The following is a 57,671-nucleotide window of genomic DNA, read 5'->3' as shown; positions in this document are numbered from 1 at the left end:
ATCCAATAAGCAGGAACCCCGCCATGGCAATCAACGCTACCGGCGCGGCGACCACAGCCAAGAAACCTATCATGATCGGCAGAGTTCCGAGCATCAATGTGGCACGGTCGCCGATTCGCTCCACAACGGCATCTCCGCCGAGGCGCCCTGCGGTCATTGCGATGGCGAAAAGCATACATCCAAGACCTCCGTGCGCCTCCGTGAGAAGATCTTCCCCAACGAGAAGCAAAGCGCTCCAATCAAGCATTGCACCTTCGACAAGAAAAGTGATAGCCGCGAGCGCCGCTATTAGCAGCACACTGCGATGGGGCAAGACAAACAATGGCCCCTGCTGTCTCAAGCTCGTTGCAGTCAACCGCGGCCAGGCCGACACTATCGCGATCATCATAAACGTCGAACAGACCAACGTCGAAGAAAGTGAACTAAGCTGAAGCGAGAGAAACAGGGTCACGGCAGCAGAGCCGGTGAATTCTCCAATGCTGTAATGGGCATGGAAACCGGACATCAACGGACGGCCGGTGGCTCGCTCCAATTCGATCGCATAGATGTTCATGGCTACATCGATCGAACCGAGTGAAACGCCGAAAGCAAACAGCGTGGCACCCAGCGCAAGAGGTGTTCCAGCGATAGCCAACCACGGCAGGATAAGCGCGAGGCCGAGTCCACCCACGAGGATAATGGGCTTGCTGCCGTACCGCGCGTTCGACACGCTGGTCAGAAGCATAGCGAGAACGGATCCTGTTCCGAGACAGAGCAGCAGAAGACCAAGCGTGCGGTCGTCTACCGCGAGCCGCTCCTTGGCAAGCGGCACCAACGGCGCCCACGCCGCGAGGCCGAATCCGGCAACGAAAAACGCAAGCCGCGTCCCAAGCAGGCTGGCAGCCCAATTGGCAGATGGTATCACTGGCACTCCTGAGAGAACGGGCTCGTAAGCGCGGCGCCCCTCACCCTGCGTGCGTGGCCTGCAAGCGGCCGCAACTCGACGATGATGAACTCATGTTGACATTTTCATCTCTGCAAATGCGATGCCATCGCAAAAGCTCGGGCCACCTCAGAAGGTGCGAGCGTCAAATAGGAGTGATCGCCAAGCAACCCGGATGCGTGTTACGGCCTATCTTCGCGGATGAGCAACCGCAACGAGGACGTCAGCCTTTGCCTTTTTCCGACAGTCAGAGGCGTAACAGCTCAATATCCCTTTGTCACAAAGCGTACAAAGTCGTCGGGCGCGCGTCCTTGGGTGTATTTCGAGGAGAAGGCTACGGCTGCCGCGAACACGGCCGCAAGTTCCGCGACAGCACTTGTCGACTCCACCAAGCATTGCCGCTGACGCTAACATCTTTATGAACGCTCGAGCCAGTTCCGATCATGAAGAGGCGCGGATCACAAGGTTGGTGTTCGGATCGTTCAGCTAGCAGCTTAATGCCGACTTTGCATCGCTCCTTGTACGCTCCAGATCAGCAAAATCGGAGCGTTTCACGTACCTGCCCGAAGCTACCGGACAACCTGTGTAAAGTAGGAATGCGCCCGGCTGCTCTTTGGCAGGAGATTCGATGATCGCCGCACAATGAGCGGTGTTGATATCGATGACCGACGAGACGGCGACTCGATGTGCTTGTGTCTCGAGTGTTCCCTTTTCTCGATCAGCGCCCGCGGGCAAACGATCACAAGTATTTCGAATAGCGAGTCGGCAACATCTGCCTCCGACGCTTCAGAACTGAGATTTCAAATTCCCCCGCCTCGAAACACCGGATTGTCGTGGAACAATCAGCCAGTTGTCATGCCCTTATCCTTGGCGCCGACAGGGCCACATCGGCATCGCGCGCAGTCATCGATTGGCTTTGCTTTCGGGCCATTAGGATCCAGGTCGCGCGCGCGTTCGATACTGGGGCGCCCGCCGACATCGTTCAAGCGCTTATATCCGCGGCGCGCCGAGACCGTCGCTCTGACCAGGTCGGACCGTGCGTGGTAAAGAACGAATATAGCAGGCAAACATCGATCAGTATCGTCGCCGACATCACGCTATAAGCCCAGGAGCTCCGCACTAGATCGAGCTCGATCAGCACTCGTGACAGACCGAATCCGACGATCCAGGCATCAAAGCTCATGCAGATGCGTCGGAATATCTCAGGATCAAGCCGGCGCATGGCGTAGGATCCCAGCGGGATGCCGAGCACAACGCTGGGTATAAAGGCATAGAGCAGGCTGCCGCTTTCGGAGATGAACAGGCCTAGCTTGTAATAGACGAAGGCGGTCACGCTCGACTCAACCACGCGAACCAGGGCTAGACCGGCGCGAAATTCACTTCTGACCAGGCCCTGGTTGTTAAACAACATCGCCAAAGGCGGACCGGAGATGGTCGTCACTGAATAGAGGATGCCCAGCATCGAACCGAATGGTAGACCGATCAGCCAGCTAGCTTCGATAGGGCGGCGCCAACCTGCGGCTTGTAGCAGGATCAGGGGCAGTATGATCGTGTAGGTAGCGAATTTGATCCAGCCCGGCTGCAGCGAGGCCAACGCATAGCCGCCAAGCGCAATGCCCGGCAAAAGTCCAAGCAAGATGGGAAACACTCGTCTCCAAATTGCCGGCACGCCCTTCAGATTGATGAGGACGACGTATACGTTGACGAAGACCTCGATGATAACAATGGCGGGGTTGAGAACGCGATTGGTGTAGAAAACCAGCGCAAGAGGCACAGTGAGCGACGAAAACCCGTAGCCGATGGCTCCATTTACAAAGGACGCAAAGCACGTCGTTGCGGCCAGAAAAAACATAGCTGCATCAAACTCAGGCATTTCGATAACTTTCGCACTTCGGAGGGCGTCGGAGCATGTGTCAGGGAATCAGGCCTGAACATTGGCCATCAGGACTGAGGCAGATTCTGGCCTCCCGCTTGGCAGCTCACGCTGCCTCCATCGCGGCAGCGAACGTGGTCATGTGCATCGCTTCAACGTCTGCTCCTTAGTTGAGAAGCCGTGCTGTACTTTCCCACTACCTGACTGTGATCACTCAGCCAATACGACGGCGACGAGGAGAAAGTAATTCTATTACTAGCGGCATTTGGGTAATGGCAATGCCGCCCTCTCATCTAGCGAGCATGAATTCTCTCCGCCCCGCGGCGAGTACGAAATTGAGCGTTCTGCGGCCGTGAACGTCCAGCAATTCGCCGAGGCGGAGCAGCAACGGATCGCCGACGTGTTTTTTGCCGAGCATCTGATGCTCGCCAAGCTCGGCAGCACAGGCATGAAGATCTCGAAATGAAGCCGCCCCAGGCACCTTCGCTCACCACACCGGCGTCGTGAACGATCGCATTTGTTAATGGTTTAGTCCTTCCCGCTGGCGAACGATGGTCGAAACGGGCGCAGCAACCAGGGGTCATCCTTCGAGCCCCTTCCCGAAATTCGGGCCCACCAAATCACCACAGCCGGCGGACAACGATCCAATCTAGGCCAGCAATCTCGTCAACCCGGAGTGGTTTGACATCAATGCTTGGCCAGCTGGGCATTAACGGCTCCCGCGAGGCCACCCTTGTCGTAGCCCGAACTCGCGTCGGCACGGTGATCGGATGCTATCGCAACATAGACCGCCGGCAACACGAAGAGCGTGAACAGCGTGCCGACAGACATACCGGCGACGATCACGAGCCCGATCGAGAAGCGGCTCGCGGCTCCGGCTCCCGTTGCGGTCAATAAGGGTATCAGGCCCGCGACCATCGCCGCCGTAGTCATCAAGATTGGACGAAGTCGGACGCGCGCCGCCATCTCTATCGCCGAGCGACGGTCAAGTCTCTGCCTGAGTTGCAGCTCATTTGCGAACTCAACCATCAGGATGCCGTGCTTGGAAATCAAGCCGACAAGCGTCAGCAATCCGACCTGGGTGTAGATGTTCATCGTCGCCCAGCCAAAGAATAGCGGTATCAAGGCGCCGACGATTGCCATCGGCACACTGATCATAATGATGATGGGATCGCGCAGACTTTCGAACTGCGCCGCAAGCACCAAGAATATGACGATCAGTGCAAATGCGAACGTGATGGCCAGCTGGTTACCCTCGTGCACATATTGCCGGGCGTCCGCAAGGAAGTCGTGGCTGAAGCCTGCAGGCAGCTTCTGTGCCTCCGCCTCCAGGAATTCCACGGCTTGACCGATCGTGACGCCAGGCATCGGCACGGCCTGAAAGGTCGCGCAGTTGAGCTGGTTGTAGTGGGTGAGCGCGTTCGGATCAGTCGCAGTCTCGACCGAGACGACGGTAGACAGCGGAAGCATCGAGGCCGTCGCAGTCTTCACATAATAGTTCCCGATCGCTTCCGGGGCCAGGCGTTTCTCACGCGGCACCTGCGGAATCACCTCGTAGGAGCGACCCTGCAGATTGAAGCGATTGATATAGTTTCCGCCAAGTAGGATGGCGAGCGCGTTACCGACATTCTGCATGGTGATGCCAAGATCGTTGGCCTTGGATCGATCGACCTTGATTCGCACCACCGGCTGGTTGAACTCGAGATCAGAGTCGCTGATCATGAACAGGCCGCTCTTACGTGCGGCGTCCTTCAGTTTCGACATCTGCTCATAGACAGATTGGAAGCCGAGCGTCGAATTGATCACCATCTGCACTGGCAGACCGTCCGATCCGCCCGGAAGTGCCGGCAAGCTAAAAGCAAATGCGTTGATACCTTCGATTTTGGACAGCTCGGCTTGGAGTAGGGACTTAAGAACTATCGACGATCGCTTGCGCTCGTCCCATGGCTTGAGCAACATGCCGGCCATACCCGCCTGCGAACCGCCACTACCATTGAGCACGAAGCTCAAATCGGTCTCGGAAAACTTCCGAAGCGCCTTTTCGAGCTTGGCGCCGTAATAGTCGAGATAGTCAATATTGGCGTATTTCGGCGCCTTGGTTAGTGCGAATACAATCCCTTGATCCTCCTCCGGCGCGAGTTCCTTGGAAGTGTTCACGCAGAGAAAGCCGACGAGGCCCAGCATGGTCACGGCAAACAGCCCGGTAATTGGGCGATAGTCGAGCGAGCGGTCGAGCTTGCGGCCATACCAGCGTGTCATGGCGCCGAACACACGGTTCACAATTCTAGCAAACCGTCCCTCCTCAGCGCCCCTCAGGAAGACCGAGCACATCATGGGCGATAGCGTCAAAGCGATCACGCCCGACACGATCACCGCCCCCGCCAATGTAAACGCGAACTCGCGGAACAGCGCACCGGTGAGGCCACTAAGAAAGCCGATGGGGGCGTATACGGCGGCCAACGTAATCGTCATGGAGACAACGGGGCCAACGATCTCGCGCGCGCCTCTCGCAGCAGCCTGCGGGGGCGGCGCACCTTCTTCTAGATGGCGATGAATGTTCTCTACCACGACGATCGCGTCGTCGACCACGAGACCGATCGCGAGCACCATCGCAAGGAGGGTAAGCAGATTGAACGAAAACCCGAGCGCCAGCATCATGCTGCAGACACCGACGAGCGACAACGGAATAGTGACGACAGGAATGATGACCGACCGCAGCGAGGCCAGGAAAAGGAAGATCACCACCACTACTAATCACGATCGCCTCAATGAGCGTCTTCTCGACTTCATCGATCGACGATTGAATGAATTTGGTAGAGTCGTAAGCCACTTTCATCTTCAGTAATGGCGGCAGGTTACGCTCCATTTCCGGAAACATCGCCCGAACGCCTCGCGCTATGTTTAGCGGATTGCCTTGCGGGCTCGCCCGCACGCCGATGAAGACCGCGTGCTCGCCGTTCATGGAGACGCTGACGTCTGCGGTCTGCGCGGCAAGCTCGATTGTCGCAATATCCTCCATGCGCACGAAGCCGCGGTCTTGAGCTTTGACAATCATGCGCTTGAAGTCATCGACACTCCGCAGGTCGGTGTTTGTCGTGACATCGGAGACAGTGAAATAGCCCTTGGTCTGGCCGGCCGCGGTCTGGAAGTTGTTGGCGGCGATTGCAGCCGAAACATCAGCAGGCGACACGCCGTGCCCCGCCATTTTCGCAGCATCGAGCCATAGCCGCATCGCAAAACTTTGGCCGCCCAGGATGTCTGCCGCCGCGACGCCGTCTACCGTAGACATAATCGGTTGCACGACGCGCGAGAGATAATCGGAGATCGCGCTGGCCGTCAGCTCCTCGCTGGAGAAGGCGATGTACATGACAGCGGTTGCCTGACCGGTTGATTTAGTGACAACCGGATCGTTTGATTCCTTCGGGATCAAATATTTGACTGAGTTGACCTTAGACAGCACCTCGGTGAGTGCCTCATTGGGATCAAAATTGAGCTTGATGTAGGCTTGGATCGTTGAGGTACCGAGCACCGACGAGGAAGTGACGTAGTCGACGCCCTCTGCCGAAGCGACGGCCTGCTCCAGGGGAGTGGTGATGAACCCCTGGATCATGTCGGCGGATGCGCCAGGATAGGATGTCGTGATATTGACGACTGTATTGGATAGCTTGGGATACTGGCGGATCGGTAAAACGGCGGCAGCGCGAAGGCCGATCAGCAGGATCAGGAGACTGACGACGATAGACAACACCGGACGTTTGATGAAAAGCTCGGTAAATGCCATCTCGACTCGCATTCAAAGAGGGTGACGCAAATTCGCGGCCAAGTCGCGCTAGGCCATCGTCATCAAAGGCGACCGCGGCGAAGCCACTATTATGAGGGAAGCGGAAACGGGTGCTCTAAAGGCTTACATGCTTCCCAAGCAGAGAGCTCAATCCTCCGCTTCTTGCATCCTGGTTGCTTGGATTAACTCAGCCCCGCCGTTCGGATCGCAGATCGCGATCTCGAACAAGAAGCACCTTCGCAAGATCAAGACCCATGTCTTTTTGCGCACAATCACCTGAGGTCCACCTCAAGATGTGGACGAGCGCTCACGTGTTTCCATTTAATCTTGTCCTTAGGTCTGAATGGGACTCAACTGCTTCCGGCAGCGATTCAAGTGAGCTTAAAGGCTTCGCCCGTTCAATCGAATGCCCAGCTTCAACATCGAAACTAGAAACAACGTGACGGATGCACAACTCTACAAAGGTAAGTGAGTGATATCGAATGGGCTGCAAACCCTATACCAAGGTTTGTCAAAACGAACTCTGATCACTACCGCGCGAGACTTGTGGCGTTGCCAGACAGAAAGCTCGCGGTCCGTTTTAGCTGACTGAAGTGAGTCGGTGACTTTGCCGCAGAATGAGCGGCCTGCTAATTCTACGCACGTCGCGCGCTTACAGGATGACGCATGACAACTGCGCCAAAGCAGGCTTGAAGGTCGAATTTAAGCTTCAGAGAACGGAAAGGAAAACCTGCGGAAAAGTCCGAAGCGCGGGCGCGGAAGCGTGGCTCAACCTTGCCGGAGCGCCAGACAAATTGTAAACGATGCTGCGCCGTCGTCTCAGCAGCGGGGCCTGTAGCTCAATGGTTAGAGCCGTCCGCTCATAACGGACTGGTTGCAGGTTCGAGTCCTGCCAGGCCCACCAGACGACACACGCACGCACGCGGAGACACCTGGCGCCGACGATCTTCCGCGAGCAGCGATCCTGCTCTTTGCGCCATTCCTCTGACATCACGTTATAGATTGTATTGTCGATCCGGCCGTCGAGCTTGTCGACATGCATGGCGCAGGCGTCGCGTCAGACGGTCGTATTCGGCTTGCAGCCACTACGTACCCGTCGTCAGTACACAAGCGGCCTGTTGCCCCCAATACGATATCAAATTAACACCATAGTTGGTCTCACCTATGAATTCGTCGAACGCTAATCTTTCATGCTTCTCGAACCCTACGTAGTTGAAGTATTCGTCAAACACGATAACGCATCCCGGACGAATCTGAGACTTGAGACCCGTAAAAATACTTCTTGTGCTTAAATATATATGTCGCAATCGACGTGGATGAACGCAATGGCTAGCTCGCGCTGAGCAAACGCCGGAATCGTCTCATCAAACAGACCAACAACAAGCTCTACGTTCTCCGGAACGTCAGGCGCCTTACCTCCGCGATCGAAGTCCACTGGAAGGTATCCGTCCCAGCGCTCCGGGAGGCCAATAAAGCTATCAAAGCCATAAAACTTCCGCTCTGGAAATCGCTCGGCCATGGTGCTGATGGTGTAACCGCTATAGACGCCGAACTCGAGGACAACACCCGCACCCGCTTTTGACAAGGCATCAAACCTGAACTCATCATGATCGGCAAAAAACACAGCATCGGCCATTTCTGTACGGATTATCTCAATGGCTTGTTCCTGCGCAATCACAGACAAAGTACGAAACAAGCTATGGTTTGTTCTGGGTAGCCCGTGCATTTCCGCAGCAGTTACAAGTTTGCGCAGGTGTTCATTTGCAACGTCCTGCTTGCTAAGCATTGTCGACAAAGCTTCGGCAACCTCGCTGGAGGATCTTGCTAGCCTATCAATTGCCGCCAATAGGCGATCATCAACCGTTTCTTCCATCGCGTCATTCCTTTGACTACGCAAAGATCAATTGCTCTCGCCGATCCCAACGAATTCATCTCATTGATCCTCGGAGAAGCGGTAACTTTCAAAGAAGCATTTCTTGGCCAAGTAGCCGGCTTTTCGGCGCCGACCCTCGAGCGGCATCCAATTTTCACCAGGCTCTGCAATGCCTGGTCTAGTGACCAGTCGTTGGTCCGTGCACGCGCAAGACGTCGCGTCCCAGTTGGTAGATGGATCCCGCAAGGTCCGTGTCGTCCAACGAGGGAGCCAGATGGAAATCCGTCGGGCCTACACGAAGTACGAACCGCAATCAGCAGCCCGCACCTAGAGTCGGGCGGCATCAAGTTCAGGCGTTAGGCCGGCAAGATTTTGGAAAGTGATCAGGATCTAGAATCAGGCTGATCTCCTACATGTGTGCTGCGGGCTTTGACGCAGGCCGCCGTCGGCGGAGCGGAACGAAAGGCTCAATATTGGTGACCGCGCCATAGCACCTGCCGTCTTGTGTTGCCGTCGATGACCTCATCGGCGATCTGGTGTGTACGTGTTATTCATCCCTACCAACCAGCAGCGTTCGGTCCTGATTGTCACATCCGCTCTTGCGACCCATGCCTTCCTGACCGACCTGCTCGCGGGAGCCTCTTCCGTTCCTTCACAGAGGCCCGACATTCATCGACGAGAATTTTGAGGCTGAACACGCATTGTCCCGTGCTACCATCCGATTTCTGCGCCACTGCACGCATGGGCTTCCGAATCGGACCGCGCGCCCTTGCTTGGACGAGCCAAGCACCTTCATGTTGCGATGCACAGATCGGCGGAATGGATCGCCTGTCATAGGGCATCGCGATGCCACGGCAAACAGCGCTACCGCCATCACTGGCACCACGGCTCATCAGTCGCGAGGCCGCCGCCGCGTACGTCTGCGTGTCACCCAACACCTTTGATGAGATGGTGAAGAACGGCCAAATGCCCCGAGCACGATTGCTCGGGGAGCGGCGTCGGGCTTGGGATGTCCGTCAACTTGACATCGCCATTGATGAACTGCCTTCCGATGGCAATAATACCCGCGTTGACGACACGTGGAAGGATATCGATGCCCCGCAAGCTGCCGCTTCACGTCGAGCGTAATCACGTCAAGGGCCATACGTATCTATCCTTTCGACGTGGGAAAGGACCTCGCTCTCGTCTGCCGAACGACCCCACGAGCGAAGAATTTATGGTGGCATACCAAGCCGCGTTGCTCGGCCAATTCGTACCGGTCCGAGATCGGTTTGTGCCGGCCGCGCCTGGCACTATCGCGGCGCTCATCGCCTCCTACATGAAGAGCGCCGAATACGTTGGCCTCCGTGACACGAGCAAGACGGGCTACATTGGCCGTCTTGAGACGCTCCGGATCGAACACGGTCATCGCACGGTCGCCGGGCTCTCGCGCGAGCGCATCATCACTGGCATTCTTCAACCCTATGCGAATCGCCCAGGTGCGGCACTCGATACACTGAAGAAGCTCCGGATACTGATTCGTCACGCGATCAATATCGGATGGCTGAAGCATGATCCGTCATTGGGTATCAAGCGGCCGAAGATCAAGAAAATTCGGTCGTGGACCGACGACGAAATTGAGCAATTCAAAAAATGCTGGCCGCTCGGGACCAAGCAGCGCACTGCGTTTCACCTGTTCCTCAATCTGGGTCAGCGTCGCTCCGACGTAGTCAGGATGGCGCAGACGCACATCACGCCAGAGCGCAAGATCAGGATAAAGCAACAGAAGACTGGGCGCGAGCTCCTCATCCCGTTGCATCGGGACACCGTCGAAGCGCTCAACGCATATGACATGCAACGCGTCGTGATCATTACGACTGCTTATGGCAAGTCCTTCACCGTTGATGGTTTCAGTGGATGGATGCGCGACGCTATCTCGAAGGCCGGACTGCCTCTCGATTGCAAGCCGCACGGTCTACGGAAAGCCGCCGGACGTTTGCTCGCCGAAGCCGGCGCAACGGCGAAGATGATCATGTCTGTCCTCGGACACACGACGCTAGCTGAAGCTGAGCGCTATACGGAGGAGGCTGATCAGGCGGCCCTCGCTGAAGACGCGGTGATCAAGCTTGAAGGACGGAACGCGAACAGGATTTCCCAAACCGCTTCCGCAGGTTTGGGGAAAACGCCGAAAACGAAAGGGAAATCAAGTCGAAAGGTCTCAGGCTGGCGCTCCCTAGGGGAATCGAACCCCTGTTTCAGCCTTGAGAGGGCCGCGTCCTAACCGCTAGACGAAGGGAGCGTTGAGAGGCAAGGCAATAGCCTTGAAATCCGGCCGCCGCAAGATGCCTTGTGCATTGCGGCGGGGATTTTGTCACGCATGCTTTACGAACGCCCCCGGGAGCATCCGGCGCCATAGCGCTGGATTCCGGGTTCATCGCCGCGCGATGCCCCCAGTGCGCAATCGCGCACCGGGGACGGCGGTGCCGGGCGAGATGCCGCGCGTGCCTTTGCCCGAGCGCGTCGCACCTGCACGCGACAGTGGCACCGCCCTCGCGATTGCATGATGGCCACCCTGAGATGTCATGTCGTCGTCGTGCACGGCCCTGCTTTCGCCAAATGGCAATGCAAAACACTTGGCTGTGAAGTCACCCGGCGTCCGTCTCTGCTAACATCGCAGCCCTTCACCATGCTGCGCCCCGCACGGCGCCGGACAAGCGAGAGGAGTGCTTGGAACAAAGCGCAAGCGCTTGACGGCCTTGGCGCACGGCAGATTTGGCTCACGAATATCTTGGCACAACAAACATCAGCGCGGTCGCAGGCCATGGAAGACGTTCCGCACCTCGCGCCGCACAGGTCAATAGCTTAAGCAGAGCGAGGACAGACCATGATCAAACTAAAAATCAACGGCCAGGAACAGAATTGGGACGGCGACCCGGATCTTTCGCTGCTCTGGTATCTCCGTGACGAAGCAGGCCTCACGGGCACCAAGTTCGGCTGCGGCCAGGCGCTGTGCGGCGCCTGCACCGTGATCGTCGACAAGGAGGCGGTTCGCGCCTGCATCACCTCGGTGTCCGACGTCGTCGGCCGCGAGGTCACCACCATCGAGGGGCTGCATCCGACCGGCGACCATCCGGTGCAGAAGGCCTGGCGCCAGGTCAACGTGCCGCAGTGCGGCTACTGCCAGGCCGGCCAGATCATGCAGGCCGCGGCGCTGCTGGACCAGAACCCGAAGCCCAGCCACGACCAGATCCGCGAAGCCATGGCGGGCAATATCTGCCGCTGCGGCTGCTACCAGCGGATCGAGAATGCCGTCCATCTCGCATCGACGGGGGTGTGACATGAATATCCGCACCAATCCCAGCAAGCTTCGCGGCTTCGAGAAGCACGTGAAGGTCGAGAACGTTTCGCGCCGCAGCATCCTCAAGGGGCTCGGCATCGCCGGCTCTTTCGTGCTCGCCGCGCCCGTGATGACGCGCCAGGCGTTCGCCTATGAAACCGGCGCCGGCAAGATGCCGCACGGCGTCGTGGTCGACCCGCGCGTGTTCGTCGCGATCGCCCCCGACGGCATCGTCACCATCCTGGCGCACCGCTCCGAGATGGGCACCGGCGTCCGCACCAGCCTGCCCTTGATCGTCGCCGAGGAAATGGAGGCCGACTGGTCGCGCGTCCATGTCCAACAGGCGCATGGCGACGAGGTCAAGTTCGGCAACCAGGACACCGACGGCTCGCGCAGCACGCGGCACTATCTGATCCCGATGCGCCAGATCGGCGCCTCGGCGCGCTCGATGCTGGAAGCCGCCGCCGCCAAGAAATGGGGCGTGCCGGTCACCGAGGTGAAGGCGCAGAACCACGAGGTGGTGCACAGCGCGAGCGGCCGCAAGGCAGGCTTCGGCGAACTCGCGGCCGACGCCGCAAAGGAGTCGGTGCCGAGCGTCGAGGGCCTCAAGCTGAAGGACCCCAAGGACTTCCGCTATCTCGGCAAGGGCCAGGTCTCGATCGTCGACCTGCACGACATCACCACCGGCAAGGCGCATTACGGCGCCGATGTCCGGCTGCCCGGCCTGAAATACGCCGTCATCGCGCGTCCGCCGGTCACCGGCGGCAAGCTCAAGTCGTTCGACGACAGCGCGGCCAAGAAGGTGCCGGGCGTCGAGAAGGTGATGGAGGTCAAGGGCTGGCCCTGGCCGTCCAAGTTCCAGCCGCTCGGCGGCGTGGCCGTGATTGCGCGCAACACGGGTGCTGCGATCAAGGGCCGCGACGCGCTGAAGATCGTCTGGGACGACGGCGCCAACGCCAAATACGACTCCATCACCTATCGTGCCTCGCTCGAGGAAGCCGCGCGCAAGCCCGGCCTCGTGGTGCGCAAGGAAGGCGACGTCGATGCGGCGCTGAAGGGCGCCGACAAGGTGATCACGGGCGAGTACTATTTGCCGCATCTCGCCCATGTCAGCATGGAGCCGCCGGTCGCGGTGGCCGACGTCAAGGGCGACAAGGCCACGATCTGGGCGCCGGTGCAGAGCCCCGGCGGCACCCGCGAGGACGTCGCCAAGACGCTCGGCATTCCCGAGGACAATGTCACCGTCAACGTGACGCTGCTCGGCGGCGGCTTCGGCCGCAAGTCGAAATGCGACTTCGCGCTCGAGGCGGCATTGCTGTCGAAGGAGCTCGGCGCGCCGGTCAAGGTGCAGTGGACCCGTGAGGACGACGTGCATCACGACTTCCTGCACACCGTCTCGGTGGAACGGATCGAGGCCGGTCTCGACAAGAGCGGCAAGGTGATTGCGTGGCGGCACCGCAGCGTGGCGCCAACCATCGCCTCGACCTTCGCCGCCGGCGCCAATCACGAGGCGCCGTTCGAGCTCGGCATGGGCCTGATCGACAACCCGTTCGAGATCGCCAACCTGCAGTGCGAGAATCCGGAAGCGGCCGCGTTCACGCGGATCGGCTGGTTCCGCTCGGTCTCCAACATCCCGCGCGCCTTCGCGGTGCAATCCATGGTCGGGGAAATCGCGCATGCGACGGGCCGCGACCAGAAGGAGATGCTGCTGGAGCTGATCGGAAGCCCGCGGATCGTCAACCTCTCCTCGGTGAAGGATCCCTGGAACTACGGCGAGCCCTATGACAGCTACCCAATCGACACCGCGCGCTTGCGCAAGGTGGTCGAGCTGGTCGCCGAGAAGGGCGAGTGGGGCCGCAAGGTGCCGAAGGGCCACGGCCTCGGCATCGCGGTGCACCGCTCGTTCGTCAGCTACATCGCGACCATCGTCGAGGTGGCGGTCGACGACAAGGGCAAGTTCTCGGTGCCGCGGGTCGACACCGCGATCGATTGCGGCACCTATGTCAATCCGGAACGGATCCACTCGCAGATCGAGGGTGCCGCGATCATGGGGCTGAGTCTGGCCAAATACGGCGAGATCAGCTTCAAGGACGGCAAGGTGCAGCAGGGCAATTTCGACGACTTCCCGGTGATCCGGATGGACGAGTCGCCTGTGATCACCAACGTCTACATCGTGCCGCCCGGCGCGGACACCCCGCCGAGCGGCGTCGGCGAGCCCGGCGTGCCGCCGTTCGCGCCGGCATTGATCAACGCGATCTTTGCCGCGACCGGAAAGCGCATCCGCGCCCTTCCGATCGGCAAGCAGCTGGAGACCTGAAGCTGGAACGTCGGACGAGATAGGTCGTTCTCATCGATCCACTGGAGCAGATCGATGAGAACCCCACCTCAAACATTCGGGACGCTCGCGGCAACCCTGTCCGCGGGCGTCTTGCTTTTTGCGACACAGACGGCGCTTGCCCAGACCGCCTCGCCGCCGAACGCAACGGCGACCCGTCCGGCGCGGGTGCTGCCCGACCAGAACTCGGTTCCGAGCAGCGGCCCGCCAGCGACCACCGGCCAGACCACTGGCGAGGCCAGCCGCGATCCCACGATCAAGCAGATGAACGACGACGAGAAGCGGAAGGTCGATACCAAGGGCAAATAAAGCAAGCGCGGACCGGGAAGCGGCGGTCTCCCCATCCGCCGCTTCCCGATCGCATCGCCCCCTATAGGTGAGAAGCGTTTTCGAACGGAACGAACACCGTTTCGCTTCGAGAAAACGCGTCATAACAAGCCGGCGCTTCGGTCCTGATTCAATCAGGACCGAAGCTCGGATCACGTGGCTTACTTCTTGTCGAGCGCGAACACCCAGATCACGCCGCCTTGCGGGACGTTGTTCTCGAAGCCCTTGACCTTGCCGGCCAGAGCATCCTGGATGCGTTGCGCGTCGACGCCCCAACCCGACTGGACCGCGATGTATTGCGTTCCGTCGACCTCATAGGACATCGGCATCGCCATGATGCCGGAGTTGGTCTTCTGCTCCCACAACAGCTCGCCGGTCTTGGCGTTGAAGATGCGGAACATCCGGTCGTTGGTGCCGCCGGCGAGAACCAGATCGCCCGCGGTCGCCGTCACCGAGCCGAACAGCTGCGAGGTCTTGAAGTCGTGCTGCCAGACCTTCTTGCCGGTGGCCGGATCCCACGCCTGCAACTCGCCAAAATGATCGGCGTTCGGTGCCGGCGTCAGTCCGATGTCCTCCGGCTTGGTGCCGAGCCAGAGCTGGCCGGGTACCAGCGGCTGCTTCTCGCCCGTGAAGCCGCCGCAGAAGTTCTCGTTGGCGGGAACGTAGACGAGCTTGGTGCTCTGGCTGTACGCCGCCGACGGCCAATCCTTGCCGCCCCACAGCGACGGGCAGAACTCGACCCGCTTGCCGATCACCGGCTTGTGCTCGGGATCGACGATCGGCCGACCGGTCTCGGCCTCGATGCCTTTCCAGACATTGGTCTTCACGAACGGCCAGCCGGACACGTAGTTGATCTTGTCGGGCTTGTTCTCGAGCACCCAGAAGATGGCGTCGCGTCCCGGGTGGATCAAGCTCTTGAACGAACGTCCGTCACGCTGCAGGTCGACCAGCATCGGCGCATCGACCTCGTCCCAGTCCCAGGAATCGTTCTGATGATACTGGAAGTGCTTCTTGATCTTGCCGGTCTCGGGATCGAGACCGATCACCGAGCTGGTGTAGAGGTTGTCGCCGGCGTGAGCCGAGCCCGGCCACGGCGCAGCGTTGCCGACGCCCCAGAGGATCGTCTTGTTGTCCTTGTCGTAGGTGCCGGTCATCCAGGCCGATCCACCGCCCGACTTCCAGTCGTCGCCACTCCAGGTCTCGTGCCCGGGCTCGCCTTCGCCGGGGATGGTGAAGGTGCGCCAGAGCTCCTTGCCGCTCTCGGCATCGTAGGCGACGACATAGCCGCGCACGCCGAACTCGCCGCCGGAGCCGCCGACGATCACCTTGCCGTCGACCACCAGCGGCATCAGCGTCAGATACTGACCCTTCTTGTAGTCCTGGACCTTGGTGTCCCAGACCACCTTGCCGGTCTTGGCATCGAGCGCGACGACATGGTCGTCGGTGGTGGCGAAGTAGACCTTGTCCTGCCACAGGCCGACGCCACGGCTCGTCGGGTGCAGCTGGAACAGATCGTCGGGAAGCTGCCGCTTGTAGCGCCAGTACTCCTCGCCGGTCTTGGCGTTGAGCGCGATCACCTGCCCCATCGGGGTCGCGGCAAACATCACGCCGTTGTTGACGATCGGCGGCGCCTCATGGCCCTCGATGACGCCGGTCGAGAAGGTCCAGACCGGCTTGAGGTCCTTGACGTTGGAGGTGTTGATCTGGTTGAGCGGACTATACCCCTGTCCGTCATAGGTCCGGCGATACAGCATCCAGTTGCCGGGTTCGGGATTTTCGAGACGCGCCGAGGTCACCGAACTGTAGTTTTCGATCGGCCCCGCGACGGCATAGGTCGAAATGAGGCACGTGAATGCGACACAACTCGACAGTAACCACTGCTTGCTTGTCATGAGATGCTACCTCCCTGCTCTGTTTTGATTTTTTCAGTTTAGGTCATGCAGAAATCCCGATGTGGCCTCATCCTCCCTGCTGAGCACCCACCTTTCCGACGAATGGCGCTGCGACCGTGATCGCGCCGTCGGCAACCGTCAGCGGCAATGCCGCGAGGCGACGTGGCGCCGGCCCGAACACGACCTGCGCATTCTGCCGCGGATCGTATTCGGAGTTGTGACAGAGGCATTTCAGAACGCTCTTGTCGCCCTGCTCTTCCTTCAACCAGGCAGTGATCGGACATCCGGCATGCGTGCAGATGACCGAGTAGCAGACGATGCCGTCAGGGGCGCGGGCGCGCGTGGCATCGTCGAGTTCGGCGGGATCGAGCTTGACCAGCACGACCTCGTTCAGCCGCGAGCCCTTGCGAACGACCGAGGTGTTCGGGTCCTGCGGCCAGGCGCGAATGGGCGGGCCGCCCAAGGTCAGATCTTCCGACTTGATGACCTGGCCCGCCTTGTCGCCCTCGGCGCGCACGAGCCGATCCGCTTTTTGCGGCCGCTCATTGGCGCCGGGCTGTTCGTCATCATCGGCGGCCGCGGGCTCGATCGCGGCGAGACAGGCGCAGCCTGCGAGCGCGGTCAACACCGCGCGGCGCGTCGGGTCGGCGCACGGGCCCGACAGATCGGACTCACCGGACTGTTCGATGGAAGCGCTCGGGTTGGATCGCGACATGGCGCAAGCTGAACGTGCAACTCGGCCGAAAAGATGGCGGCACACCTTCTCGATGCGCGAACGCATGCGCAAAAAATACGCTGCAGCTTTCGGTTGATCGACCGCGCGGCTTCGCGATTGCTGCGATCAGGGTTCGTTGACGAAGCTCAGCCTGCCGACAGGTTTCAGCGTCTTTGCATCAAATGTGCGAATCTCTGTTGCACCGCCCACGTCAAGCGTGAGGACCAATCGTTCGCCGGCGACACCGGTGGCGACGATGCGCGCGCCTTTCGGCAGCGCAGCAGTGACGTCGGAAACGGAAACGGGGCTTCCCTCGCTGCGATAAAGGCGGTAGCCGATGGCAATCAATACGACGGCCACGGCCAGTGCCGAGGTCAGGCCCGCGATCAGCATCATGCGCCGCACCCGCGCGATCAGCGCGGCCTGGTCGGGGGTCGGTTCGGTCACAGCGGTGTCGGTCATCACAAGGCTCTATCTTTGCAAGTGTCTTCGCAACAAGTCTCTTCGAATGGCGGTCGGAAGCTGGAGGTCGTCGTCGCCGGCGACGAGGGCTCGGCCCGGCTCGACCGCGTGCTCGCGCAGCGCAGTCCCGAGCTGTCCCGGTCCCGGCTGAAGGCGCTGATCCTCGCCGGTTCCGTGACCGTCAAGGACGCCGTCGTCCGCGACCCCGCTTATCATGTCGCCAAAGGCGATACGATCATAATCGACGTGCCGGAGGCCGCGCCCGCCGAGCCGCAGGGCGAGGACATCGCGCTCGATATCGTGTTCGAGGACGACGACATCATCGTCATCGACAAGCCGAGGGGCCTCGTCGTGCATCCCGCCGCCGGCCACGCCAGCGGAACGCTGGTCAACGCGCTGATCGCCCATTGCGGCTCGAGCCTGTCCGGCATCGGCGGGGTCAAGCGGCCGGGCATCGTGCACCGCCTCGACAAGGACACCACGGGGCTGATGGTGGTCGCCAAAAACGACCACGCCCACCAGTCGCTGACCGCGCAGTTCGCCGACCATGGCCGCACCGGGCCGATGGAGCGCGGCTACATGGCGTTCGTCTGGGGCGTGCCGAACCGGCCCCACGGCACCATCGACGCGCCGATCGATCGTCACCCGCACGCCCGCGAGAAGATGGCGGTGCGCCAGGGCGGCCGCGAGGCGATCACCCATTTCGAGGTGCTCTCGAGCTTCGCCGGCCGCGACGGCAAGCCGGTCGCCTCGCTGCTGGCGTGCCGGCTCGAGACCGGGCGGACCCATCAGATCAGGGTGCACCTCGCCCATCTCGGCCATCCCCTGCTCGGCGACAGCGTTTACGGCGCCCACTTCAAGACCAAGGCCGGGCAGCTCGGCGCGGAAGGTAAGGACACACTCACTGCGCTGGGCCGGCAGGCCCTGCACGCCTATCTGCTGGCATTGGAGCACCCCCGGACCGGAGAACTTTTGCACTGGGAGGCGCCTTTGCCGGAGGATTTGCTTCTTCTGCAACGGGCGCTGGAAGCGGCGGTATGACGCACCCCTCCCGGAAAAGCCGCGTTATGACAACAGGTTATACCTGCCACACGGGGACGTGACGTCAGCAATCCTTCCCTATCACGGACAGTTTGGTATATGTTGCACCTGCGCTGAATACCCAGCGCGGAACATCGCAGCATGGCCGGCTTTAACCCAGCGGCCACCTGCCGGGCCCGCCGCTATCGGGGGCCTGAACCACTGGAGGGCGCTCTAATGGCCCGTACAGCTACGTTGCCGGTCCTCAATGGAGAATCCGGCCTCTCTCGATACCTCGCCGAGATCCGCAAGTTCCCGATGCTGGAACCCCAGCAGGAGTACATGCTCGCCAAGCGTTGGCGCGAGCATGACGATCGCGACGCGGCGCATAAGCTCGTCACCAGCCATCTCAGGCTCGTGGCCAAGATCGCCATGGGCTATCGCGGCTACGGCTTGCCGATTTCCGAGGTCGTCTCGGAAGGCAATGTCGGCCTGATGCAGGCGGTGAAGCGATTCGAGCCGGAGAAGGGCTTCCGTCTCGCCACTTACGCCATGTGGTGGATCAAGGCGTCGATACAAGAGTACATTCTGCGTTCCTGGTCGCTCGTGAAGATGGGCACCACCGCGAACCAGAAGAAGCTCTTCTTCAACCTGCGCAAGGCGAAGAGCAAGATCTCGGCCCTGGAAGAGGGTGATCTCCACCCCGACCAGGTCAAGCTGATTGCCAAGCGCCTCGGCGTGACCGATCAGGACGTGATCGACATGAACCGCCGCCTCGGCGGTGACGCGTCGCTCAACGCCCCGATCCGCGACGACGGCGAAGCCGGCGAATGGCAGGACTGGCTGGTCGACAACTCGCCCAACGCCGAAGCCCTGATGGCCGAGAGCGAGGAGTTCGATCATCGCCGCCAGGCCCTGAACGGTGCGATCGGCGTGCTCAACCCGCGCGAACGCCGCATCTTCGAGGCGCGGCGTCTGGCGGACGAGCCGATGACGCTGGAAGACCTCGCCGCCGAGTTCGGCGTGTCGCGCGAGCGCGTGCGGCAGATCGAGGTCCGCGCGTTCGAGAAGGTGCAGTCGGCCGTGAAGGGCACGATTGCCCGGCAGGAAGCCGCGCTCGAAGCCGCGCACTGATCGCGCAGCAGCGAGCCAACAGACACGAAAGCCGGCGGCAACGCCGGCTTTTTTGTTGTTTGCAAAGTGGTGCTCGGCACGCACCTCGATCCGGGGCGTGTAGCCATCAATCCGCCTGCCGACGAATGTCCGCATCAGCCTCGGGTGCGGACTCGCGAGGCGCATTCGGTCATGCCGGCTAAGGGGCCAGTTTCGGACCTTCCCGACAGGCTGCAGTGTCTTCGTGCAACGCCACCCGTTCCCCGGATGCGTCAGGTGCCGTAGAATGTCACGGCCCTTGAAGCGGGACGTGCCGAAATCACCGTCCGGGCAAACGAGCAGCACTGGTGCTATCGGCAGGCACACGCTCTCCTAGAGGCCGTTCTTTTTTCGGTTTCACACCACCGTTCACCACGAACTTTGCGCGCTGCATTTGCGGCCGCTCGTTCGGTAACGTCGGGAGAAAAGCGATGAGGAAGGTCGATCGAAGGTCCGCACTGGGAATCGCGTTGGCAGCGGTTTCGACTGCCATGATCAAGCCCGCCAAGGCTCAAGCCACGGGCTACAAGGATGCGGCACCTTGGCCAGGTGTCGTGGTGCGTGAATATGAAGGCGAGACACCATCCCTGATCCCAGGATTTAAGACGGTCTCAATGCGCGATGTCATTATGCAGCCGGGATCGAAGACCATGGGCCCCCCGATGATGAATGCCATGATCTGCCATATCACCGAAGGGGAGCTTCGGCTTGAGCAGGACGGAAAGACCTTTACGGGCAAGAAGAATTTTGTCTGGACCTGTAACAAGGAAACAAAAGAGCAGGCGTACAATGATGGGAATGTGGTCGCGATCATGCGGATCACGGACCTGAAGGCCTGAGGCTCTTTTTCTTCGCAAGAGATAGCAAGAGATAGATTGCAGGAGCGGATGGCGCACGCGACGACGCCATCCGCGTGCAGGACCGCTTCGGGTCAGAAGGCGATATCCCTGAACTCGGATCGGGTTTCCGCTTCGTCCCCGAAAGCAGGCGTTCTGGATTTTGATGGAGTACGCGGCCCTACTCGCCCACTGCCGCGCTTCGCCGCGACATCGCGATGAAACCCGAGCCGCCCACGCTCATTCCGCCGAAAACCACGGAGTGTCCTATGGCTTCGCCTTCACCGACTTCGACGGCACCTTCAAGTAGCCGCCGGGAATCCGAGGGCGACGATGAACCGGCATAAACTCCAAAGCGACCCATTGATACGCGGATATTCAATCCGGGTCCTACCCGTTCCGCAGTCGGTCTCTCCGTTGGGAGATAGTCAACATGGCATCACCTGGAAAAATCCAGGAGTACGGATCTCAGGCACCGGATACGATTGCGGCGAAGTTGTTCAACTTTGAAGTCGGCAAGTTCGCCATAAAGCCGGAACATTCCAATTGGCTGATCAGTGTCGTCGCTCCAAAGTTGAGGAGCGGAGGAAGCCTTACAATCATAGGACTTGCGAGTCGTACCGGCAGCGACGATTTCAACATGGAATTGTCGCAGAATAGGCTGCGGGCCGTAATTGATTTGCTTCGCAAGCAAGTGCCCAACAATTTCAAAGTTGCGCTCGAGGTGGCGAAAGGGGAACGCGCGGCCAAGTATGCAGGTGAAATGGATGGGGTGGAAAACGAAGCCTGGCGTGGTGTGATCATCTCGGTTTGGAATAAGCCAAATCCACCGCCGCCGCCGCCACCACCGCCGCCTCAACCGAAACCTCAATTTTATCCGGAGGAACGCAAGTTCTTCAAACGTTGGCTTGGCTTCGGCGTCAAGTCTGGCGGACAGTTGTTGATCGGCGGCATCGAGAGCACGACCGCGTACGTCGTGAACCTGGGAGATTTGGAGACCTTTGATCTCCAGATTATTAGCAGCCGGTGGGGACTGGGTCTTGGAGGCAGCGGAGGGGCGGTTGCTGTTATCGGCTTTGGTTTCAGCGTTCCATATGAGTTGCACCGTGAACCCCTGAATGACTGGGGCGTCAATGTCGCATTTACCGAAAAGCTGATCTCGAAATCGGCACTACAATCGATCCATAACAGCAAGTACTTCATCGATGGCTTGAAAAACGGCAGGTACGTGGCACCCGCGCTGAATACGCGTAACACCTTTACGGCTATTGGCTTACTTCAAAACGTGAGAAATGCACTCCACACGCTGTACGGAGGATTCGAGGCAGCCAAGGGCTCGGGCGTCATTGTGCTCGACTTGCCGTTTTTAGGTGTGGGACTTGAATTGTCCGCTTTCTTGACGCGAGGAACCATGTACGTCTCGAATCCTTCCCATTGGATTGAACCGAGCTGAAGGCTCGGACGAGACTCGCCAAAGCCTTTCCGCTACCGAGGGACTTCCGGTTCACCTCGAAGACCCGGCGTTCTCGATGGTCACGCAGGCCGTCAGCGATGGTGTCCGGCGGCCCCGCGACGGGAGGGGTTCCTTTTTGCTCGCCGCCGGTGTTTGCTCTGCACGGCGGAGAACGGGCATGCGAGGATCGCTGGGGGAAAAGATCGGTGAAGGCGCCTACTCCGAAGCCTACGCCTGGGCGCCGGGGCGAGTCGTCAAACTGTTCAAGCCCGGCTTGCCGCGGCGGATGCCCTGGTTCGAGGTGCACATGATCCGCGCCGTCCACGCCGCCGGCGCTCCGGTGCCGGAGGTGTTCGGAGAGGTGACCCTGGACGGGCGCTTCGGCATCGTGCTGCAGCGCCTCGACGGACCGACCCTGCTACAGCTAACCCGAACCGGCGCGGTGACGTTCGAACAGGCCGGCGCGATCGTCGCGGCTCTCGCCATGTCCATTCACAAGACGCCCCTGCCGCCGGAGGTCCTCTCCATGCGCGAGTATATGGAGGCTCAGTTGGAGCACGACGACGGCAAGCTGCCGAAGCACATCGCCACTGAAATCCTCGCGCTGATCGATCGCTTGCCGCCGGGCGACGGGCTCTGCCATACCGACCTGAGCCCCGGTAACGTGATCATGACAGCGGAAGGCCCAAAGCTGGTCGACTGGGTCAGCGCGATGCGCGGGCCCGCCGTCCTCGAGCTTGGGTTCTTGCGCGTGATCCTGTCCGAGCTCGGGCCGGAAGTCGCCGACAATCCGGAGCGGCCGCGCGCGACCAATGCGGCGGCGCAATCCGAATATGCCCGGCTCAACGGCATGTCTCTCGCGGATCTAACGGCGGCAATGGAGCCGTATTTGCCCATCGTCCGCACCTTCGCCGTTCTCGGCAACGCGGTGCCTTCGCTGCGGGAGCGGCTGATCCAGCGCATCGAAGCGACTCTGCGCTCGGAAGACTGAATGGTGACCTCTCCGCACGCTTCACAGCGCTCCGTCGCAATTCATCGAACTGGGTTAATTGCCTGGCGTTTTCGAACCTTGCCTGGGCCTCTGAGAGGGCACTGTCGATGGCGAGTCCCAGTCAATCATTTTCAAGCAAATGAGGAGTTCGACATAGCTTTGTACTTGCCCTGACCCTGCCATGAGTTCGCAACTTTCTCGCGGTCCCGCCGGGACAGTTAGCCAGATCGAGTTTAGCTGCTGCCGCGCAACCGCCTCGTCACTCACGCACTTGCTCGCGTCCTGGGGAAGTCCCGACGCTTTATCGTCAACGGAAACGTCCGCGCAAAGCGACTTGATGTCGAAGTTGGGAACACTGTCTGAAATTTGTACGGGCGGCTGACCAACGAGCGATAATGCCAAGAGCGCTGCCCTCATGAAATCTCCCTCCCCGTCCGGTGCGCCCAGCTGGAAGGCGGATTGAGCTGGGACTGACGCGGCTTCGGAGGCTGTAGCGGCCGCCCTCCGCCCACGACGTTACATTGCGCCTTTTTCCCAATTTCTATCCACTACGAACCGCAATGCTGCGGCGCGCTACTACTTTTGCGCATGCGATTTGCCTGCCCGTCTGTTGGTTAGGACCAGTTCCGAATGGCAATTGCCGCGGGCATTTGCCGATTTACGATGTGCTCAGTGAGACGTGATCGCTAACGCGAAAGGGCGCCTGTGACCGCGGTCCCTGCATGCTGGTGCTCTTGGCCGTCGCGATGGTGTGGGGGTTGTAGCGCTGATCATCCGAGCAGAAGAGCGCCCCCGCCGACGACGAAGAAAACGATCGCTAGACCTATCAGGCCGTACTCGACGCCATCCATCCCGATCGACCATCGAACGAGGAACCAAGCAAGCCCCAGCTCAGGGGGTGAGCTGGGGCTGCCGGGGCTGGAAGGCTGTAGCGGCACAGCCTCTACTCACGACGCTACGACTTTCCCGGATTTGATCCACAAGAAACCGCTGTTGCTGCAGCGCGCTACTACCAATGCCCCACGCACGCGATCATACGGTCTCATACAGCGCACCGACGCCTGGCATGCCGCAGGTTACGGTGCGGCCACCCAGCCCATTTTGAACGGGGCTGCTTCTCAAGTTGTAGAGCTGGGACAGAAGAATTGAGTTACTGGGCGTCGGCCATCTTCGATCGAGAAGCCTGCGGTTGCGCGTTGGCTGCCGAGGGCCAGCTCGACGGCGACGCCGGTTCCTGCGATGAGACGGCGGCGTCGGGCGGCGCGCCCGGGGATGGTCGATGGGCAGCTGGTGCCGGAAGCACGATCACTTTCGCGCCGACTTTCACCCGATCATAGAGGTCCATGACGTCGTCATTGGTCAGCCGGATGCAGCCGGATGAAACCCGCTTCCCGATCGTATCGGGCTTGTTGGTGCCGTGGATTCTGTATTCGGTATCGCCCAGATACATCGCCCGGGCACCGAGCGGATTGCCAGGACCGCCCGCCATGAACCGCGGCAGATAAGGCTGGCGCGAAATCATCTCTGCCGGCGGACGCCAATCCGGCCATTCTGTCTTGCGGGCCACGACCTGCTCACCGGACCATGTGAAACCTTCGCGGCCGACACCGATGCCGTAGCGCATCGCCTGCCCGCCATTCAGAACCAGATAGAGGAATGTGTTTCCGCTATCGATGACGACGGTGCCCGGCGGCTGGTGACTGACGTAGTCAACCACCTGCCGAGCAAATTTTCCGGGAGCGTCAGCGGCTTTTGGTGTTTCGATCCGGGGCGCGGCGACCGGGATCGGAACCGGAGCTGGCGCTGGCGCCTGAACCGCCGCCGCTACATGAATGGGAGTCGACGCTGTAGGACTAGATGGTGCCGGCACCTGGTGCGCGGCTTGCTTCCGTATCGGTTGAACGCCCGCCGGCCGCCACAGCAAGCCGTACCCCAATGCGGCAGCGGCCACGACGCCAACTACAACTCTTCCGGCCACTGGTAGCGCGAGCGTCTCGGTCTTTCCACGTTTAGCCCGCTTACCCATACTTCTCCCCTGATCGCAATGCCCGGAAGGGGTACCCGGCAAATTTTAACAAGCTTCGAAGCGATGTCGCCCAGGCTGGAAATCGCCAAGCGTCGTTAACGCCAGCCCCTGTGCTGCAACACCCATCGTCCACATTCGATCGCCGGTTCGGGCAAAGCAAGGGCCGCCCAAAGGCGGCCCTCGCGCAAAGATGCAACATCACTTCAACGTATAGGTACCAGTCTGGTGATTGCAGTCTTGAAAGGTTCCCTCTTTGATGACCGGGAAAGGCCCTAAGGGTTGTATCGTTGCGGTCATGACCATGCCGTCGTACTTCCCAGTCCCCGCGACTGTTTCTCTGGTTACCTTTCCTTCTGACGTCGAGAAGTACGAAAGTCGCTTATCACCGTCTCGGTCAATGGACTCGCAGACCGTGGTGCCAGTAATCTTCCCACCAAGAGATGCACTAACCCCTACGCACCGGAATGTATCTTTGTCGAAAAGCCCACCCGGAGGATTGCTTCGGATAGAGCCGGTATGCTCATAGCTTCGCGCGATGTGGGTCTTGGAAAATGAGATAGTGTTGCTCGTGCCCGACCAGCACGCCGTGTAATCGAAGTTGCCTTCTTTTGGGAGCTCGGCGGCGAAAGCAGACGGTGCCAACGCAAAGACGATCAACGCTAAGGGATACCTGCATGCGCTTTCCATAGTACCCTCCGTATGGATTGGCAGAACGAACGATGCCAACGCGAACGTGAGGGGACGCATTGATCCAGATCAATGGATGAAGACGAGGAAATGTCCGCGATGGGTCAAGGCTGCCCTGGCCAGTCCGTAGGATAGGTGGAGCGCAGCGATACCCATCATCCGAACGCGCAGCACAAGCTTGATGGGTATCGCTTCGCTCCACCCATCCCACGAAGCGGACAAAACAGGCGCTCTTGGCTATGTCGGCTAGGGGCTCAGAAGGCGATATCGGCGAGGTCCGGTCCGGTTGCCGCTTCGTCCCCGAACGCAGGCGTCCGGGATTTTGATGAGTACCCGCCCTACTCGCCCCACTGCCGCGCCATGGTGGCGAGCGCGCAGCCCTCGCAGTAGCGGGCATCCTTGAAGTCGATCCAGTTGTGGGCGTAGACGCGCTCCGGCGGGATGCCGTAACGCGCGCGCAGCAGCTTCACCAGCACCCGCCAGGCCGCGACCTGTGCGTCGGTCGGGCCCGTCGTGACGTCGGGATAATTGCCGGAGAACTCGACGCCGATCGACGTGTCCTTGTTCACCTGGTGATAGGTCTTGCTGTTGTCGATGTATTTGTTGTCGTTGCGATCGGCGCCGTCTGTGTGGGTCGGAACGAGGCTGTCGGCGACCGCCCAATAGACCGTGCCGTCGGTTTCGACCCAGATCATGACGCCGCGCCGGGTCGGGTTCTTGTGCTGCGCCTCGGCGCCGTATCGCGCCGAGCCCTGCGGCCCCTCGGTCTGGTGCACGATGATATTGCGCCAGGGATGCGATTTGGCGACGTCGCCCCAGGGCGCCAGCCAGACCATCTTCAAGCCGGGAATCTCGGGCGTGCCTTGCGATCGCGCGATGGCCGCGAGATCGGGCGTTTCGGCCGATGCGGCAGCGAACAGGACAAGCACAAGAAGTGCGGTGAGCAGGCGAGGCATCATCACGGAGATCCGGTGTCGTCTCTCGTTAGCACGCTCAGGCGCGCTTGCGCAGGCTCGCCTCGACCGTCTCGGGCGCCGGCTTCGGCTCGTAGGTCGCGTAGCCGTTCTTGCCGCCCTTCTTGGCGTCGTAGAGCGCGTGGTCGGCGGCGGCGACCAGGCGATCGGGATGCAGGCCGATCTCGCGGGTCCATTGCGCGACGCCGATCGAGACCGCGATCGGAATGTCCCTGCCGGTGCACTGCTCGGCATCGGCGCGGCAGACCTCGAGCACGCGGCGCGCGATCATCGCGCCTTCGCGCAGCGTCGAGGACGGCAACACGATGCAGAACTCGTCGCCGCCGGTGCGGGCCAGCATGTCGCCCGGGCGGAGCCGCGTCTGCGCCATCAGCGTGAAATGCTGCAGGCAGGCGTCGCCGGCGGCGTGGCCATGGGTGTCGTTGATGCCCTTGAAGCCGTCGAGGTCGATCACCAGCAGCGCGAACGCCTCGCCGTTGCGGTCGGAGCGCGCGCATTCCTCGGTCAGCCGCTGCAAGAGATGGCGGCGGTTGCCGACGCCGGTGAGATCGTCGAGCAGCGCGAGGTCGGCGACCTCGTTGCGCAGCCGGTCGATCGCCATCAGCAGGAAGCCGAAATTGAGCGCCATCGACAGGAACACCATCAGCAGGATCACCAGCGACTGCCCCGCAGAGAAGCGGAGGAAGGAGAACTCGCCGGGCTGCAGCAGCGCGCCGACGGCACGCAGCGCATAGATGCCGATCAGCACGGAGGCGACGATGCCGGCGAGCCGGGCACCGGGGCTGACGCGGCCGTTCTCGGACGATAGCAACAGCTTCAGCGTCAGCGCGAACGGCGTGACCTGGGCAATGGTGTAGACCAGGATGCGCATCGGCATGCTGTCATAGGCGAAGATGAAGGTGCCGAGACCGGCGAAGGCCAGCGCCGTGGTCAGCAGGGTGGCGCGCCAGGTCGCAGGCTTGTCGTAGAACCGCTCGATGCCCATCGCGGCAAGGCCGGCGGCGAACACCATCAAGGTCCCGGCCGCAAGCAGCGGCAGCAGCGAGTCCGTCAGCATCACGCGAAGCATCGCGCAGCTGGCCCCGGCGGAGGCGACGAGGGCCGACGCGGTCCAGAACCGCGCCGCGCCGAAAGCAGGATAGCTGCGCGCGACATAGGCCCAGATCAGCCCGAGCGCGAGAAAATTGATAATGAATACCGTCCAAAGCGTCGGAACGCTCAACATCGCCCCTGTTCGAGAGCCGTATCGGCCTCGCCTCTCCTGAAATGACCGTCTGCCGCTAAAGCGCGATGAGATCAGGCTGAATCATCATCGCGCGTTAGATTCTTGTTTTGGCATGATCTTTTCGGAAAACCGCTTCGCACTTGTCCGGATCATGCCCCCGGGGCGCTTCCTCAAATGACAATCCCCGTTGTCTTACGGAACAGCATGCGGCCGCGCCGCTTAACGGAGCGTCACCCACAACGTGCCAATCCGCGCCGTGGTTTTGAATTGATGAAGATCTGCGCATCCGCCGTTTGCGCATCGTTAAGCATGACGGATGCGCCGACGCCGCGACGCGCGACATGCGCAACGCTTTGCGAAAAAGCTGGCGAAAACGCGTAACAGTTGTGGATAACACGATGACGACGCCGTGACAGCACGCGGCAGCAGCCTCCGAATCTGCTGAGTTTGATATCGAGGATGTTGCGAGGCTGGCCCTCCGCCAAGCATGCCTCGGAGTCGCGTTCAATCCATGAAACCCTGAGAGGATACTATGGCTAAGAAAGCGAAGAAGGCGAAGAAGGCGAAGGCGAAAAAGGCCACCAAGAAGAAGGCCGCCAAGAAGTAACGAATTCCAGCCCGGGTAGCGGCTCTTGCCCTGCCCGGGCACCCGGACCGGGACAACCGGTCGCAGCGACGTCAACCTCGAATTCACCACCCTACATCGATCGGCCCCGAACTGACGGGGCGCAAGGCAGCAGGCGCAACGCCTGCTTTTTTATTGCCTGCGTCCGGGCGTGACGGCCGCGACGTCAGCGCTCCGCCAAGGCGAGCCTGGCGCCGAGCAGGGCAAAGCCCGCGGCAAAGCTTCGCCGCAGCCAGGCCATCACCTTCGGCCGGGTGATGACGCGGTCGCGCACCGAGGCGGCGAACAGCCCGTAGACCGCGAACACCGCAAAGGTCATCGCCATGAAGACACCGCTGAGCTCGACCATCCGCGCCAGCGGGTGCGGCTCGTCGACCGCGATGAACTGCGGCAGGAAGGCCAGGAAGAAGATCGACAGCTTTGGATTGAGGATGTTGATCAGGATCGCGGTCACGATCACCCGCCGGCGCGAGCGCGGCTTGATCTCGGTGTCGACGGCAAGCGCGCCGCGCTCGCGCAGCGCCTGCCAGGCCATGTAGAGCAGATAGACGACGCCGCCCCATTTCAGCGCCGCGAACGCCACGGCGCTGGTGTGCAGGATGGCGGCGAGCCCGAGCATCGCCGCGATCATCTGCGGCACGATCCCGAGCGTGCAGCCGAACGCCGCCGCGACGCTCGCCCGCGCTCCCCGGGTCAGCGCCACCGCCAGCGTATAGAGCACGCCGGTGCCGGGCGAGGCCACCACGATCAGCGACGTCAGCAGAAAGGACCAGGTCACTTCAAATCCTCGGCGGGCGGGACAGGCGGACGGGACATCGTCCGCCAATATCACGGCGACGGGGACGGCGGAAGCGGCTGCCGGCCTCCGCCCGGCGCCAGCGTCGACACCCCGTTATGACGACCTGCGCCATCCGCGATGCGAAAGCTCCGACGCCTTCATCTCGGCGACCCGGATCACGTCCAGCGGCGCCCAGGGCTTGGCCCAGAACAAGGCGCCTTCGGGCAGGCGCTGCCGCAGCGGCTTGCCCGAGGTGACGATCACGTCGAGATCGGGTCTGTACTTCTTCGCGGCATAAGCGAGCTCGATGCCGGTCATGTTTCCGGCCAATTCGACGTCGGTCATCATCAGCACGACGTTGTCGCCGTTGCCCTGCAGCACCAGCTCGGCGGCCTCGGCGCTCTCGCAGGCGATGACGTCGAACTCGCTCTCCTCCAGCAGCAGCCCGATCATCTCGCGCTGCATCGGGTCGTCCTCAACCACCAGGGCCTTCGCACGGTAGGGCTTTGACTGTCCCATGGGTGTGGCTCCCTTGGTTTGAATGCTTCGCTTCGAGCGCGTAACATAGATTAAATGCCCAAAATCACTGGATGGTTCAGTTCCAATTTGAGAAAAGCGTGGAAATGCCGTGTTCCTCGCTTGGCAACCACCACCCCCGTTGAGATGGAGCTCACCCGACATGACCGCGATCCCTGGATCCGCCGCTGCCGTGACCGGAGCCGCCAGCGGCATCGGCCGCGCGCTCGCGCATGAACTGGCGCTGCGCGGCTGCGATCTGGCGATCGCCGACCGCGACGAGGCCGGCCTGCAGGCCGCCGCCGCGGAGATCGCGAAAGCGAGCCCGCGCAAGGTCACCGTGCATCGGCTCGATGTCAGCGAGCCGGACCAGATCACGGCGTTCGCGGAGGCCGCCGTTACAGCGCACCCCTCGCTCAACATCGTCGTCAACAATGCCGGCGTCGCGCTGCTCGGCGAGTTCGGCGAGTTCGATCAGGCGCAGATGGAGTGGCTGTTCAACATCAATTTCTGGGGCGTGGTGCACGGCACCCGCGCCTTCCTGCCGCAGCTTTCGCGGCGGCGCGAGGCGCATATCGTCAACATCTCGTCGATCTTCGGCATCATCGCCCCGCCCGGCCAGAGCGCCTATTGCGCGGCCAAGTTCGCGGTGCGCGGCTTCTCGGAAAGCCTGCGCCACGAGCTTGCGGTGGCGAACAGCCCGGTGCGTCTGTCCGTGGTGCATCCGGGCGGCGTTGCCACCAGCATCGCGCGCAACTCGCGCGCCGGCACCGGCGTCACCGACAATGCCCGCCGCGCCGAATCGATCGAGCGCTTCGACGCACTGGCCAGGACCACGCCGACCGCGGCCGCGCAGCGCATCATCGCCGGCATCGAGAAGAACCAGCCGCGCATCCTGATCGGCAAGGACGCATACTTCATGGACCTGCTGCAACGCTTCCGCCCGGCGACCTACTGGAAAACGATGCAACGGATGATGGAGAAGACGGCGGCGCGGCGGATCGCGCGCGATGCCGCGAGTGCGAGCCAGTAGCACGATAGCGCGGAGTAACCCGCGCACCGCCGTCGTCCCGGCGAAAGCCGGACCCATAACCACAGGATTGGGTTGGTGAGGCACGCCGGGGGCCACAGCGTCGTGCAACACGGACATTTGTGGTTATGGGTCCCGGGTCAAGCCCGGGACGACACCGGGGATGTTGCACGGCCCGCGGGTCATACCATGCCTGCGAGTCACGCCTGCGCGTCATCGCGACACGAGATTACCCGCCCCAGCTGCTTCTTCACCCCGAGCGCCAGCCGGAACAGCGGATCGCTCCGCTCCGAGGGATAGAGCGCGCTCCTCGCCACCTGCGGAAAATTATCATTCTTCCAGAACGACGCCGGCGCGAACGAGAATTTGGCGACCAGCCGCCGGCCGAAATCCATCTCGTAGGGAAAGTAGTTTTCCTTCTGCTCGGTGCCGGACATCTCCGGATACTCGCCGAGCAGATAGCCCTCCTGGATGTGCGGCCGCACCGCCGACGGCGGGCAGACGCTGGCGAGGCGCACGATCTGCAGGCCGGCCTCGGCGCTCGCGGTGATCGCGCCGCTCAGATTCGGCACGCCGAGCACATAGAGGAAGGCGGTGCCGGTCTCCGCCAGCGAGGCAAAGGAGGCGGCAATCCGGATCGAATGGGTGACGTCGAGCAGCGGCGTGGTGCAGACCTCGTAATGCTGCAGGATCGACCAGCGCAGGATGCGATGCCGCTTCAACCGCTCGAGCCCGAGCAGCTTTTCCCTGGCGTATTCGGCGATCAGGATCCGCTCGGCGCGTTGCAGCGCATCGAACCGCCCGACCAGCGTCGCTTGATCGGGATTGCCGCGGCCGCCGCGAAACAGCGTCGGCTTCAGCGACGAGTTGCGCTTGATGTTCCTGTAGTCGGCGCCCTGGCCGCGAAACAGCAGCACATGATCGCGGTTGAGGAATTGCAGCTCGGCGATCTTGGTGGCGAGCTCGAGATAGGAGCCGACGCGATGGCCCGGCCCCTCCCGCACCGCCGAGTTCTTCGCGACCTGGCATCCGCGGCGGTCGAAGAACGACCAGATTTTTTGGCTGCCGATGGTTTCCATGGAGACACCAGAATTCTCAACCGTCATTCCCCGATGCGCAATTGCGCATCTGAGGGCAGCCCGCAGGGCTGAACCCGGAATCCATTTTTCCATGCGTGATGCGGCCCGATGGAAACGATCGTCATTGCGAGGAGCTCGGCGACAAATTTGCGAAGCAATTTTGCGCTGAAGCGACGAAGCAGTCCATCGCCCCGCATGTGCCGAAAGATGGATTGCTTCGCTCCGCTCGCAATGACGGACAAGGCCGCCGCGCCCTCACCGCCCCACGAGCTGATCGGCAAAATACCCGATGGTCTTGCGATAGATCACCGCCCTGTTCCACTCGCGCATCGCCTCGAAATTCGCGGTGCCCTCGCCATAGGGCGCGCCCATCTTGAAGCCACTGGTGTGCAGGAGGTTCGCGGTCGAGGCCAGCACGTCCGCGACCGAGTGGCGCAGGTCGACATGGCCGTCGCCGTCGAAATCGACGCCATACTTGATGTAGGACGACGGCAAGAATTGCGTCTGGCCGATCTCGCCGGCATAGGCGCCGATCATGTCGTTGAGACGGAGATCGCCGCGCTGCACGATCTTGAGCGCGGCGAGCAGCTCGCCCTGGAACAGGTCGGTGCGGCGGCAATCATGCGCCAGCGTCGCGAGCACGCGGAACACCGGCAGCTTGCCCATGTCGCCCTTGCCGAAATCGGTCTCGAGCCCCCAGATCGCGACCAGGATCTGGCGCGGCACGCCATACTGCTGCTCGATCTTCGAAAGCAGCGCGGCGTGCCGCTGCAGCATCGCGCGGCCGCCATTGATGCGCCCGGGCCCGACCCGGGTTGCGACATACTGCTCGAAGGTCTTGTTGAAGGTGTAGCGCTGCCGGCGGTCGAAGGCGAGCACCCCGCCATCCTGCTGCACGCCGCCGAGCGCCGCGGAGATCACGTCCTGCTGGATGCCGGCACTCGCCGCCTCCTGCGAGAACGACTGGACGAAGGTCGGAAAACTGCCGCCGCAGCGCGCGGCGTAGGAGGGGGTGGCAAGCAGCAAGGCGCCGAACACAACCGCCAAACGACACCTGAGCATGCAAGAATCCCCCTGCTTCGATTGGCCGATCATGCCATGGAGCAAACGAGGCAGTCAAAGCGTCGGCACGACACTCCATCCTCGACGGGCAGCTACGCGCCTCTATCCATGTTCGCACGGTGAATGACCACGGCGCATCCATCAACCGATCGGCACGTAGCCGAAGCTCAATCCCTGAGCTGGCGCTCCAGGTCCACAAAATCGATCTCCGCCCAGCGCTCGGAAATCCTGCCGTCCTGAATCCGCCAGAACGTCATGCCGCGGAATTCGACGTGGCGGCCGGTTGGCTGAATGCCGCGCCACGGGCTGCGGTGCCGGCCACGCCAGACGAAGCGGCCGGCGACGATGTCGCGCTCGGCCACCAGGCATTCCGCCACCGCCGACAGGTCGGCGAAGGTCTCGTGCATCGCGGCCGAATGCGCGATCACGTCCTCGGCGCTCAGCCGCTTGCCCACCGCATGGTCGAAGAAGTCGGGCGCCAGCTGCGCCCGGATCGCCTCGGGATCGTGGCGGTTGGTCACGGCGTCGTAATGCGCGAGCACGAGCGCCTTGTTGGCGTCGATTGTGGCGTTGGACATCGGCGATCGATTCTCGAAGGAGAGGTTGTAGAAATAGAAGGATGCGCCTCATACGCGAATCGGACGGCATGACGCAAGTGACGATGGTCAGAAAAAGCTCGGCTTTCGGCCGTCGTTCGTTTGCGCGACGATACGAAAGACCGCTGCCGGAAAAGTGCGCTGGCGCGCGAGGCTCCACCGCCAGCCATTCCCTCACCTCTGCCCTCGCCTCTGCGCGAACGGCGGGCCGGCGGTAACATCGTCCGTTGGCTTGACTGCCGGTGGCATGCAAGCGGCGGTGCCCGGGCGAGCGACGCACCGCACGGCAGCATTTGAGGATGCGACGCATGAACGCCGAAGCCGCCGGCCGCGACCAAGAAGCACAGGCCGGACAAGCTGCTTCCGCCGGCAGGCGGCCGGTTGCGCTGTCTAGTTCATGCAAAGCCGCGCCGCTAAAGCCAGGCACGCCGGCTGCAACGCCGCCGTCATTTGGGGATGCCATCCGATGACGCGTTTGGGGATGAGGATGTGCTGCCGATGACGATCGCCTTGGGCTTCCCCCTGGGTTTCGCACGCGCGCGCAGGGCTGCCGCATCGATCGGTGTCGTGCTCGCGCTCGGCGCTTTCTTGAGCGCAGCGATCGACACCGCCGCCGCGCAGAACGCCCCCGCCAAGCGCGCGCCGGCGCAAGGCGCCGGCAGCACGCAGGCGATCGCCGCGCAAATGAAGAACGCCATCGCGCTGACGCGCGGCGGCAAGTTCGACGCGGGCTATGCACAGCTGCTTGCAGCACTGGATGCCGCCGACAAGCTCGACGACGGCCAGTTCGTCATGGAGCATTATTTCGACGCGACCGCGACGCTGCGCGCGGTCAAGCGCGACGATCTCGCCGAAAAACTGTTCGTGCGCGCGTTCCAGAGCAAGGCGGCGGCGCAACGGCCGCCCGGCAATGCCGACGTGCTGCTGATGTACGCGATCCTGCTGTCCGACCACGCCAGGATCGCCGAAGCCGTTCCGCTCTACATGAAGGCGATCGCGGCGTTCAACGCCTATTGGGGCGAAGGCTCCGAGGAATCGCTGATCGCGAGCGACAAGCTCGCGGTCGCGCTGTCCGCCAACGGCTCGGCGGCGTCGGCGACCAATTTGGGCCGGCACAATTTCGAGCGTGCGGAGAAGGCGCTGGGGCCCGACCATCGCACCACCTGGAAGCTCGCCAACAATTATGCCGACATGCTGCGCGAGATCGGCGCGCCGGCGAAGGCGCTCGAGCTCGATCTGTTCGCGACCGAGAAGCGCGCCCGACATTATGGAGAGAACCATCTCAACACGCTGGTGACGGTCAACAATGCCGGCCAGGACTTCCTCAATCTCGGCCGCTTCGACGACGCCCGCCGCTATTTCCGCCGCCACCGCGCGATCGCGGCCGCGATGGCGCCGAAGGATCCGAGCTTTGCCGGACAGGCCGACGGCTGGCTGTTCTACACCGACATGCTCGCCGCCGGCGATGCCGCGATCGCGCCGGCCGATCTGGGGCGGCTGGAGGCGATCGTCGCCAATGAGGCGAATTATGCGGATTTCCTGCGCATCAAATCCGCGGTGCTGGCTGCCGGCCAACGCGAGCAGCGCCGCGAGCGGGACAAGGGGATGCGGCTGCGCGAGACCGCGCTGGCGATCTCGACCCGCGCCTTCACCGCGCAGCATCCGATCAGCTTCGAGATCAAGCTCGGCATCGCGACCGCCCTGATCGCTGATGATCCGAGCCGCGCGGTGCAGGCCTTCGCCGCGCTTGACCGCGAGATGTTCGACTGGATGAAGCGCGAGGTCGGCACATCGGGCGATCGCGCCGTCGCCGAAGCGATCCGCGCCCATGCCGACCATCTCTTGTTCGCGTTCGGCCGCTTCGCCACCGGCGCCGGCTCCGCCGTGGCGCAGCCGGCCTTTGCCGCCGGCGTGCTGCGCTGGAAGACGCTCGGCGGCGCCGACGCCACGGCGCTGCGCCAGCTCGAGACAGAGGTCGCCGGCAAGGACGAGGAGACCGCGACGCTGCTGCGGACGGCGCTCCGGCTCAACGGCGAGAAGCAGGAGCTGTTCTCGTCGGGCAATATCGACGACTGGGCGAGGTCGGTGTGGGGGCGGCAGGACGCCGCCGAGAAGGCGCTGCAGAAGCGGCTCGATGCGATCGGCATGAAGCTGCCGCAAGACCCGATCCGCCCGTCACAGCTGCTCGCGGCGCGGGAAGCCGTCGTCAACTATTTCATCACCCGGCAATGGAAGGCGGATCGCCAGGCGAAAGACCCGTTGGCGGCGACCGTGCTCTACGCCATCGTCGAGACCGCAACGAGCGAGCCGCGCGTGGTCGATCTCGGCGATCCCGGCCGGATGGTCGACACCGGCGTGCGCACCGAGATCGCGCGGCTGCGCGCGACGCGGGCCGCTGCGCCGGATCCCGACACGCACGCGCCCGACGTCAAGGGCCGCTTCCAGAACCTCCGGGCGCGGCTGTTCGCGCCGCTGGAGCCGCTGCTGAAGGACAAGACCACGCTCTATGTCGTGCCTGACGGCTTCCTGTTCGCCGTGCCGTTCGCGCTGCTGCCTGGCAGTGGCGGCGGCCTGCTGGAGGACAAGTTCACGATCCGGATGCTGACCAGCCCCGATGCGCTGATCGCGATCCATGCGCGCGAGACGCTCGATCAGCGGGGCGCGATGCTGCTCGCCGGCGGCATCGAATACGGCGAGCCGGGGCCGATGCCGCTGCCCGCGACCCGGACCGAGATCGAGGCGATCGCCAAACTCGCCCGCGCGCGCGGCGCGCCGGTCGAGATGCTGACCGGGCGCGGCGTCAGCGAAGGCACGCTGCGCGCGGCGATCGGCAAGGCGCATCGCGCATCTGGCGACGCACGGCTTCTATCGCGACAGCACGGCCTCCGGCCTCGATACGCTCTGGCAGAGCGGCATCGTGCTGTCGGGCGCCGGCGACAGCCGATTTCCGCTGCGCGACGAGAACGACGGCTATCTCTATGGCTTCGAATTGATGGACTGGGACCTGTCCGGTCTCGACTTGCTGGTGCTGTCGGCCTGCGAGACCGGCCGCGGCGACGAGAGCTTCGTCAGCGGCCTGCGCGGCCTGCCGACCGCGCTCGGCATCGCCGGCGCGCGGCGCGCGCTGCTGACGCTGTGGCCGGTCGCCGACCAGGGCACCGCGAACTTCACTGTGCGGTTCTACGAGCACCTCGCGGAGGGCCTGACCTATTCCGATGCGCTGCGCCAGACGAGGCGCGATGCGCGCGACGGCAAGGTCGCGGGCGCGGGCGACGCCAGCGTGTGGGCGGCGTTCGTGCTGTTCGAGGGCTGAGCCGTATATGTCGTTGATGTGACCGGACGGGCACCGCGAGCGCATGCCGGGCCGAACTGCGCCCGACGTTGCGCAAGGGCCGCACGCAACCCCATCGCGCAGGGCAGACCGGCGCGCTGACGCAGGCGATTTGCTTTGACAGCGGCGCCCCGATCGAGGACAAGCCGCGCATGCCGAAAAAACCCGGGACCAATCCCAAAGGCGAATTCGCCTTCTTCAACGTCTTCTATGAAGACGGCTCGCAGCGCTCCAACCGCCGCGTGCCGTCGGAGCTCATTGGCGGGCTCGACGGCGACGAGCCGGTGCGCGCCTTCCTGCGCGAGCAGGACCGCGAGATCGCCGAAAAGGGCGGCCGCCCGCCACTCGAGATCAAGTCCATCGAGCGCGTCGGCGCCAAGAAGAAGTAGCGGCGGCCACACAACTCTATCCACGTCATTGCGAGCGCAGCGAAGCAATCTCCTCGCGATGACGTCGGAGACGGATCAAAATGAAAACGGCGGGCCCAGGCCCGCCGTTGTTGTTTCGATGGATTGCCGGGTCGAGTCCGGCAATGACAATCGGAAATATTAGTTGTCCAGGAAGCTCCGCAGCTTCCGCGACCGCGACGGGTGCTTCAGCTTGCGCAGCGCCTTGGCCTCGATCTGGCGGATGCGCTCGCGGGTGACCGAGAACTGCTGGCCGACTTCTTCCAGCGTGTGGTCGGTGTTCATGCCGATGCCGAAGCGCATGCGCAGCACGCGCTCCTCGCGCGGGGTGAGCGAGGCCAGCACGCGCGTCGTGGTCTCGCGCAGGTTGGACTGGATCGCAGCGTCGATCGGCAGGATCGCGTTCTTGTCCTCGATGAAATCGCCGAGATGCGAATCCTCTTCATCGCCCACAGGCGTTTCGAGCGACAGCGGCTCCTTGGCGATCTTGAGGACCTTGCGCACCTTCTCGAGCGGCATGCCGAGCTTCTCGGCGAGCTCTTCCGGGGTCGGCTCGCGGCCGATCTCGTTCAGCATCTGGCGCGAGGTGCGGACGATCTTGTTGATCGTCTCGATCATGTGCACGGGGATGCGGATGGTGCGGGCCTGGTCGGCGATCGAACGGGTGATCGCCTGCCGGATCCACCAGGTGGCGTAGGTTGAGAACTTGTAGCCGCGGCGATATTCGAACTTATCGACCGCCTTCATCAGGCCGATATTGCCTTCCTGGATCAGGTCGAGGAACTGCAGGCCGCGGTTGGTGTACTTCTTGGCGATCGAGATCACGAGACGGAGGTTGGCTTCCACCATCTCCTTCTTGGCCTGACGGGCCTCGCGCTCGCCCTTCTGCACGCCGTGCACGATCTTCCGGAATTCGCCGATCTCGAGCCCGGTGAGCGCCGCAAGCGACTGGATCTCGTGACGCAGGTCCTTGATGCGGTCCTTCTCGTGATGGACGAAGTTCTTCCAGCCCTTGGCCGACAGCTTGGAGACGCGGTTGAGCCAGCGCGGATCGAGCTCGGAGCCCTGGTAGTTGCGCAGGAAGTCCTCGCGCGCGACGCCGTGGCTGTCGCCGAGGCGCAGCAGGCGGCCCTCGAACGAGACCAGCTTCTTGTTGATGTCGTAGAGCTGCTCGACCAGCGAATCGATGCGGGCCTGGTTGAGGCGCAGCGACTTCACCTCGACGATGATCTCGTCCTTCAGCTTCTTGTACTTGCGCTCCTGCGAGGGCGACAGCGACTCGCTCTGCAGCTGGTTGGCGATGTCCTGCTCCTGCAGGCGGCGCAGCTTCTTGTACTCGGATGCGATCTTGTCGAAGGTCTCGACCACCTTCGGCTTCAGCTCGGCCTCGATGGCGGCGAGCGACATCTGGTTCTCGAACTCGTCGTCGTCCATGTCGCCTTCGGCGGCGGCCTCGGCGGGATCCTTCTCCTCGGTGGCGGCTTCGCCACCGGCGGGCGCGGCGCGGAACGGGGTCGGCGACGGCGGCGCTGCCGGCGGCGCGACATGGGCCGGCGCACCGGCCTGCGCGTCGCCGCCATTGCCCTCAGCGGCGGCACCCTCGGCGCCGTTGTTGCCGATCAGGTTCGGATTGATGCCGCCCTTGGACTCGGGGCCGGCATAGGTGGCTTCGAGATCGATGATGTCGCGGAGGAAGATCTTTCCTTCGTTGAGCTCGTCGCGCCAGATGATGATGGCCTGGAAGGTCAGCGGGCTTTCGCAGAGGCCCGCGATCATCGCCTCGCGGCCGGCCTCGATGCGTTTTGCAATCGCGATTTCGCCTTCGCGGGAGAGCAGCTCGACGGTGCCCATCTCGCGCAGATACATGCGCACGGGATCGTCGGTGCGCTCGCCGGGCTCCGACTTCTTGACCTCGGTGACGGCCTTCTGCGTGACCTCGACGAGCTCGTTATCGGTCTCGTCGTCGCCGTCGTCCTTCTCGTCCTCGCCTTCGCTGTCGTCGGCCTCGGTGACGTTGATGCCCATGTCTGACAGCATCGACATGATGTCTTCGATCTGTTCGGGCGACGTCGTATCGGAGGGCAGCACTTCGTTGAGCTGATCGAAGGTCACGAAGCCGCGCTTCTTGGCCTGCTTGATCATCTTCTTCACCGCGGCATCCGACAGGTCGAGCAACGGCGACGGCGCGTCAGCGGCATCCTTCTCAGGAGCATCCGCTGCCTTGTCGTCTTTTTCCTTGTCCTTAACCTGCAGCGTCTTTGCCTTGGTGGCCATTCACTAAGCTCCCGAAACGCGGTCATGCAAAATGGCGCCACGCACGCGCATCCGCACGAAATCTAGATTTACTCTCTCGACGCACAAAGGGCGGCGCAATATCTCGCCACCCCTGTCATCCGTCTCGACGGTTTCCAATCTGCAATAGCCCGTCGCGTCTTCCGTAAAAGTGGATACCGGTTTTACGATCGGAAGACGCGACAGATTCATATCTGACGCATTTTCTGATGGCGAACCGGGAACCACTTCGCCTGAAAATGCTACGGTAGCTATTAAGTTTCGCTTAACCCTGTTTTTGCAGCCAAACCATGGATTTGGCGAGTCTTTTCGCGGGTGCGGCCAGCGCCGTCCGCAGCATTTTTGTTATCAGACATTACGCTGGAACCGGCCCGATAATTCGCCGAACCCTTCAATCAGGGCTTCGGTCCCGTCGGCTTCTGCCATCCGGGCCTGGATATCCTGCAACCATGCCAGATTGGCCTCGCTGGAGTCTTCAGCCAAAGCCGCTTCCGCATCTTTTCTTTCCCTAAGTAAGGCGTGGGTTTTCTGATGCAAGGCAACGAGTTGACGCCAGGTTGATAAAACATCCTCGCGCGCCGCGCCGATCTGCGCACCCCACACCGCCTGGGTTGTGATCGCCCGCTCAACCCTTTGAAGAATAGGGGATAATCCGCCTGCTTCCAGGTCGGCCCGCATCTTCTCGGCCTGCTCCTCGGCGTCAGGGGAATGGTGATGGTCGTGGGCAAAGGCGGCGATGATGGCGGCCCTGAGCTTGTGGGCCTCGGGATGGGCGAGCTCCAGCGCCGCCACCTCCTCGAGATGGTCGTGCAGCAGCCAGGGGTGGTTGATCAGCGACTGCAGGATCAGGGCCTCGCGGCGCGAGATCGCGCTGCGCTGGCCGCGCATGATCGGGCTGTTGGCCAATTGGGGGCTGGCGGCCTGATAGGGACCCCGTGAAATCCCGGGGGTGACACCGAACCGGCCGCCCTGCGGGCCTCCCTGTCGGCCGTTTTGGGCAGGTCCCCGGGGGACAAACTGGCGGGGTGATTCGCCGCCGCGGCCGCCGCCGAAATTGCCCCTTCCGTAGCCGCCGCGGCCATAACCGCCGCGGCCGCCCTCGGGCGCAAAATTGCGCTGCAGCCGCTCCTGCAGGTCCTGCCGGTAATAGCGGCGCACCACCTCGTCGCGGATGCCATTGGTGAGCTCGCCGATCCGCGCCTCCAGCGCGGCGCGGCGCTCGGGCGTATCGAAATTGCCGCCCTCGATCTCGCGCGACCAGATCATTTCGGCGAGCGGACGCGCGGCCGAGATCACGTCCTCGATCGCGCCGCGGCCGCCGGAGCGGGCGAGATCGTCGGGGTCCTGCCCTTCCGGCAGCAGCGCAATCCGCAGGCTCTTGCCCGGCTTGAGCTGCGGCAATGCAAGGTCGGCAGCACGATAAGCCGCCTTCTGGCCGGCGCGGTCGCCGTCGAAGCAGAGGATCGGCTCGTCGACCATCTTCCAGAGCAGGCCGAGCTGGTTCTCGGTCAGCGCGGTGCCGAGCGGCGCGACGGCGCCGGGAAAGCCCGACGTGACCATGGCAATGACGTCGACATAGCCCTCGACGACGATCAGTTGTGCGCCGTCATGCGCGGCCTGCCGCGCGGTGAACAGATTGTAGAGATTGTCGCCCTTGTGAAACAGCGTGGTTTCCGGCGAGTTCAGGTACTTTGCCGGAACGTCCTTCTCCAGCGCACGCCCGCCGAATGCGATGACGCGGCCGCGGGCATCCGTGATCGGGAACATGACGCGGTCGCGGAACCGATCGAACGGCACCGGCTTGTCCTCGCCGGACACCAGAAGCCCGGCCTCTACCATGTCGTCGGTGGAGATACCTAGTGCGCCGAGATGCTCCTTCAGCGCGAAGCGATCCGGCGGCGCATAGCCCATCCGGAACTGGAGCTGGGTCGCCGGCGAGATGGCGCGGTCGGCAAGATAGCCGCGCGCCTTGGCGCCGCCCCGCGAAGCCAGCGTGTCGGCGAAGAACTTGGTCGCCAGTTCCATCACGTCGTGCAGGGTGCGGCGGTGCTGCTCGTGTCGCGCGGCATCGGGCGTCACCGCCGGCAGCGGGACACCCGCCATCGCGGCGAGACGTTCCACCGCCTCGGGGAAAGTCACGCCCTCGGTCTTCATCAGGAAGTCGAAGATGTTGCCATTCAGCCCGGACGAGAAGTCGAACCAGGCCTGCTTCTGGTCGTTGACGAAGAACGACGGCGTCTTTTCCTGCTGGAACGGCGACAGCCCCTTCCACTCCCGGCCGGCCTTCTTGAGCTTGACGCGCCTGCCCACGACTTCCGAGACCGGAAGCCGGGCGCGCAGCTCATCGAGGAATTCGGGCGTGAAACGCATCAGTCAGGATTTGGGCTCGGGCGGCGAATCGCGGACAACCGGTTAGCCATATAGCGGCACGGCCCGCCATGCCGAACAATGTGGGGCTTTTCCGGGCTATTCACAGGTCTGGCCCGTCGCGGCTCCGTCGAGCGGGTTACCCCCAAATCCACGGTGGAGAGCCTGTGCGGCAAGCTTGCCCCCTCCCCCCTTCCGGGATTGGATAGGCCATGTTCACGACATTCAGAGGCGGACAGAGCGGCGGCTGGCAGGTCACGTCCATCACGCGGGTGAAGGGCGAGACGCTGCCGAAGGTCGCGGCGTTGTCGATCGTTGCGAGCGAATCGATCGCGCTGCCGCTGCTGCCGGCGCAGACCTCCTGGCGGCTCGCCGGCGTCGCCAGCCATCTGCGCTACACCGAGAAGGAGGAGCGCGAGAAGCTCTTGGCCGTGCAGGCCGGGCTCGGCCGCAGCGAGGCAACGCACGCGGCGCTGATCCCGATCCGGAAATCCGCGGCGTGGTGGGAGCTCACGCAGGAGGAGCGCCGCAAGATCTTCGAGGACAAGTCGCACCACATCGAAGGCACCCTGAAATTCCTCCCCGCAATCGCCCGCCAGCTGTTTCATTCGCGCGACCTCGGCATGCCCTTCGACTTCCTGACCTGGTTCGAATTCGCCCCCGACCACGTCACCTTGTTCGACGAACTGGTCGGCATGCTGCGCGCGACCGAGGAATGGAGCTATGTCGAGCGCGAGGTCGACATCCGCGTGGTGCGGGAGGATTGACTTCTCTTTCGTGGTGGCCGGCACAGCCGTCAGAATGACGGCGTCGCTTCCGCTCGCCTGTGACCCGGCAATCCATCAAAAGAATGACTATTGCGAAGTGAGATGGATGCCCGGGTCAAGCCCGGGCATGACGAAACATGCGGTACGTCCGAGCGCTAATGCTCGAGGAATTTTCCTGACGCGATCCGCGGCAGCTCGGTGACCGGCCAGTTGTAGAGATAGGTCCACGCCTCGCTCACGCTGCCGTCGGCGAGCGTGACGGCAAGCATCTCGCGGACATATTCGGTCGGCGGCGGAAAGCCTTCGCCGCAGGCTTCGTACATGTCGAATTCACGCAGCATGGCCTCACGCTCCCGCAAGCGGAACAGCTCACCATGCACGATGTCGGCCGGATCGTCCGACACCACGAGGCCCGGATAATGCTTCACCAGATAGAGCCGGCCGCGGCACTGCGCCGGCCCGAGGAATTCGGCATTGCCCGCGAGCAGCTTCGCCATCGGATGGTCAAAGCCGCGCATCAGCGTGCCGTAGACGAAAAGAATATCGGAGGTCATAGGTTCAGTTGTCATTCCGGGATGGTCCGAAGGACCAGACCCGGAATCTCGAGATTCCGGGTCTGGTGCCAACGCACCATCCCGGAATGACAGAAAATCCCGGGGGACGCTAGGCCGCCGCCACCTCGTCCGTCACCACGACGAACTTCGTCAGCGTCATGCGGCCGAAGCTCGTGGTGAGGGCGACGTCGGCGGCGTCGCGGCCGGTCGCCATCAGGATGCGGCCGATCCGCGGCGTGTTGTGGCGGGCATCGAAGGTGTACCACTGGCCCGACAGATAGACCTCGAACCAGCCGGAGAAATCCATCGGCGCCGGGTCCGGCGGCACGCCGATGTCGCCGAGATAGCCGGTGCAGTAGCGTGCCGGAATGCCCATGCAGCGGCAGAAGGTGAGCGCCAGATGCGCGAAGTCGCGGCAGACGCCGGCGCGGCTTTCATAGACGTCGTGCGCCGACTTCATGTGATGGGCGTGCTGATAGCCGAACGTCACGTGGTGGTGCACGAAATCGGTGATCGCCTGCACCCGCGCCCAGCCCTGCGGTGTGTTGCCGAACAGCGACCAGGCGACATCGGTCAGCTTGTCGGTCTCGCAATAGCGGCTCGGCATCAGATAGAGCAGCATGTCGTCCGGCAATTGCTCGACCGGCAGCTGCTGTCCAGCCGGATTGACGATGTCAGGCAGTCCGGAATCGCGCACCAGCGCGCTGCCGCGGAAGGTGACGCCACCGCTGGGGGCAACGAGCCGCCCGCAGACATTGCCAAAGCTGTCGCGATAGAGGCCGATCGGCACGTCCGGTTCGGTCGAAAGGCGCTCGGTGCCGACGATGTCGGCGTAGCGCGACGGATGGATCGACAGCATGATCACCATCGGGGTCGGCTGCGCCGCCGTGTAGGTGATCTCGAAGCCGACCTTGATCTGCATCGTCAGGCCGTCTCCTGCTCCGCGTTCTCGCCGACCGAGACCACCTTGATGTCGACATCCATGCCGAGAAAGGCGTCCGCCGCGCCGAGATAGACGCCGTGCAGCGGGATCGCCTGGCGCGGGTCGCGCGCCACCGCGACGCGGATCAGATCGCGCGTGCCAACGATGCCGTTGGTCGGATCGAACTCGATCCAGCCCGCGCTCGGCAGATAGACCTGCACCCAGGCATGGGTCGAGCCGCCGCCGACATAGCCGTGCGCGCTGCCAGGCGGCATCGCGAGATAGCCGGAGACGAAGCGCGCGGCGACGCCGAGCCGGCGCAGCGCCTCGATCATGAACAGCGCATAGTCGCGGCAGGTGCCGGACTGCGTGCGCAGCGTGTCGAGCGGATGCTGGGTGCCCTGCTCATAGCGCTTGCGATAGCTGAACGCCTCGCGGATGCCGTGGGTCATGCCGCTCAGGATCTTGAAAGTCGGCGTCGGCGCCTCGACATCGAGGAAGCGCCGCGCCCAGGCCGACAGCTCGCCGTTCGGGTCGCCATATTGCGGCGTGATGAACTGCTGCAGATCGGGGAATTCCTCATCGTCGTAGAGGAACGGATAGAAATAGGCGGGATCGTCCGGCGTCAGCGCGAACGTATCGGCCGGATTGTGCTCCACCGTCGCGGTCGAGACGAAGGACAGCGTGTCGGCGCGCTCGTCGAAGGCGGCGATCGCCATGCTGTTGCCGAACACATCGTGGATCCAGCGCAGCGACATCGGCTGTGGATCGATCACAAGTGCGCTGTCGAGCACGCGCAGATCATGGCCGTCCCGGGGGCGCAGCATGATGCGGTGTTCGCCGAACGCCACCGGGCGCGCGTAGCGATAAACGGTCTTGTGATGAATAGTCAGCAGCGGCATCTTCAAACAATCATCGTGATTTCGGGCTGCATAATCTATAGAGAAAGCTGCCCGATTCCAGTTCAGCATGCCGCCTGAATAGGCAAAGTTGAGGAAAAAAGCCTTGAATTACGGAGGCGGTCCATCGTTCCTGCTCGCGAGCACCGACGCTTCACCGGTTCTTGAACACAATGCCGGCGGCCGCTCGCCGTTCCTGTTCACCTGCGACCATTACGGCAGGCTGATTCCCTCTCCGCTCGGCGACCTCGGCCTGCCCGAAGACGAGCTGGTGCGGCACATCGCCTGGGACATCGGCATCGCCGGCGTCGCAGCCCGGCTCTCGGAGCGGCTCGGCGCGCATTTGATCGCGCAGCGCTATTCGCGGCTCGTGATCGACTGCAACCGTCCGCCGCATGTCGCAAGTTCGATCCCGCTGATCAGCGAGGCCACCACGGTACCGGGCAATGAAGGCCTGTCGCGCGAGGCCGCCGAGATGCGCCGCGCGCAGATCTTCGATCCCTATCACAAACGCATCGACGAGATCATCGACGCGCGCGCGCGTCGGGGCCTGCCGACGCTGCTGGTGTCGCTGCACAGCTTCACGCCGATCTACGCCGGCATCGCGCGACCCTGGCACATCGGCACGCTCTACCACCGCGACACGGTGCTGCCGCCGCTGCTGCTGAAGCATCTGCGCGCCGAGGGCGATCTCGTGGTCGGCGACAACGAGCCCTATGCGGTCAGCGACGAGACCGACTACACGATCCCCGTGCATGGCGAGGCACGCGGCCTGATGAACTCGGGCATCGAGATCCGCCAGGACCTGATCTCCGACCAGGCCGGCGAGACGGCGTGGGCCGAACGGCTGGCGCGCATCCTCGGAGAGATCGAGGCGACGCTACGCATGGAAGCGCTGATCTAGCGACTAACGGTCAGCCAGGGCGTGGCCTCTAGCCCGAAGGCGGCTCGACGTGCTTTAATTGGCCGGGTTGAACTTCCAAGTTAGGGTAGTCCGTGGCGCCCGAGCGAGTGGAAAGGCGACTGGCAGCAGTGCTGGCGGCAGATGTCGCCGGCTACAGTCGCCTGATGGGAACGGACGAGGAAGGCACGCTCGCGCGGCTCAAGGCGGCCAGAAAAAATCTCATTGATCCAACGATCGCCGCTCATCGCGGCCGCATCGTCAAAACGACCGGCGACGGCATGCTTGTCGAATTCGGCAGCGCCGTCGATGCAGTGCGCAGCTCTGTAGAAGTCCAGAGCAGGATGGCAGAGCTTAACGCATCCGCACCGCAACAGCAGCGGATCGAATTTCGCATCGGCATTCACGTCGGCGACATCATCATCGACAACGACGACATCTTCGGCGACGGCGTCAACATCGCCGCGCGGCTGGAGAACATCGCGGACCCGGGCGGCATATGCCTGTCCGACGACGCCTACCGGCAGATCCGGGGCAAGGTCGATGCAGCCTTCGAAGACATGGGCCAACAGAATCTGAAAAACATCACTGAACCGATCCGCGCCTGGCGAATGAAGATTGGCGCCAGACCTTCGCCTGAGCGCCATCCGGCTCCTGCCGAATCGCATCACATGCGCCCGTTTTCGGGAAAGCCCTCCATCGCGGTGCTGCCGTTTCAGAACATGAGCGGAGACAACGAGCAGGAGTATTTCGCGGATGGGATCGCGGAAGACGTCCTTACGACCCTGTCAAAGATTCAGGAATTGATGGTGATAGCTCGCAACTCGAGCTTCGCGTTCAAGGGGCAGAACAGGGACATTCGCGAAATCGGGCAGATCCTGGGTGCTCGTTATCTGCTGGAGGGGAGCGTTCGAAAGATCGGCAATCGCATCAGGTTGACGGCGCAGTTGATTGATGGTCGAGACGGCGGTCATCTCTGGGCGGATCGCTTTGACGGAGACCTGGACGACGTGTTCGATCTCCAGGACCGAATTACGCAAGAGATCGTCGAAGCGCTTGAGGTCCAGTTGACGGTCGGCGAACGCGCGAGGGTGTGGAGAAAGCGCTCGGGCAGTCCGCTGGCTTATGAGTATGTTTTAAAGGGGCGCGCCCTGTACGTTAATTTCGCAAGGCAAACTCACGCACAGGCCCGGAAGCTTTTTGAACAGGCGCTGGAGATCAACGGCTCGTTTATGCCTGCGCTCTACTTGTTGGGTCTGACCCTGACTGACCAGGCGCGCTTCGGTTGGATCAAGGATGAAAATGAAGCGTATCAAGCCGCACTGGGCTGCGCTGATCGGGCTCTCGCCGCCGACCCCAGCTTCGGGGAAGCATACCTGGTGATCGGCTATGTTCGTACCTATCAACGCCGTCATGATGAGGCTGTGGCAGCAGGAGAAACCGCGATCAGCCTCGCTCCCAGCAGCTCTGACGCCCATCACATGGCGGGCATGTACCACGGCTACGCCGGCAATTTCCGAAAAGCCGTCCTCTACGAGGAACACGCCCAACGGCTCAGTCCGATTGAGCGCAACGAATCCATGGTGGACGAAGCGCGCGCAAGATTTCATCTCGGAGATTTCGCGGCGGCGCACGATATAGCCTCCCGCGTTCTGAGGCAGCGGCCGTTCTGGCTGACCGCGCAGTCGACACTCATAGCGGCGCTTTGGAATCTCGGCCGGCAAGATGAAGCGCGCCTGATCTCAAGCGACTTGCTGGCGGGCCACCCCAATTTCAGCCTGGCCCGCTGGGCCAGGCTGCTTCCGTATCGCCGACAAGGCGACCTGGATGCATTGGTCAACCCGCTACGCATGGCGGGGCTCCCGGAGTGAAGACCTGTCATCTTACAATGCCGGCGCGACGCCACACGCCAGACACCTGCGCGGCCGCGACTGCTTATTCGATTGCTCGTTCGGCTTCTTGCGCATCTCCGCGGATGAGACACCGCAGGGATCGGCATATTCCGATTGGACCGGCTTTGCTGATTGCCCGGCCGGTTCGAAGCGCGATCAGGCAAACCCGATCAATTCGGCTGGCGCCGCCAGATGAACACCAGATAGAGCAGGAGAGGCAGGCCGAGCCCGGCCCACGAGACCGCATCCCACCAGCCGTCGCCAACCAGCGCGCTGATCAATCCGACCGTGCTCACGATCGCGATGACGAGCGGGGCAGCGAAGATCTGGGTCAATGAACGATGCGAGACCATGCTGACGTCACGACGATAATGCGGGGTTGTCGAGGGAGTCGGCGTTGGCGATCGCGCGTTCCTGGCTCACGCCCGCCTTGCGGCGACGCATCCACAGATACACGCCGGTCACGAGGATGAAGATGGTCAGGATGTCGAGCAGCGCCCAGACGATCTTGAGCGGCATGCCGCCATAGTCGCCGAAATGCAGCGGCTGCGAGACGAACAGGGTCGTCACATACCAGGGCATGTCCCTTGTGTCGGTCAGCTTGCCGGTTTCCGCATCGATCAGCGCCGGCTTCAGCAGCCGCGAGGTCAGCGGCGTATCGCCGTGCAGGAACACCGCGTAGTGGCTCTTGCTGCTGAACAGGGTTCCCGGGAAGGCGACGAAGCTCGGCGTCATGCCGGGCACCGCATGGGTGGCCACTTCGACCGCCGCATTCAGCGAGGTCAGCTTCGACGGCACCGGCCGGTCCTTGTACTGCGCGGTCATTTCGGCGAGCTGGCCGAACTGCCACATCTTGAGCACGAGATCGGCCCAGGTGTTGATGACCCCGGTGAAGCCGACGACCAGCGTCCAGGCGACGAGCAGGATGCCCGCGAGATTATGGACGTCGAGCCAGCGCACGACGCGGGTCCGTTGCGCGCGATAGGCGCCGAAACGCAGTTTCCGCATCGACGGCGCATAGACCACGATGCCGGAGATGATCGCTACGCAGAACAGGATCCCCATCAATCCGAGGAACAGCTTGCCGGGCAGGCCCGCGAACATGTCGGTGTGCAGCTTCAACATGATGTAGGTGAAGCGGCCGGTCACATCGGGCGCATCGAGATAGGCGCCGGTATGGGTGTCCATCCGGATCAGCAAATTGTTGGTCGGATCGGCATCGATGGTCGGACCGACGCTGACGAACATCGCGCTCGGATCGTCGCGATCCCAGATCAGGAAGTGAGGCACCTTTCCAGGCGCCTGCGCCAGCGCGTTGCCGAGCAGACGGTCCAGATTGGCCGGCGGCGTGCCTGGCGGCACGTCGGGCGGCTTGACCTGGCTGTGCAGGAGATCGTCGATCTGCTCGTGGAAGATCAGCGGCAGGCCGGTGATGCAGAGCAGCAGCGTGAACAGCGTGCAGATGAGGCTGGTCCATTTATGGACAGCGCCCCATCGCCGCAAGGATCTGGTCGTCGCAGTCAATTTCGTTACCTAGTTCAAGGTGTACTTCATCGTGCCCAGTACCGTGCGGCCATTGCCGAGGCCGCAATAGGGAAGCCCGGTCAGGCAGGATGCAACGTAGAAGTGGTCGGTCAGGTTGGTCACGTTGACCTGCGCCTTCCATCCCTTCAGGTCCGGCCGCAGATAGGCGAAGTCGTAGCTGACCGACGCATCGAGCAAGGCATAGGAGGGAATGACAAAGGTATTGAAGTTGTCGCCGTAGGTCTCGCCGACATAGCGCACGCCGAGGCCGAGCCCAAGGCCCGCGAGCGCGCCGTCATACCAGCTATACTTGCCCCAGACCGCGACCTGGTCCTGCGCCGTGTTCATCATGTACTTGCCGGCATAGCCGGCAATGCTCGTCGTCACCCGCGGGTCGAGATGGGTGTATCCCGCCGTGATCTCGAGCTCGCGCGTGAGATTGCCCTTCAGCTCGAGCTCGAGGCCGCGGACGCGCACGGCATCGGTCTGCACGTTGAACAGCGGGTTTAACGGATCGGCCGTCAGCACGTCCTGCTGACGGATATCGAACGCTGCCGCCGTCACCATGAAGTTCGAGCCGTTCGGCTTGAACTTGACGCCGACTTCCGCGCCCTCGCCCGTCGTCGGCCTGAACGACCGGCCGGCGCTGTCGGCGCCGAGGTTGGGCGTGAACGAGGTCCCGTAGCTGACATAGGGCGCCAGGCCGATATCGAACAGGTAGCTCAGGCCGATGCGACCGGTTTGCGCCGAGTCATCGCGCGAATAATGGCCGGCCGGCGGATAGAACGCCATGCTGGTGAAGCCGGAGCTGACCCAGTCCTGGCGGCCGCTCATGGTCAGCGTCCAGCGATCGAGCTTGATCTGATCCTGCAGATAGGCGCCGAGCTGCGACTGCCTGTCGTCGCGCAGAATGAAAGGCGCCAGCGAGCTGGCTGACGGAACGGCGGTGCCGTAGACCGGACTATAGGCATCGATCGGCGCAATCGGCGTCGTGCGATAGTCCGTGTTCGCCCACAGATCGAAGTAGTCGACGCCGGCCAGCACCTTGTGGACCAGCGGCCCGGTGGCGAAATCCGCCTGCAGCTGATTGTCGAGCGCGACATTGGCGGCGTTGGCCTTGACGTAGTTGTAGGTGCGCGCGACCAGACGATCCGTCACCATGCCCTCGGTCCGCACCGATGCAAGGTCGTTGCTGACCTGGGTGTAGCGGAGGTTTTGCCGGAACTGGAAGATGTTGTCGAAGCGATGCTCGAACGCGTAGCCGACCGCGAACTGCTCGAGATGATAGCCATCCAGCCCGGGCTCGCCGAGGTAACGGCTGTAAGGAATATGTCCGTTGGGGTTGGGCAGGAAGGACACCTGTCCCGGGACGTATTGCTGGTAACCCTTGTTGTCGACCTTCTGGTACTGCGAGAGCACGGTGAAGCTGGTGTCGTAGGTCGGGCGCCAGGTGAAGCTCGGCGCGATGAACAGCTTGTTGTCCTGAACGAAGTCGGTCTGGCTGTTGCTGTCGCGGCCAAGGCCGACGATGCGGTAAAGGAACCGGGCGTCCTTGTCGGCCGGACCACCGATATCGAAGGCGCCCTGGAAGCGATCGAACGAGCCGAACGATCCCTCGATCTCGTAATGCGGCGTCTCGGTGGGCCGCTTGCTGACCAGGTTCAACAGGCCGCCCGGATCGGATTGTCCATACAGGCCGGATGACGGGCCCTTCAGGACCTCGATGCGCTCGAGACCATAGGTCTCGATGCGCGGGACCGCGAAGGTCGTGGTGTCGGTCGGCAGCCGCAACCCGTCGAGATAGCGTGGCGCGGTGAAGCCCCGCAGCTTGAACTCGTCGAAGAACGCGTTGGCGCCAAAACTCTCGATCGTCACGCCGGGCGTGTAGCGCAGTGCTTCGGTGATGTTCTGCGCGCCCTGCGCCTGGATCTGATCCTGGGTGACGATCGAGATCGACTGCGGCGTCGTCAGCACCGGGCTGTCTGTCTTGGTTGCGGTGACGCTCTGGCTGGCGAGATAGCCGGTGACCGGCCCGTTGCCGCGCTCTCCGCCGCCACCTGCCCCCGGTGCTGGAACGTTCTGCGCGGGCGCCCGGTTCGCGATCGATCGCGGCGTCGTACGTGCAGGACGCGCCGCGCGTCGCGCCGGCAGCGTCCGCCGCGCCTGCTGCTGTTGTTTCGGCGCCTCGACCGTCACCGGCGGCAGCGCCGATTGCGCAACGCTTTCTCGCGGCATCACCACACTCAGCACGAACAAACCGCTGCCGGCCATGTACCCGGCCGCCAGCGCAGTGCGACGAAACATCCGACCCCCGTCAACTCACATCGCCTTCATCCTCGCCGTCACTAACACGATGAAAGACGTACGCAGCTGATCGGTGATTAGAACACATCCAGTGTTGGGCTTATCGCCGATGGTGTTGCGAGCTCGCAACGTGAACGCAGCGAAACTGCGTCAATGCGCCTCAGATTTTTCGAGCGCTTCTAAGGACGATTCTAAACTGCGTTTCGCTCCGCGATACTTCGAGTCAGTTCCGCGCACTGCGATCGAACGACGCCGTGCGCGGAAGCGATGATCGCAGTTGCGGTGCTCTCGCCGAGCTCAGCGTCAGACTTCGGTGACGTGCTCCGGATCGGCCGATGCCAGCGCCGCGGCACGCTCGGCGCGCGGCGGATAGATCCAGACGGTGTTGATCTCCCGCTTGGTCTTCTTGGCCACATCGCCGACCATCTCGACCTTGCGCTCCCAGCCGCGGGTGAACAGAGCACCGGCCTCGCCGAGGTCGAGGCAGGTGACATAGGCCTTCTGGTGATACGGCCTGGTCGGGACACCGAGCAGCTCGGCCGCGGGGTTGTTGCCGGCAAAGGCGCCCATCCGCGTCGCGTGCTGGCACGACATCAGCGCGTAATTGCCGACATCGTCGCATGCGGCACGCGCCGCATCGCCGGTGGCGAACACACCCGCGACCGACGGTACGCGCAGATCGCGATCGACCAGCAGCCGGCCAAAATTGTCGCGCTCCGCCGGGATCTGCGTGGTCAGCGGCGCGGCGCGAATGCCCGCCGCCCAGACCACGGTCGCGGCCTCGATATGCTCGCCGCTGGAGAGCGTGACGCCGGACTTGCTGACCTCGGCGACGCCGGCGCCGAAGCGGCCTTCGACGCCGAGCTTGCGCATCGCGTCCTCGATGATCGGGCGCGGGCCCTCGCCCATGTCGGGCGCGATCGCCACGTTGCGATCGACGATCACGACGCGCGGCTTGGCGTCGCTGCCGAGGATGTCCCGGAGCCGCGCCGGCATCTCGGTCGCCGCCTCGATGCCGGTGAAGCCGCCGCCGGCAACGACCACGGTGTCGCGTGCCACTGATGCCGGCTGCCTGGCGAGGTCGTGCAGATGGCGATCGAGCGCGATCGCATCCGCAAGATTGTCGACGCTGAAGCCATGCTCGGCGAGACCGGGTACGTTCGGACGGAACAGCCGGCTGCCGGTCGCCACCACAAGGCGATCATAAGGCAGCGTCTTGCGCGCGTCCTTGGCGGTGACGATCTGCACGGTGCGGGCCTTGGTGTCGACGGCTTCGGCGCTGCCCTGCACATAGACGACGTCGATCGCGTTGAAGACGTCGAGCAGCGGCGCGGTCAGTGTCTCCGGCTTCGGCTCGTAGAGCCGCGGGCGCACCACCAGGGTCGGCTCCGGCGCGACCAGCGCGATCTCGAGCTCCTCGGGCGAAACGCCCTTGATGTCGCGCAGGCGGGCTGCGGAGAGCGCGGCGTACATGCCGGCAAAGCCGGCGCCGATGATGACAATTCGCATGGGTATCTCCTCTGGGTTGGCAGTCTCTGATGTCCGCGCGTTGCCGCCGCTGCCTGCCGCTTGCGGCGAAGCCTGTCGCGATCGGCGACGCGAAGAGGTGAAACGAAAAGCGAGCGCCTATTGCCGGGCGGCGCAGCTCGACAGGAACGGCGTGCGCGCCCCGGGCATGCAGGCTGCGCGGCAGCCTCTCGCGCCCGACAGCGCTCCATGCTGAAGGCCGATCGGCAGCGCGGCCCCCGGGAGCCAGTCCCGGTAGAGCGCCTGGGCGGCGTCGCTGATCATCACCGACGTCATGGCATCGGCGCCCTGAACGGCCTGCGCCGGCGCATCGGCATCCTCGCCGGTTGCCGACGTGAAGCGCACGGTGAGCGTAAGCCCGTACATCAGTGCAGTCGCGAGGACCCGGCGTCGCCGTGTCACTGCAAGGGAGCTACCGAAATCCTTCCAGGCCATCGCTTGTCTCCGTTGTTGGCGTGGGCGCCACGGTGATCTAGCGAATTGGCCTTATGAGTGCCCCAGAGCGATTGCCCGACCTGAAGAGCGATTGCGGCTACCGCAGGCGCCGCCGCCAATCGCTCGGGGTTTTCGCCGGTCAGCTTCCTGAACGCGGCCGCGAACGCGGTCTGCGAACTGTAGCCGAGCGCCGCCGCGATCGAGACCACGGATGCGTCGGTGTCGCGCAGCATGTTCATGGCCTGCTCGAGCCGGTGCTGGCGCAGCCAGGCATGCGGCGAGAGCCCGGTGCTTTCCTTGAAGGCGCGGCAGAAGTGAAAGCGCGACAGGCCGGCATCCGTCGCCAGCGCCGCGAAGCGCAACCGCTCGATGGCGCGGCGCAGCGCGGTCGGCGCCAGACCGCCCACGGTCGCCTGCACCGTAGCAGGCACGCCGGCATGCGCCGACAGCAGGCGCGTGGCCAAGAGATCCGTCAGTTGCTGCCGGAACAGCGCATCCAGCGCCGCGCTGCCATCGAGCGCATCAGCGGCGCTCAGCAGCAACCGCGATGTAATTGGATCGGGATGCCCGGTGCGCTCCAGCAGATCGCCGGGAGCTGCGGTGTCGGCCTCGCCGGCGACGCGCGCCAGCGTCGCATGCGGAAGATAGAGCTGAACGACGTGCACCGACTGGTGGATATCCCAGCGCGAGCTCGAGCCGGCCGGAATGATCGTCACGACCCCGGACCGTGCCGTTCCGATCGAAGCCACCCTGCCGGTCCGCCGCTCCAGCCGCTGCGAGCCGGCGGGATAGCTCATGACGACATGGTCGACCATCGGCCTGACCACGTCGTGCAGGGCGTCATGCTTCCAATAGGCGATCGCGCCGCTCGACGGGTCGGCCGCCATGCGAAGCGGCTGCGTCTTGAGCACGCGGGCCATCTCCTGGCCGGCCGGGCAGCGCGGACCGGCCGGTGCCTCGGCCGGCCGCGCTTCGGATGCGGCGGGCGAATCCCGCAAAGGATCGTGCAGGATCGGCTTACTCATCACCTGTGCTCGCGTTTGAAGGCTCATGCGCTCCCTCCTTGCGGGCCGGTCTGTCGGACCCATGAGGCGCGGAACTGCCCGCCGGACCTAAGCGCCGCGCAGTTCGAATGTCTTTCCTGAAACGGCCATGCTTTGCCCAATTCTGCGCCAAGCGCGCGGCTGCGACATTTCTGCGTCCGGCACGGTCGATTGGACCAAAGCAGTTGAATTCATTCCGGAATCGCATTGCGCTGAACGACCGGCAGCATCGTTCATGATCGCCTGAGACAATTGGACTGCGCCGCAGCAATCCCGGATAATGAGTGACGGCTTCGCAGGCTGACTGACAAGTCCCTGCCCGGCCGCACATCAATGATGGACTCAACACGCATGGCACAGGCGGGCGCCTACGGGCAGCGGCTCGGGCAATTCCTACGCCTGAGGGATACGCCGCCGGCGCTGATCACGCGCACGCTGCGCAGCGCCGAACTCGCGGTCACCGAAACCCGGGACGACAACCCGGTGCCCGGGCTGTCCGGATCGCTCACCGCCGAGGATGCCTTTCTGGTCAGCCTGAAGCTGCACGATTATCCGGACTGCGAATTGTGGGAGGGCGGCAAGTGCCTCATGAAGCGGGACATCCCGGCGGGCGCGACCTATCTCTACGATCTCAAACGCGATCCGCGCTACGTGATCGACAAGCCGTTCCACTCGCTGTTCTTCTATCTGCCGCGCTCGGCGCTCACTGACTTCGCCGAACAGACCGGCTCGCCGCGCATCGGCGAACTGGCCTGCGAAATCGGCACCGGTCACGACGACGGCGTCATTCGTCATGTCGGGGCGCTGCTGCGCGAGGGATTGCACCGGCCGGACGAAACCAACCAGCTGTTCATCGATCACATGATGCTGGCGCTGACCGCGCACGTCACCCGGACCTATGACGGAATACAACATCCGACCGGACCGACCCGTGGCGGCCTCGCCGCCTGGCAGATCAACCGCGCCTGCGAAAAGCTCGAATCCGACCTCAGCGGGAAGATTTCGCTGAAGCAGATTGCGGCCGAGCTCGATCCGTCGGTCGGCCATTTTTCGCGCGCCTTCCGCATCTCCACCGGCTTGCCACCGCACCAATGGCTGCTTCAGCAGCGCCTGAAGGTGGCCAAGCAGCTGATGGCGGCGCGCGACCTGTCGCTGTCCGAGATCGCGATTTCGGCCGGCTTTGCCAATCAAAGCCACTTCACGCGGGTGTTTTCCGCCGTGGTCGGCGTCAGCCCGGCGGCGTGGCGGCGCGAGATGTACCGCCCGGCGAGAAGCGAGAGCTGAACAGCGCCGCGCTCAACCGGCGGGCGCAGCTTGAACGGCGTGCTTCGCATGCCATTTGGGACCCGGTCCGCGCATGTAGTGCAGCTCGGGCCGGTAGGGATCGCGAATTCGCGCGATCAGATTCTGCAGGCCCGCCGTAATCGCGTTCCAGCTGTCGTGCAGAGAGAGCAATGATGCGTGCGGTGACAGCATGGCGCCCTCTCAGTGCGGCTTGCCGAGCACGGACGCGAAGGACAGGATCACGATCTCCTCGCCGGACTCGTCGCTGACATGCACGACCCAGTCGCGCCAGTCTTCCAGGCTGACCGTTGCGACCAGCGATCGCATCATGCACGTCGCCGCCTCGCAGGCCTCCGAGAGGCTTGTCACCGAGGTGCCGCGGCGATCCATCAGCACCCCGTGCGTGGTCGAGCAATGGAAAAAGACCTGGGTCATGTGCGTATCCTCGCAAGCTCCGGACCAGAAGGTCATCTTTGGAGCTCCACGTTTCTTCGACGCGACCATTCGCAAGGCGGTTCACATGGGCGCCGGCCGCGCGGCGGCCTCGCGGAATGGTGATCAAGCCCCAGCACCGCCTCCTCACCAAATCGCGATTTGACAGTTTTTCTATATTTGTCAAAATCGTCAAATGGGACCGAAAACCCGCATTCTCGATGCCACCATGCTGGTGTTCCGCCGGCACGGCTTTCGGCGCTCCTCGATCGAGCAGGTCGCCGAGGCGGCCGGCCTGACGCGGCAGGCGCTCTATCACCACTTCGAATCCAAGGAAACGCTGTTCCGCGCCGTGATCGAGCGCGTGCATGAGAGCGCGATCGCAGCCGAGGACACCGCCATTGCCGAGGCGGAGGCGGCGGGCAGCGATCTCGGCGACATCCTCGCTACGGGCATGACCGCGCGGATGTCGACCATGATCGGGTCGCTGGACGGCTCGCCGCATCTCGAGGAACTGTATTCCGAGCACCTCGTGCATGCGCGCGACCTCTTCCAGACCTACGCTGCGCGCTATGCTGAGCGCATGGTCACGACGGTCGCGCGGGTCGTGCGCAAGCAGCAGCTTGCGCTGCCGCAGGACCTGACGCCGGCCGAGTTCGCGCGGCTGGTCGAAATGTCGATTCACGCAGCGAAGTCGCAGTATCCGGCGATGCAGCCGGCGGAAGCGTTCCTGAAGGACATGGCGATCATCGTGCGGACGCTCTGCGCCGGCGCCAAGCCGAAATTCAAGTCCAAATCCTTGCCGAAACCGCAGAAGCCGTACGTCAAGAGGGCGGCAATCCCCAAGAGGCCGACACGCAGGACAACTGGAGGACATCCATGAGCACGACGACCGTCAATGGCCGCGTCGAATCCCTGCCCGATGATCCCGATGCGCTCTTGATCGACATCGTGCGCGACCAGCTCAAGCTCACCGGCACCAAGCTCGTCTGCGGCGCCGGCGTCTGCGGCGCCTGCACCGTGCTGGTCGACGGCGCGCCGGTCGCAAGCTGCCTGATGCCGGCACACGCCGCCGCCGGCAAATCGGTGACGACGGTGGAAGCCATCGGCGCGTCCGGGCTGCATCCGGTGCAGAAGGCGTTCATGGCGCATGACGCCCTGCAATGCGGCTTCTGCACGCCCGGCTTCATCGTGGAAGCGACCGCGTTCTGCGACCATTGGCGCGCGACCAGGGGAACGGCGAT

General features: G+C 62.9%; 44 protein-coding genes, 2 tRNA genes and 4 pseudogenes (2 of these 50 running past the window's edge). 21 read left to right on the top strand and 29 right to left on the bottom strand.

Annotated elements, in window-relative coordinates; all coding sequences use genetic code 11:
• Positions 1–901 carry the 5' portion of an MFS transporter gene (locus ACVMB1_RS41075; RefSeq protein ID WP_456849946.1) on the bottom strand. 224 nt of this gene lie to the left of the window's left edge, so only the first 901 of its 1,125 coding nucleotides appear in the window; the start codon lies at positions 899–901; the stop codon falls past the left edge of the window.
• A 1,003-nt stretch (positions 902–1,904) separates the two neighbouring features.
• Positions 1,905–2,795 carry a sulfite exporter TauE/SafE family protein gene (locus tag ACVMB1_RS41070; RefSeq protein ID WP_057018041.1) on the bottom strand — a complete coding sequence of 297 codons (891 nt, stop codon included), beginning with the start codon at positions 2,793–2,795 and terminating at the stop codon, positions 1,905–1,907.
• 265 nt (positions 2,796–3,060) lie between these two features.
• On the opposite strand from ACVMB1_RS41070, the gene ACVMB1_RS41065 reads away from it, so the two are divergent.
• Complete coding sequence (locus ACVMB1_RS41065) at positions 3,061–3,261, top strand: hypothetical protein (RefSeq protein WP_456849753.1); 201 nt, start codon at positions 3,061–3,063, stop codon at positions 3,259–3,261.
• A 221-nt stretch (positions 3,262–3,482) separates the two neighbouring features.
• Here ACVMB1_RS41065 and ACVMB1_RS41060 read toward each other — a convergent pair.
• Positions 3,483–6,576, bottom strand: a pseudogene (locus ACVMB1_RS41060) (efflux RND transporter permease subunit).
• A gap of 828 nt (positions 6,577–7,404) precedes the next feature.
• On the opposite strand from ACVMB1_RS41060, the gene ACVMB1_RS41055 reads away from it, so the two are divergent.
• A tRNA-Ile gene (locus ACVMB1_RS41055) sits at positions 7,405–7,480 on the top strand.
• 384 nt (positions 7,481–7,864) lie between these two features.
• Here the strand turns inward: ACVMB1_RS41055 and ACVMB1_RS41050 are convergent.
• Positions 7,865–8,449, bottom strand: a complete 585-nt coding sequence (locus ACVMB1_RS41050) for a hypothetical protein (RefSeq protein WP_456849751.1) — start codon at positions 8,447–8,449, stop codon at positions 7,865–7,867.
• A 1,009-nt stretch (positions 8,450–9,458) separates the two neighbouring features.
• Here ACVMB1_RS41050 and ACVMB1_RS41045 point away from each other — a divergent pair.
• Positions 9,459–10,463: pseudogene (locus ACVMB1_RS41045) on the top strand (tyrosine-type recombinase/integrase); the annotation flags it as partial.
• 189 nt (positions 10,464–10,652) lie between these two features.
• On the opposite strand, the gene ACVMB1_RS41040 reads toward ACVMB1_RS41045, so the two are convergent.
• Positions 10,653–10,727, bottom strand: a tRNA-Glu gene (locus ACVMB1_RS41040).
• Between the two features lie 585 nt (positions 10,728–11,312).
• On the opposite strand from ACVMB1_RS41040, the gene ACVMB1_RS41035 reads away from it, so the two are divergent.
• The 3 genes from ACVMB1_RS41035 to ACVMB1_RS41025 are packed head-to-tail and all read left to right on the top strand — an operon-like array spanning position 11,313 to position 14,409.
• Complete coding sequence (locus tag ACVMB1_RS41035) at positions 11,313–11,765, top strand: (2Fe-2S)-binding protein (protein WP_028333166.1); 453 nt, start codon at positions 11,313–11,315, stop codon at positions 11,763–11,765.
• Position 11,766: 1 nt separating this feature from the next.
• Positions 11,767–14,082: a xanthine dehydrogenase family protein molybdopterin-binding subunit gene (locus ACVMB1_RS41030; protein WP_076827925.1), complete on the top strand. Its 2,316-nt coding sequence runs from the start codon at positions 11,767–11,769 to the stop codon at positions 14,080–14,082.
• Positions 14,083–14,136: 54 nt separating this feature from the next.
• Positions 14,137–14,409 carry a hypothetical protein gene (locus tag ACVMB1_RS41025; protein WP_057018047.1) on the top strand — a complete coding sequence of 91 codons (273 nt, stop codon included), beginning with the start codon at positions 14,137–14,139 and terminating at the stop codon, positions 14,407–14,409.
• A 179-nt stretch (positions 14,410–14,588) separates the two neighbouring features.
• Here the strand turns inward: ACVMB1_RS41025 and ACVMB1_RS41020 are convergent, their stop codons facing one another.
• The 3 genes from ACVMB1_RS41020 to ACVMB1_RS41010 form a co-directional block, all read right to left on the bottom strand.
• The gene (locus ACVMB1_RS41020; protein WP_038387773.1) at positions 14,589–16,319 is read right to left on the bottom strand and encodes a methanol/ethanol family PQQ-dependent dehydrogenase; all 1,731 of its coding nucleotides are present in this window, start codon (positions 16,317–16,319) and stop codon (positions 14,589–14,591) included.
• Positions 16,320–16,386: 67 nt separating this feature from the next.
• Positions 16,387–17,034: a QcrA and Rieske domain-containing protein gene (locus ACVMB1_RS41015; RefSeq protein WP_076827927.1), complete on the bottom strand. Its 648-nt coding sequence runs from the start codon at positions 17,032–17,034 to the stop codon at positions 16,387–16,389.
• Between the two features lie 126 nt (positions 17,035–17,160).
• Entirely contained in the window at positions 17,161–17,496 is a 336-nt protein-coding gene (locus ACVMB1_RS41010) for a hypothetical protein (RefSeq protein ID WP_028333161.1), read from the bottom strand.
• A gap of 21 nt (positions 17,497–17,517) precedes the next feature.
• On the opposite strand from ACVMB1_RS41010, the gene ACVMB1_RS41005 reads away from it, so the two are divergent.
• From ACVMB1_RS41005 to ACVMB1_RS40985, 5 genes are all read left to right on the top strand, one after another.
• Positions 17,518–18,537, top strand: a complete 1,020-nt coding sequence (locus ACVMB1_RS41005) for an RluA family pseudouridine synthase (protein ID WP_244435987.1) — start codon at positions 17,518–17,520, stop codon at positions 18,535–18,537.
• A gap of 216 nt (positions 18,538–18,753) precedes the next feature.
• Positions 18,754–19,650: an RNA polymerase sigma factor RpoH gene (rpoH, locus tag ACVMB1_RS41000; RefSeq protein ID WP_024581019.1), complete on the top strand. Its 897-nt coding sequence runs from the start codon at positions 18,754–18,756 to the stop codon at positions 19,648–19,650.
• Positions 19,651–20,099: 449 nt separating this feature from the next.
• On the top strand, positions 20,100–20,507 hold the full coding sequence (locus ACVMB1_RS40995; protein WP_057018049.1) for a hypothetical protein: 408 nt from the start codon (positions 20,100–20,102) through the stop codon (positions 20,505–20,507).
• 430 nt (positions 20,508–20,937) lie between these two features.
• Complete coding sequence (locus ACVMB1_RS40990; protein ID WP_141340036.1) at positions 20,938–21,957, top strand: OmpA family protein; 1,020 nt, start codon at positions 20,938–20,940, stop codon at positions 21,955–21,957.
• 178 nt (positions 21,958–22,135) lie between these two features.
• The gene (locus ACVMB1_RS40985; RefSeq protein WP_076827929.1) at positions 22,136–22,948 is read left to right on the top strand and encodes an aminoglycoside phosphotransferase family protein; all 813 of its coding nucleotides are present in this window, start codon (positions 22,136–22,138) and stop codon (positions 22,946–22,948) included.
• A gap of 1,150 nt (positions 22,949–24,098) precedes the next feature.
• On the opposite strand, the gene ACVMB1_RS40980 is transcribed toward ACVMB1_RS40985, so the two are convergent.
• From ACVMB1_RS40980 to ACVMB1_RS40960, 5 genes are all read right to left on the bottom strand, one after another.
• Complete coding sequence (locus ACVMB1_RS40980; RefSeq protein WP_076827933.1) at positions 24,099–24,974, bottom strand: L,D-transpeptidase; 876 nt, start codon at positions 24,972–24,974, stop codon at positions 24,099–24,101.
• Between the two features lie 1,025 nt (positions 24,975–25,999).
• Positions 26,000–26,620 (bottom strand): peptidoglycan recognition protein family protein, encoded by a 621-nt coding sequence (locus ACVMB1_RS40975; RefSeq protein WP_057018053.1) that lies wholly within the window; start codon positions 26,618–26,620, stop codon positions 26,000–26,002.
• A 34-nt stretch (positions 26,621–26,654) separates the two neighbouring features.
• Complete coding sequence (locus ACVMB1_RS40970) at positions 26,655–27,860, bottom strand: GGDEF domain-containing protein (RefSeq protein WP_076827935.1); 1,206 nt, start codon at positions 27,858–27,860, stop codon at positions 26,655–26,657.
• A 791-nt stretch (positions 27,861–28,651) separates the two neighbouring features.
• Complete coding sequence (locus tag ACVMB1_RS40965; RefSeq protein WP_038386831.1) at positions 28,652–29,263, bottom strand: LysE family translocator; 612 nt, start codon at positions 29,261–29,263, stop codon at positions 28,652–28,654.
• Between the two features lie 114 nt (positions 29,264–29,377).
• Positions 29,378–29,782, bottom strand: coding sequence for a response regulator (locus tag ACVMB1_RS40960; RefSeq protein WP_057018055.1), 405 nt, complete (start codon positions 29,780–29,782; stop codon positions 29,378–29,380).
• A 160-nt stretch (positions 29,783–29,942) separates the two neighbouring features.
• On the opposite strand from ACVMB1_RS40960, the gene ACVMB1_RS40955 reads away from it, so the two are divergent.
• A complete protein-coding gene (locus ACVMB1_RS40955; RefSeq protein WP_057018056.1) occupies positions 29,943–30,812 on the top strand; it encodes an SDR family NAD(P)-dependent oxidoreductase in 870 nt (289 codons plus the stop codon).
• Positions 30,813–31,009: 197 nt separating this feature from the next.
• On the opposite strand, the gene ACVMB1_RS40950 is transcribed toward ACVMB1_RS40955, so the two are convergent.
• From ACVMB1_RS40950 to ACVMB1_RS40940, 3 genes are all read right to left on the bottom strand, one after another.
• Entirely contained in the window at positions 31,010–31,888 is an 879-nt protein-coding gene (locus tag ACVMB1_RS40950; protein ID WP_456849749.1) for an FRG domain-containing protein, read from the bottom strand.
• A 255-nt stretch (positions 31,889–32,143) separates the two neighbouring features.
• Positions 32,144–32,950: a lytic murein transglycosylase gene (locus tag ACVMB1_RS40945; protein WP_076827939.1), complete on the bottom strand. Its 807-nt coding sequence runs from the start codon at positions 32,948–32,950 to the stop codon at positions 32,144–32,146.
• 167 nt (positions 32,951–33,117) lie between these two features.
• Positions 33,118–33,528 carry an ester cyclase gene (locus tag ACVMB1_RS40940; RefSeq protein ID WP_076827941.1) on the bottom strand — a complete coding sequence of 137 codons (411 nt, stop codon included), beginning with the start codon at positions 33,526–33,528 and terminating at the stop codon, positions 33,118–33,120.
• A gap of 474 nt (positions 33,529–34,002) precedes the next feature.
• Here ACVMB1_RS40940 and ACVMB1_RS40935 point away from each other — a divergent pair.
• The 3 genes and pseudogenes from ACVMB1_RS40935 to ACVMB1_RS40925 all read left to right on the top strand — a co-directional run.
• A pseudogene (locus ACVMB1_RS40935) lies at positions 34,003–36,363 on the top strand (tetratricopeptide repeat protein); the annotation flags it as partial.
• 22 nt (positions 36,364–36,385) lie between these two features.
• The gene (locus ACVMB1_RS40930; protein WP_456815200.1) at positions 36,386–36,859 is read left to right on the top strand and encodes a CHAT domain-containing protein; all 474 of its coding nucleotides are present in this window, start codon (positions 36,386–36,388) and stop codon (positions 36,857–36,859) included.
• A 170-nt stretch (positions 36,860–37,029) separates the two neighbouring features.
• Complete coding sequence (locus ACVMB1_RS40925) at positions 37,030–37,266, top strand: hypothetical protein (protein ID WP_026192271.1); 237 nt, start codon at positions 37,030–37,032, stop codon at positions 37,264–37,266.
• Positions 37,267–37,425: 159 nt separating this feature from the next.
• Here ACVMB1_RS40925 and rpoD read toward each other — a convergent pair whose 3' ends face one another.
• On the bottom strand, positions 37,426–39,558 hold the full coding sequence (rpoD, locus tag ACVMB1_RS40920; RefSeq protein ID WP_057018061.1) for an RNA polymerase sigma factor RpoD: 2,133 nt from the start codon (positions 39,556–39,558) through the stop codon (positions 37,426–37,428).
• 366 nt (positions 39,559–39,924) lie between these two features.
• Positions 39,925–41,946, bottom strand: coding sequence for a DNA primase (dnaG, locus tag ACVMB1_RS40915; protein ID WP_083715013.1), 2,022 nt, complete (start codon positions 41,944–41,946; stop codon positions 39,925–39,927).
• Positions 41,947–42,155: 209 nt separating this feature from the next.
• On the opposite strand from dnaG, the gene ACVMB1_RS40910 reads away from it, so the two are divergent.
• On the top strand, positions 42,156–42,710 hold the full coding sequence (locus ACVMB1_RS40910) for a chlorite dismutase family protein (RefSeq protein ID WP_076827947.1): 555 nt from the start codon (positions 42,156–42,158) through the stop codon (positions 42,708–42,710).
• A 155-nt stretch (positions 42,711–42,865) separates the two neighbouring features.
• Here ACVMB1_RS40910 and ACVMB1_RS40905 read toward each other — a convergent pair whose 3' ends face one another.
• The 3 genes from ACVMB1_RS40905 to ACVMB1_RS40895 form a co-directional block, all read right to left on the bottom strand.
• Positions 42,866–43,264: a gamma-glutamylcyclotransferase family protein gene (locus tag ACVMB1_RS40905; RefSeq protein WP_057018063.1), complete on the bottom strand. Its 399-nt coding sequence runs from the start codon at positions 43,262–43,264 to the stop codon at positions 42,866–42,868.
• A 109-nt stretch (positions 43,265–43,373) separates the two neighbouring features.
• A complete protein-coding gene (locus tag ACVMB1_RS40900) occupies positions 43,374–44,186 on the bottom strand; it encodes a transglutaminase-like domain-containing protein (RefSeq protein WP_076827949.1) in 813 nt (270 codons plus the stop codon).
• A gap of 2 nt (positions 44,187–44,188) precedes the next feature.
• Positions 44,189–45,088 (bottom strand): transglutaminase family protein, encoded by a 900-nt coding sequence (locus tag ACVMB1_RS40895; RefSeq protein ID WP_028343411.1) that lies wholly within the window; start codon positions 45,086–45,088, stop codon positions 44,189–44,191.
• A 103-nt stretch (positions 45,089–45,191) separates the two neighbouring features.
• Between ACVMB1_RS40895 and ACVMB1_RS40890 the strand changes: the two genes are divergently transcribed.
• Together ACVMB1_RS40890 and ACVMB1_RS40885 are read left to right on the top strand one after the other, a co-directional pair.
• Positions 45,192–45,989, top strand: coding sequence for an N-formylglutamate amidohydrolase (locus tag ACVMB1_RS40890; RefSeq protein WP_076827951.1), 798 nt, complete (start codon positions 45,192–45,194; stop codon positions 45,987–45,989).
• A 128-nt stretch (positions 45,990–46,117) separates the two neighbouring features.
• Positions 46,118–47,857 (top strand): adenylate/guanylate cyclase domain-containing protein, encoded by a 1,740-nt coding sequence (locus tag ACVMB1_RS40885; RefSeq protein ID WP_244558818.1) that lies wholly within the window; start codon positions 46,118–46,120, stop codon positions 47,855–47,857.
• Positions 47,858–48,048: 191 nt separating this feature from the next.
• Here ACVMB1_RS40885 and ACVMB1_RS40880 read toward each other — a convergent pair whose 3' ends face one another.
• The 6 genes and pseudogenes from ACVMB1_RS40880 to ACVMB1_RS40855 all read right to left on the bottom strand — a co-directional run bounded on the left by ACVMB1_RS40880 (position 48,049) and on the right by ACVMB1_RS40855 (position 54,693).
• Entirely contained in the window at positions 48,049–48,231 is a 183-nt protein-coding gene (locus ACVMB1_RS40880) for a hypothetical protein (protein WP_057018065.1), read from the bottom strand.
• Positions 48,232–48,238: 7 nt separating this feature from the next.
• Positions 48,239–49,402: a PepSY-associated TM helix domain-containing protein gene (locus ACVMB1_RS40875; RefSeq protein ID WP_076827953.1), complete on the bottom strand. Its 1,164-nt coding sequence runs from the start codon at positions 49,400–49,402 to the stop codon at positions 48,239–48,241.
• Between the two features lie 9 nt (positions 49,403–49,411).
• Positions 49,412–51,673 carry a TonB-dependent siderophore receptor gene (locus tag ACVMB1_RS40870; protein ID WP_083715015.1) on the bottom strand — a complete coding sequence of 754 codons (2,262 nt, stop codon included), beginning with the start codon at positions 51,671–51,673 and terminating at the stop codon, positions 49,412–49,414.
• 336 nt (positions 51,674–52,009) lie between these two features.
• On the bottom strand, positions 52,010–53,215 hold the full coding sequence (locus ACVMB1_RS40865) for an NAD(P)/FAD-dependent oxidoreductase (RefSeq protein ID WP_076827957.1): 1,206 nt from the start codon (positions 53,213–53,215) through the stop codon (positions 52,010–52,012).
• 117 nt (positions 53,216–53,332) lie between these two features.
• Positions 53,333–53,599 carry a hypothetical protein gene (locus ACVMB1_RS40860; RefSeq protein WP_233475224.1) on the bottom strand — a complete coding sequence of 89 codons (267 nt, stop codon included), beginning with the start codon at positions 53,597–53,599 and terminating at the stop codon, positions 53,333–53,335.
• 166 nt (positions 53,600–53,765) lie between these two features.
• Positions 53,766–54,693: pseudogene (locus ACVMB1_RS40855) on the bottom strand (helix-turn-helix domain-containing protein).
• A gap of 369 nt (positions 54,694–55,062) precedes the next feature.
• On the opposite strand from ACVMB1_RS40855, the gene ACVMB1_RS40850 reads away from it, so the two are divergent.
• The gene (locus ACVMB1_RS40850) at positions 55,063–55,995 is read left to right on the top strand and encodes a helix-turn-helix domain-containing protein (RefSeq protein WP_141340931.1); all 933 of its coding nucleotides are present in this window, start codon (positions 55,063–55,065) and stop codon (positions 55,993–55,995) included.
• A 12-nt stretch (positions 55,996–56,007) separates the two neighbouring features.
• Here ACVMB1_RS40850 and ACVMB1_RS40845 read toward each other — a convergent pair whose 3' ends face one another.
• The gene (locus tag ACVMB1_RS40845) at positions 56,008–56,187 is read right to left on the bottom strand and encodes a hypothetical protein (RefSeq protein WP_076827959.1); all 180 of its coding nucleotides are present in this window, start codon (positions 56,185–56,187) and stop codon (positions 56,008–56,010) included.
• Positions 56,188–56,196: 9 nt separating this feature from the next.
• Positions 56,197–56,430, bottom strand: a complete 234-nt coding sequence (locus ACVMB1_RS40840) for a DUF6894 family protein (RefSeq protein WP_028333132.1) — start codon at positions 56,428–56,430, stop codon at positions 56,197–56,199.
• A 193-nt stretch (positions 56,431–56,623) separates the two neighbouring features.
• Between ACVMB1_RS40840 and ACVMB1_RS40835 the strand changes: the two genes are divergently transcribed.
• Both ACVMB1_RS40835 and ACVMB1_RS40830 read left to right on the top strand, forming a co-directional pair.
• Positions 56,624–57,310, top strand: coding sequence for a TetR/AcrR family transcriptional regulator (locus ACVMB1_RS40835; protein WP_076827961.1), 687 nt, complete (start codon positions 56,624–56,626; stop codon positions 57,308–57,310).
• Positions 57,307–57,671 carry the 5' end (the start) of a molybdopterin-dependent oxidoreductase gene (locus ACVMB1_RS40830; RefSeq protein WP_076827963.1) on the top strand. The gene runs 2,317 nt beyond the window's last position, so the window shows 365 of its 2,682 coding nt (coding positions 1–365); it begins with the start codon at positions 57,307–57,309; its stop codon lies beyond the right edge, outside the window. Before ACVMB1_RS40835 ends, ACVMB1_RS40830 begins: the two co-directional genes overlap by 4 nt.

The organism is Bradyrhizobium sp. USDA 4504 (genome assembly GCF_054063995.1).
This window is presented reverse-complemented; position numbering and strand designations above follow the sequence as displayed.

What these genes read in the sequence shown, in the direction of transcription:
- ACVMB1_RS41070 (WP_057018041.1), bottom strand. Translation starts at nt 2,795, where the DNA reads ATGCCTGAGTTTGATGCAGCTATGTTTTTTCTGGCCGCAACGACGTGC.
- ACVMB1_RS41050 (WP_456849751.1), bottom strand. Translation starts at nt 8,449, where the DNA reads ATGGAAGAAACGGTTGATGATCGCCTATTGGCGGCAATTGATAGGCTA.
- ACVMB1_RS41035 (WP_028333166.1), top strand. Translation starts at nt 11,313, where the DNA reads ATGATCAAACTAAAAATCAACGGCCAGGAACAGAATTGGGACGGCGAC.
- ACVMB1_RS41030 (WP_076827925.1), top strand. Translation starts at nt 11,767, where the DNA reads ATGAATATCCGCACCAATCCCAGCAAGCTTCGCGGCTTCGAGAAGCAC.
- ACVMB1_RS41025 (WP_057018047.1), top strand. Translation starts at nt 14,137, where the DNA reads ATGAGAACCCCACCTCAAACATTCGGGACGCTCGCGGCAACCCTGTCC.
- ACVMB1_RS41020 (WP_038387773.1), bottom strand. Translation starts at nt 16,319, where the DNA reads ATGACAAGCAAGCAGTGGTTACTGTCGAGTTGTGTCGCATTCACGTGC.
- ACVMB1_RS41015 (WP_076827927.1), bottom strand. Translation starts at nt 17,034, where the DNA reads ATGTCGCGATCCAACCCGAGCGCTTCCATCGAACAGTCCGGTGAGTCC.
- ACVMB1_RS41010 (WP_028333161.1), bottom strand. Translation starts at nt 17,496, where the DNA reads ATGACCGACACCGCTGTGACCGAACCGACCCCCGACCAGGCCGCGCTG.
- rpoH (WP_024581019.1), top strand. Translation starts at nt 18,754, where the DNA reads ATGGCCCGTACAGCTACGTTGCCGGTCCTCAATGGAGAATCCGGCCTC.
- ACVMB1_RS40995 (WP_057018049.1), top strand. Translation starts at nt 20,100, where the DNA reads ATGAGGAAGGTCGATCGAAGGTCCGCACTGGGAATCGCGTTGGCAGCG.
- ACVMB1_RS40990 (WP_141340036.1), top strand. Translation starts at nt 20,938, where the DNA reads ATGGCATCACCTGGAAAAATCCAGGAGTACGGATCTCAGGCACCGGAT.
- ACVMB1_RS40985 (WP_076827929.1), top strand. Translation starts at nt 22,136, where the DNA reads ATGCGAGGATCGCTGGGGGAAAAGATCGGTGAAGGCGCCTACTCCGAA.
- ACVMB1_RS40980 (WP_076827933.1), bottom strand. Translation starts at nt 24,974, where the DNA reads ATGGGTAAGCGGGCTAAACGTGGAAAGACCGAGACGCTCGCGCTACCA.
- ACVMB1_RS40975 (WP_057018053.1), bottom strand. Translation starts at nt 26,620, where the DNA reads ATGATGCCTCGCCTGCTCACCGCACTTCTTGTGCTTGTCCTGTTCGCT.
- ACVMB1_RS40970 (WP_076827935.1), bottom strand. Translation starts at nt 27,860, where the DNA reads ATGTTGAGCGTTCCGACGCTTTGGACGGTATTCATTATCAATTTTCTC.
- ACVMB1_RS40960 (WP_057018055.1), bottom strand. Translation starts at nt 29,782, where the DNA reads ATGGGACAGTCAAAGCCCTACCGTGCGAAGGCCCTGGTGGTTGAGGAC.
- ACVMB1_RS40955 (WP_057018056.1), top strand. Translation starts at nt 29,943, where the DNA reads ATGACCGCGATCCCTGGATCCGCCGCTGCCGTGACCGGAGCCGCCAGC.
- ACVMB1_RS40950 (WP_456849749.1), bottom strand. Translation starts at nt 31,888, where the DNA reads ATGGAAACCATCGGCAGCCAAAAAATCTGGTCGTTCTTCGACCGCCGC.
- ACVMB1_RS40945 (WP_076827939.1), bottom strand. Translation starts at nt 32,950, where the DNA reads ATGCTCAGGTGTCGTTTGGCGGTTGTGTTCGGCGCCTTGCTGCTTGCC.
- ACVMB1_RS40940 (WP_076827941.1), bottom strand. Translation starts at nt 33,528, where the DNA reads ATGTCCAACGCCACAATCGACGCCAACAAGGCGCTCGTGCTCGCGCAT.
- ACVMB1_RS40925 (WP_026192271.1), top strand. Translation starts at nt 37,030, where the DNA reads ATGCCGAAAAAACCCGGGACCAATCCCAAAGGCGAATTCGCCTTCTTC.
- rpoD (WP_057018061.1), bottom strand. Translation starts at nt 39,558, where the DNA reads ATGGCCACCAAGGCAAAGACGCTGCAGGTTAAGGACAAGGAAAAAGAC.
- dnaG (WP_083715013.1), bottom strand. Translation starts at nt 41,946, where the DNA reads ATGCGTTTCACGCCCGAATTCCTCGATGAGCTGCGCGCCCGGCTTCCG.
- ACVMB1_RS40910 (WP_076827947.1), top strand. Translation starts at nt 42,156, where the DNA reads ATGTTCACGACATTCAGAGGCGGACAGAGCGGCGGCTGGCAGGTCACG.
- ACVMB1_RS40905 (WP_057018063.1), bottom strand. Translation starts at nt 43,264, where the DNA reads ATGACCTCCGATATTCTTTTCGTCTACGGCACGCTGATGCGCGGCTTT.
- ACVMB1_RS40900 (WP_076827949.1), bottom strand. Translation starts at nt 44,186, where the DNA reads ATGCAGATCAAGGTCGGCTTCGAGATCACCTACACGGCGGCGCAGCCG.
- ACVMB1_RS40895 (WP_028343411.1), bottom strand. Translation starts at nt 45,088, where the DNA reads ATGCCGCTGCTGACTATTCATCACAAGACCGTTTATCGCTACGCGCGC.
- ACVMB1_RS40880 (WP_057018065.1), bottom strand. Translation starts at nt 48,231, where the DNA reads ATGGTCTCGCATCGTTCATTGACCCAGATCTTCGCTGCCCCGCTCGTC.
- ACVMB1_RS40870 (WP_083715015.1), bottom strand. Translation starts at nt 51,673, where the DNA reads ATGGCCGGCAGCGGTTTGTTCGTGCTGAGTGTGGTGATGCCGCGAGAA.
- ACVMB1_RS40865 (WP_076827957.1), bottom strand. Translation starts at nt 53,215, where the DNA reads ATGCGAATTGTCATCATCGGCGCCGGCTTTGCCGGCATGTACGCCGCG.
- ACVMB1_RS40860 (WP_233475224.1), bottom strand. Translation starts at nt 53,599, where the DNA reads ATGTACGGGCTTACGCTCACCGTGCGCTTCACGTCGGCAACCGGCGAG.
- ACVMB1_RS40850 (WP_141340931.1), top strand. Translation starts at nt 55,063, where the DNA reads ATGGCACAGGCGGGCGCCTACGGGCAGCGGCTCGGGCAATTCCTACGC.
- ACVMB1_RS40845 (WP_076827959.1), bottom strand. Translation starts at nt 56,187, where the DNA reads ATGCTGTCACCGCACGCATCATTGCTCTCTCTGCACGACAGCTGGAAC.
- ACVMB1_RS40840 (WP_028333132.1), bottom strand. Translation starts at nt 56,430, where the DNA reads ATGACCCAGGTCTTTTTCCATTGCTCGACCACGCACGGGGTGCTGATG.
- ACVMB1_RS40835 (WP_076827961.1), top strand. Translation starts at nt 56,624, where the DNA reads ATGGGACCGAAAACCCGCATTCTCGATGCCACCATGCTGGTGTTCCGC.